General features: G+C 46.7%; 69 protein-coding genes and 1 tRNA gene (1 of these 70 only partly in view). 31 read left to right on the top strand and 39 right to left on the bottom strand.

Annotated features, from left to right (window positions below):
- The 3 genes in view from VX730_07215 to VX730_07205 are tightly spaced (at most 58 nt apart) and all read left to right on the top strand, a layout consistent with a single transcriptional unit that may run on beyond the window.
- A protein-coding gene (locus VX730_07215; protein ID MEC9292172.1) for a hypothetical protein crosses the window boundary here: on the top strand, positions 1-8 show its end. Its footprint begins 925 nt before the window's first position; the window shows 8 of its 933 coding nt (coding positions 926-933); its start codon lies off the left edge, out of view; its stop codon occupies positions 6-8.
- Between the two features lie 58 nt (positions 9-66).
- Positions 67-870 carry a hypothetical protein gene (locus VX730_07210; protein MEC9292171.1) on the top strand — a complete coding sequence of 268 codons (804 nt, stop codon included), beginning with the start codon at positions 67-69 and terminating at the stop codon, positions 868-870.
- 13 nt (positions 871-883) lie between these two features.
- On the top strand, positions 884-2,050 hold the full coding sequence (locus tag VX730_07205) for a hypothetical protein (GenBank protein ID MEC9292170.1): 1,167 nt from the start codon (positions 884-886) through the stop codon (positions 2,048-2,050).
- A gap of 43 nt (positions 2,051-2,093) precedes the next feature.
- Here the strand turns inward: VX730_07205 and VX730_07200 are convergent, their stop codons facing one another.
- Positions 2,094-2,648: a hypothetical protein gene (locus VX730_07200; GenBank protein MEC9292169.1), complete on the bottom strand. Its 555-nt coding sequence runs from the start codon at positions 2,646-2,648 to the stop codon at positions 2,094-2,096.
- 193 nt (positions 2,649-2,841) lie between these two features.
- Here VX730_07200 and VX730_07195 point away from each other — a divergent pair, with 193 nt between their 5' ends.
- The 3 genes from VX730_07195 to VX730_07185 all read left to right on the top strand — a co-directional run bounded on the left by VX730_07195 (position 2,842) and on the right by VX730_07185 (position 5,921).
- Positions 2,842-4,029: a potassium channel family protein gene (locus VX730_07195; protein MEC9292168.1), complete on the top strand. Its 1,188-nt coding sequence runs from the start codon at positions 2,842-2,844 to the stop codon at positions 4,027-4,029.
- 156 nt (positions 4,030-4,185) lie between these two features.
- A complete protein-coding gene (locus VX730_07190) occupies positions 4,186-4,755 on the top strand; it encodes a peptidylprolyl isomerase (protein ID MEC9292167.1) in 570 nt (189 codons plus the stop codon).
- Positions 4,755-5,921 (top strand): acyltransferase, encoded by a 1,167-nt coding sequence (locus tag VX730_07185; protein ID MEC9292166.1) that lies wholly within the window; start codon positions 4,755-4,757, stop codon positions 5,919-5,921. The genes VX730_07190 and VX730_07185 overlap by 1 nt, the downstream gene beginning before the upstream one ends.
- Positions 5,922-5,964: 43 nt before the next feature.
- On the opposite strand, the gene VX730_07180 is transcribed toward VX730_07185, so the two are convergent.
- The 8 genes from VX730_07180 to VX730_07145 form a co-directional block, all read right to left on the bottom strand.
- Positions 5,965-6,477, bottom strand: coding sequence for a hypothetical protein (locus VX730_07180; GenBank protein MEC9292165.1), 513 nt, complete (start codon positions 6,475-6,477; stop codon positions 5,965-5,967).
- Between the two features lie 119 nt (positions 6,478-6,596).
- On the bottom strand, positions 6,597-7,025 hold the full coding sequence (locus VX730_07175) for a hypothetical protein (protein ID MEC9292164.1): 429 nt from the start codon (positions 7,023-7,025) through the stop codon (positions 6,597-6,599).
- A 135-nt stretch (positions 7,026-7,160) separates the two neighbouring features.
- Positions 7,161-7,946 (bottom strand): hypothetical protein, encoded by a 786-nt coding sequence (locus VX730_07170; protein ID MEC9292163.1) that lies wholly within the window; start codon positions 7,944-7,946, stop codon positions 7,161-7,163.
- A gap of 147 nt (positions 7,947-8,093) precedes the next feature.
- The gene (locus VX730_07165) at positions 8,094-8,783 is read right to left on the bottom strand and encodes a hypothetical protein (protein MEC9292162.1); all 690 of its coding nucleotides are present in this window, start codon (positions 8,781-8,783) and stop codon (positions 8,094-8,096) included.
- A 15-nt stretch (positions 8,784-8,798) separates the two neighbouring features.
- Positions 8,799-8,969, bottom strand: a complete 171-nt coding sequence (locus VX730_07160; GenBank protein ID MEC9292161.1) for a hypothetical protein — start codon at positions 8,967-8,969, stop codon at positions 8,799-8,801.
- Complete coding sequence (locus VX730_07155; GenBank protein ID MEC9292160.1) at positions 8,969-9,169, bottom strand: hypothetical protein; 201 nt, start codon at positions 9,167-9,169, stop codon at positions 8,969-8,971. Before VX730_07155 ends, VX730_07160 begins: the two co-directional genes overlap by 1 nt.
- A 217-nt stretch (positions 9,170-9,386) precedes the next feature.
- The gene (locus VX730_07150; GenBank protein MEC9292159.1) at positions 9,387-9,866 is read right to left on the bottom strand and encodes a hypothetical protein; all 480 of its coding nucleotides are present in this window, start codon (positions 9,864-9,866) and stop codon (positions 9,387-9,389) included.
- A 127-nt stretch (positions 9,867-9,993) separates the two neighbouring features.
- Complete coding sequence (locus tag VX730_07145; GenBank protein MEC9292158.1) at positions 9,994-10,797, bottom strand: BPL-N domain-containing protein; 804 nt, start codon at positions 10,795-10,797, stop codon at positions 9,994-9,996.
- 118 nt (positions 10,798-10,915) lie between these two features.
- Between VX730_07145 and tgt the strand changes: the two genes are divergently transcribed.
- Positions 10,916-12,028, top strand: coding sequence for a tRNA guanosine(34) transglycosylase Tgt (gene tgt / locus VX730_07140; protein ID MEC9292157.1), 1,113 nt, complete (start codon positions 10,916-10,918; stop codon positions 12,026-12,028).
- A gap of 51 nt (positions 12,029-12,079) precedes the next feature.
- Here the strand turns inward: tgt and VX730_07135 are convergent, their stop codons facing one another.
- Together VX730_07135 and VX730_07130 are read right to left on the bottom strand one after the other, a co-directional pair.
- Complete coding sequence (locus tag VX730_07135; protein MEC9292156.1) at positions 12,080-12,712, bottom strand: hypothetical protein; 633 nt, start codon at positions 12,710-12,712, stop codon at positions 12,080-12,082.
- A 120-nt stretch (positions 12,713-12,832) separates the two neighbouring features.
- Entirely contained in the window at positions 12,833-13,420 is a 588-nt protein-coding gene (locus VX730_07130) for a hypothetical protein (GenBank protein MEC9292155.1), read from the bottom strand.
- 181 nt (positions 13,421-13,601) lie between these two features.
- On the opposite strand from VX730_07130, the gene VX730_07125 reads away from it, so the two are divergent.
- Positions 13,602-14,669, top strand: coding sequence for an aldo/keto reductase (locus VX730_07125; protein MEC9292154.1), 1,068 nt, complete (start codon positions 13,602-13,604; stop codon positions 14,667-14,669).
- A gap of 44 nt (positions 14,670-14,713) precedes the next feature.
- Here VX730_07125 and VX730_07120 read toward each other — a convergent pair whose 3' ends face one another.
- Positions 14,714-15,076, bottom strand: coding sequence for a hypothetical protein (locus tag VX730_07120; protein ID MEC9292153.1), 363 nt, complete (start codon positions 15,074-15,076; stop codon positions 14,714-14,716).
- A 224-nt stretch (positions 15,077-15,300) separates the two neighbouring features.
- Between VX730_07120 and VX730_07115 the strand changes: the two genes are divergently transcribed.
- Entirely contained in the window at positions 15,301-16,029 is a 729-nt protein-coding gene (locus VX730_07115) for a hypothetical protein (GenBank protein MEC9292152.1), read from the top strand.
- A gap of 49 nt (positions 16,030-16,078) precedes the next feature.
- On the opposite strand, the gene VX730_07110 is transcribed toward VX730_07115, so the two are convergent.
- Together VX730_07110 and VX730_07105 are read right to left on the bottom strand one after the other, a co-directional pair.
- Positions 16,079-16,312: a hypothetical protein gene (locus VX730_07110; protein ID MEC9292151.1), complete on the bottom strand. Its 234-nt coding sequence runs from the start codon at positions 16,310-16,312 to the stop codon at positions 16,079-16,081.
- A 113-nt stretch (positions 16,313-16,425) separates the two neighbouring features.
- Positions 16,426-16,983 (bottom strand): hypothetical protein, encoded by a 558-nt coding sequence (locus tag VX730_07105; protein ID MEC9292150.1) that lies wholly within the window; start codon positions 16,981-16,983, stop codon positions 16,426-16,428.
- Between the two features lie 166 nt (positions 16,984-17,149).
- Between VX730_07105 and VX730_07100 the strand changes: the two genes are divergently transcribed.
- The 5 genes from VX730_07100 to VX730_07080 all read left to right on the top strand — a co-directional run bounded on the left by VX730_07100 (position 17,150) and on the right by VX730_07080 (position 21,716).
- On the top strand, positions 17,150-19,333 hold the full coding sequence (locus VX730_07100) for a fused MFS/spermidine synthase (protein MEC9292149.1): 2,184 nt from the start codon (positions 17,150-17,152) through the stop codon (positions 19,331-19,333).
- Positions 19,320-19,547 carry a hypothetical protein gene (locus VX730_07095; GenBank protein MEC9292148.1) on the top strand — a complete coding sequence of 76 codons (228 nt, stop codon included), beginning with the start codon at positions 19,320-19,322 and terminating at the stop codon, positions 19,545-19,547. Before VX730_07100 ends, VX730_07095 begins: the two co-directional genes overlap by 14 nt.
- On the top strand, positions 19,544-20,878 hold the full coding sequence (locus tag VX730_07090; protein MEC9292147.1) for a hypothetical protein: 1,335 nt from the start codon (positions 19,544-19,546) through the stop codon (positions 20,876-20,878). The genes VX730_07095 and VX730_07090 overlap by 4 nt, the downstream gene beginning before the upstream one ends.
- 212 nt (positions 20,879-21,090) lie before the next feature.
- A complete protein-coding gene (locus VX730_07085; GenBank protein ID MEC9292146.1) occupies positions 21,091-21,393 on the top strand; it encodes a hypothetical protein in 303 nt (100 codons plus the stop codon).
- A gap of 68 nt (positions 21,394-21,461) precedes the next feature.
- On the top strand, positions 21,462-21,716 hold the full coding sequence (locus VX730_07080) for a hypothetical protein (GenBank protein MEC9292145.1): 255 nt from the start codon (positions 21,462-21,464) through the stop codon (positions 21,714-21,716).
- A gap of 54 nt (positions 21,717-21,770) precedes the next feature.
- Here VX730_07080 and VX730_07075 read toward each other — a convergent pair.
- Positions 21,771-21,846: transfer RNA gene (locus tag VX730_07075), tRNA-Lys, on the bottom strand.
- 206 nt (positions 21,847-22,052) lie between these two features.
- On the opposite strand from VX730_07075, the gene VX730_07070 reads away from it, so the two are divergent.
- The 5 genes from VX730_07070 (at position 22,053) to VX730_07050 (ending at position 24,599) form a co-directional block, all read left to right on the top strand.
- Positions 22,053-22,493 carry a hypothetical protein gene (locus VX730_07070; protein MEC9292144.1) on the top strand — a complete coding sequence of 147 codons (441 nt, stop codon included), beginning with the start codon at positions 22,053-22,055 and terminating at the stop codon, positions 22,491-22,493.
- A gap of 267 nt (positions 22,494-22,760) precedes the next feature.
- Positions 22,761-23,114, top strand: a complete 354-nt coding sequence (locus VX730_07065) for a hypothetical protein (protein MEC9292143.1) — start codon at positions 22,761-22,763, stop codon at positions 23,112-23,114.
- Positions 23,111-23,722, top strand: a complete 612-nt coding sequence (locus tag VX730_07060) for a hypothetical protein (protein MEC9292142.1) — start codon at positions 23,111-23,113, stop codon at positions 23,720-23,722. Before VX730_07065 ends, VX730_07060 begins: the two co-directional genes overlap by 4 nt.
- Entirely contained in the window at positions 23,722-23,961 is a 240-nt protein-coding gene (locus VX730_07055; protein ID MEC9292141.1) for a hypothetical protein, read from the top strand. Before VX730_07060 ends, VX730_07055 begins: the two co-directional genes overlap by 1 nt.
- Before the next feature lie 149 nt (positions 23,962-24,110).
- Complete coding sequence (locus VX730_07050; GenBank protein MEC9292140.1) at positions 24,111-24,599, top strand: Hsp20/alpha crystallin family protein; 489 nt, start codon at positions 24,111-24,113, stop codon at positions 24,597-24,599.
- 53 nt (positions 24,600-24,652) lie between these two features.
- On the opposite strand, the gene VX730_07045 is transcribed toward VX730_07050, so the two are convergent.
- The 8 genes from VX730_07045 to VX730_07010 all read right to left on the bottom strand — a co-directional run bounded on the left by VX730_07045 (position 24,653) and on the right by VX730_07010 (position 32,309).
- A complete protein-coding gene (locus VX730_07045; GenBank protein MEC9292139.1) occupies positions 24,653-25,480 on the bottom strand; it encodes an H-type lectin domain-containing protein in 828 nt (275 codons plus the stop codon).
- A gap of 170 nt (positions 25,481-25,650) precedes the next feature.
- A complete protein-coding gene (locus VX730_07040) occupies positions 25,651-25,989 on the bottom strand; it encodes a hypothetical protein (protein ID MEC9292138.1) in 339 nt (112 codons plus the stop codon).
- 132 nt (positions 25,990-26,121) lie between these two features.
- On the bottom strand, positions 26,122-26,355 hold the full coding sequence (locus tag VX730_07035) for a hypothetical protein (GenBank protein MEC9292137.1): 234 nt from the start codon (positions 26,353-26,355) through the stop codon (positions 26,122-26,124).
- 96 nt (positions 26,356-26,451) lie between these two features.
- Positions 26,452-27,039, bottom strand: a complete 588-nt coding sequence (locus tag VX730_07030; GenBank protein MEC9292136.1) for a hypothetical protein — start codon at positions 27,037-27,039, stop codon at positions 26,452-26,454.
- A gap of 137 nt (positions 27,040-27,176) precedes the next feature.
- Positions 27,177-27,812, bottom strand: coding sequence for a hypothetical protein (locus VX730_07025; protein MEC9292135.1), 636 nt, complete (start codon positions 27,810-27,812; stop codon positions 27,177-27,179).
- A gap of 163 nt (positions 27,813-27,975) precedes the next feature.
- Positions 27,976-28,611: a hypothetical protein gene (locus VX730_07020; protein MEC9292134.1), complete on the bottom strand. Its 636-nt coding sequence runs from the start codon at positions 28,609-28,611 to the stop codon at positions 27,976-27,978.
- 170 nt (positions 28,612-28,781) lie between these two features.
- The gene (locus VX730_07015; protein ID MEC9292133.1) at positions 28,782-30,932 is read right to left on the bottom strand and encodes a methyl-accepting chemotaxis protein; all 2,151 of its coding nucleotides are present in this window, start codon (positions 30,930-30,932) and stop codon (positions 28,782-28,784) included.
- A 264-nt stretch (positions 30,933-31,196) separates the two neighbouring features.
- Positions 31,197-32,309, bottom strand: a complete 1,113-nt coding sequence (locus VX730_07010) for a porin (GenBank protein ID MEC9292132.1) — start codon at positions 32,307-32,309, stop codon at positions 31,197-31,199.
- 199 nt (positions 32,310-32,508) lie between these two features.
- On the opposite strand from VX730_07010, the gene VX730_07005 reads away from it, so the two are divergent.
- Positions 32,509-32,862, top strand: a complete 354-nt coding sequence (locus VX730_07005; protein MEC9292131.1) for a hypothetical protein — start codon at positions 32,509-32,511, stop codon at positions 32,860-32,862.
- An 84-nt stretch (positions 32,863-32,946) separates the two neighbouring features.
- Positions 32,947-33,558 carry a hypothetical protein gene (locus tag VX730_07000; GenBank protein ID MEC9292130.1) on the top strand — a complete coding sequence of 204 codons (612 nt, stop codon included), beginning with the start codon at positions 32,947-32,949 and terminating at the stop codon, positions 33,556-33,558.
- Between the two features lie 59 nt (positions 33,559-33,617).
- On the opposite strand, the gene VX730_06995 is transcribed toward VX730_07000, so the two are convergent.
- From VX730_06995 to VX730_06960, 8 genes are all read right to left on the bottom strand, one after another.
- Positions 33,618-34,025, bottom strand: coding sequence for a hypothetical protein (locus VX730_06995; protein ID MEC9292129.1), 408 nt, complete (start codon positions 34,023-34,025; stop codon positions 33,618-33,620).
- Between the two features lie 27 nt (positions 34,026-34,052).
- Positions 34,053-34,424 carry a hypothetical protein gene (locus tag VX730_06990; GenBank protein MEC9292128.1) on the bottom strand — a complete coding sequence of 124 codons (372 nt, stop codon included), beginning with the start codon at positions 34,422-34,424 and terminating at the stop codon, positions 34,053-34,055.
- A gap of 128 nt (positions 34,425-34,552) precedes the next feature.
- Positions 34,553-34,942: a hypothetical protein gene (locus VX730_06985; GenBank protein ID MEC9292127.1), complete on the bottom strand. Its 390-nt coding sequence runs from the start codon at positions 34,940-34,942 to the stop codon at positions 34,553-34,555.
- A 125-nt stretch (positions 34,943-35,067) separates the two neighbouring features.
- On the bottom strand, positions 35,068-35,472 hold the full coding sequence (locus tag VX730_06980; protein ID MEC9292126.1) for a hypothetical protein: 405 nt from the start codon (positions 35,470-35,472) through the stop codon (positions 35,068-35,070).
- A gap of 115 nt (positions 35,473-35,587) precedes the next feature.
- Positions 35,588-35,974, bottom strand: coding sequence for a hypothetical protein (locus tag VX730_06975; GenBank protein ID MEC9292125.1), 387 nt, complete (start codon positions 35,972-35,974; stop codon positions 35,588-35,590).
- Positions 35,975-36,093: 119 nt separating this feature from the next.
- Positions 36,094-36,594, bottom strand: coding sequence for a hypothetical protein (locus VX730_06970; protein MEC9292124.1), 501 nt, complete (start codon positions 36,592-36,594; stop codon positions 36,094-36,096).
- 124 nt (positions 36,595-36,718) lie between these two features.
- Positions 36,719-37,084 (bottom strand): hypothetical protein, encoded by a 366-nt coding sequence (locus tag VX730_06965; protein ID MEC9292123.1) that lies wholly within the window; start codon positions 37,082-37,084, stop codon positions 36,719-36,721.
- Positions 37,085-37,263: 179 nt separating this feature from the next.
- Positions 37,264-37,704: a hypothetical protein gene (locus tag VX730_06960; protein MEC9292122.1), complete on the bottom strand. Its 441-nt coding sequence runs from the start codon at positions 37,702-37,704 to the stop codon at positions 37,264-37,266.
- Positions 37,705-37,818: 114 nt separating this feature from the next.
- On the opposite strand from VX730_06960, the gene terL reads away from it, so the two are divergent.
- Positions 37,819-39,012: a phage terminase large subunit gene (gene terL, locus VX730_06955; GenBank protein ID MEC9292121.1), complete on the top strand. Its 1,194-nt coding sequence runs from the start codon at positions 37,819-37,821 to the stop codon at positions 39,010-39,012.
- A gap of 36 nt (positions 39,013-39,048) precedes the next feature.
- Here terL and ftsH read toward each other — a convergent pair whose 3' ends face one another.
- Positions 39,049-41,226 carry an ATP-dependent zinc metalloprotease FtsH gene (ftsH, locus tag VX730_06950; GenBank protein ID MEC9292120.1) on the bottom strand — a complete coding sequence of 726 codons (2,178 nt, stop codon included), beginning with the start codon at positions 41,224-41,226 and terminating at the stop codon, positions 39,049-39,051.
- A 192-nt stretch (positions 41,227-41,418) separates the two neighbouring features.
- Between ftsH and VX730_06945 the strand changes: the two genes are divergently transcribed.
- Positions 41,419-42,552 carry a phage portal protein gene (locus VX730_06945; protein ID MEC9292119.1) on the top strand — a complete coding sequence of 378 codons (1,134 nt, stop codon included), beginning with the start codon at positions 41,419-41,421 and terminating at the stop codon, positions 42,550-42,552.
- Positions 42,553-42,619: 67 nt separating this feature from the next.
- On the top strand, positions 42,620-43,402 hold the full coding sequence (locus VX730_06940) for a hypothetical protein (GenBank protein ID MEC9292118.1): 783 nt from the start codon (positions 42,620-42,622) through the stop codon (positions 43,400-43,402).
- A 48-nt stretch (positions 43,403-43,450) separates the two neighbouring features.
- On the opposite strand, the gene VX730_06935 is transcribed toward VX730_06940, so the two are convergent.
- From VX730_06935 to VX730_06915, 5 genes are all read right to left on the bottom strand, one after another.
- Positions 43,451-44,278: a S49 family peptidase gene (locus VX730_06935; GenBank protein MEC9292117.1), complete on the bottom strand. Its 828-nt coding sequence runs from the start codon at positions 44,276-44,278 to the stop codon at positions 43,451-43,453.
- Positions 44,279-44,417: 139 nt separating this feature from the next.
- Positions 44,418-45,107, bottom strand: coding sequence for an ATP-dependent Clp protease proteolytic subunit (locus tag VX730_06930; GenBank protein ID MEC9292116.1), 690 nt, complete (start codon positions 45,105-45,107; stop codon positions 44,418-44,420).
- Positions 45,108-45,230: 123 nt separating this feature from the next.
- On the bottom strand, positions 45,231-45,731 hold the full coding sequence (locus tag VX730_06925) for a hypothetical protein (GenBank protein ID MEC9292115.1): 501 nt from the start codon (positions 45,729-45,731) through the stop codon (positions 45,231-45,233).
- A 304-nt stretch (positions 45,732-46,035) separates the two neighbouring features.
- On the bottom strand, positions 46,036-46,584 hold the full coding sequence (locus VX730_06920; protein MEC9292114.1) for a hypothetical protein: 549 nt from the start codon (positions 46,582-46,584) through the stop codon (positions 46,036-46,038).
- A 135-nt stretch (positions 46,585-46,719) separates the two neighbouring features.
- Positions 46,720-47,325: a serine protease gene (locus tag VX730_06915; GenBank protein MEC9292113.1), complete on the bottom strand. Its 606-nt coding sequence runs from the start codon at positions 47,323-47,325 to the stop codon at positions 46,720-46,722.
- Between the two features lie 151 nt (positions 47,326-47,476).
- Between VX730_06915 and VX730_06910 the strand changes: the two genes are divergently transcribed.
- Together VX730_06910 and VX730_06905 are read left to right on the top strand one after the other, a co-directional pair.
- Entirely contained in the window at positions 47,477-48,079 is a 603-nt protein-coding gene (locus VX730_06910; protein MEC9292112.1) for an HK97 family phage prohead protease, read from the top strand.
- 145 nt (positions 48,080-48,224) lie between these two features.
- A complete protein-coding gene (locus VX730_06905; protein MEC9292111.1) occupies positions 48,225-49,421 on the top strand; it encodes a phage major capsid protein in 1,197 nt (398 codons plus the stop codon).
- A 301-nt stretch (positions 49,422-49,722) separates the two neighbouring features.
- On the opposite strand, the gene VX730_06900 is transcribed toward VX730_06905, so the two are convergent.
- Positions 49,723-50,130 carry a hypothetical protein gene (locus VX730_06900; protein MEC9292110.1) on the bottom strand — a complete coding sequence of 136 codons (408 nt, stop codon included), beginning with the start codon at positions 50,128-50,130 and terminating at the stop codon, positions 49,723-49,725.
- Between the two features lie 218 nt (positions 50,131-50,348).
- On the opposite strand from VX730_06900, the gene VX730_06895 reads away from it, so the two are divergent.
- Positions 50,349-50,918, top strand: a complete 570-nt coding sequence (locus VX730_06895) for a hypothetical protein (GenBank protein ID MEC9292109.1) — start codon at positions 50,349-50,351, stop codon at positions 50,916-50,918.
- Positions 50,919-50,962: 44 nt separating this feature from the next.
- Here the strand turns inward: VX730_06895 and VX730_06890 are convergent, their stop codons facing one another.
- Positions 50,963-51,439: a hypothetical protein gene (locus VX730_06890; GenBank protein ID MEC9292108.1), complete on the bottom strand. Its 477-nt coding sequence runs from the start codon at positions 51,437-51,439 to the stop codon at positions 50,963-50,965.
- 168 nt (positions 51,440-51,607) lie between these two features.
- On the opposite strand from VX730_06890, the gene VX730_06885 reads away from it, so the two are divergent.
- From VX730_06885 to VX730_06870, 4 genes are all read left to right on the top strand, one after another.
- The gene (locus VX730_06885; protein ID MEC9292107.1) at positions 51,608-51,949 is read left to right on the top strand and encodes a hypothetical protein; all 342 of its coding nucleotides are present in this window, start codon (positions 51,608-51,610) and stop codon (positions 51,947-51,949) included.
- Between the two features lie 42 nt (positions 51,950-51,991).
- Complete coding sequence (locus VX730_06880) at positions 51,992-52,567, top strand: hypothetical protein (GenBank protein MEC9292106.1); 576 nt, start codon at positions 51,992-51,994, stop codon at positions 52,565-52,567.
- A 19-nt stretch (positions 52,568-52,586) separates the two neighbouring features.
- Positions 52,587-52,943: a hypothetical protein gene (locus VX730_06875; protein ID MEC9292105.1), complete on the top strand. Its 357-nt coding sequence runs from the start codon at positions 52,587-52,589 to the stop codon at positions 52,941-52,943.
- A 135-nt stretch (positions 52,944-53,078) separates the two neighbouring features.
- The gene (locus VX730_06870) at positions 53,079-53,432 is read left to right on the top strand and encodes a hypothetical protein (GenBank protein MEC9292104.1); all 354 of its coding nucleotides are present in this window, start codon (positions 53,079-53,081) and stop codon (positions 53,430-53,432) included.
- The last annotated feature ends 292 nt before the right edge of the window (positions 53,433-53,724 follow it).

Raw genomic sequence — 53,724 nt, 5'->3', positions numbered from 1 at the left:
TTCAATAAACACTGCGCACCGCCGCGTTTGTGGCGGTGCTTTCTTTCCCTCTCTATGGAGGTCTCAATGAGACGTCGAACACGTTTTGGAACGGCCTCTAATGAGGCTGAAGCCAATAACAACATTAAAGCCCTGCTGGACCAAAAATGGGTTCTGTTTTTTGGGCTGCTGATTGTTGCTGCTTCTTTGATCCTTGTGTATTTCGCGAAAGTGAGTGACACATTGGGCGCGGAAGATACAGCTCTTGCTGAACGTCCGGGCCGTGTGGCTCTGCGCGCGCAGATTAGCTGGGATGGCAACCTGAATGACGCTTATGCCCTAAAAATTGGCGAACGATGCCCGCAGATTGGAGATTCTGGATTTAACCCCAGAAAGCTTCCGCCAGAATGCGCCACAAGTGATGTGGACCTCTGGATGATGCGCATTACGCCACATGGCAAGGAGGTGGTTTATAATCACCGTATTGCTGATACAGACAGCTTGATGATTCATACACCCGATGATCGGGGCTCTGTGAATCAAACGCATGAAGGTACGGGTGACCCCATCTATACCACCGTGCGTGCAGAACAACTGCTTAGCCAATATGCATTCCTGCCTCCGGGCCGGTATGTCATTAACGCTGACTTGTTCCGCCCTGAGCTGTTTGATGAATCCCACATAACTCGCGTGAGTGGCTTTATTGTTTTCAATGAAGGCCAGGAGAGTGAAGTGGAGGTTTATAAAGGGCAAAAGGAAATCTCAATAACATCCCGTGCACCCCGTGAGGTGACACTGGTTTCTTTCACCATTGACGCAAACAATGAGTTGGTTCCTGAGTCGATCGATACGACGACCCAGTACCCCTTTGTTGTGCAGCGTTATCAATAATGAGGAGTCAGTGATGTTCTGGCAAATCCTAACGTCGCCAACCTATTGGCGTAGCGTGTTTTCAGGGGATGCCGAAATTGGTTACCTCTGGAGCATCTTTCTAAAAGAATACGGCGACCCTTTCACCTTTGGTGTGATGGCGATGACTGGCGTGACCTTTGCTGGCCTCGTTTACATTGTTCTGCGTTATCGCAGAGGCTTTTGGGGCGTGGCTTTGGCGGTGGTTGCCGGTGTGACCTTTATTTTGCAAATGGCTCTGGGTGCCTCAATGCCGACTCTGTATGAAAATACAGGGCGAGGGATGCCACATGGGGCTTGCCCTATGCTGGCGTTTGACCAAGACGGCCTTCTGATTATGGAAGAGTCGACCATTGAGTTGAACGGCAGAGAAGTCCCTGCGCTGGTGGCCAAGAAAAACATCTTCACGGTGAATGTTGATCCTGTTCAGGATGAGCTGGGCGGTGAAGAGCGTATTGGTCTGCTGTTGTCTAACACAGCTGTATTTGGCGAAACTTTCCCGCGTTATTGCTCAATTGCAAGCAACGAGGCTGGGGACGTGGTGCTGGATCGGATTGCCTCTTATGAGACACCGATTGATACAACCGTATTGCAAGAACTTTTACATGAAGATGGCCTGCCATTTGATGTGTACTGGAAACTGGTAAATGGTGAGCTTAAAGTGCAAGACTTTGCCATTGCCCTTGAAAAGTTTCTTGGACATGACCTGCTGCCAGCTTATGCCTCTGACCTTGAGCCTCTGCTGAGAGCTATGGTCGAAGAGGTGAAGACAGCTTCTCTGACCATTTGGGATGAGACAGAGCTGAAGCTTCAGGCAGATATCATCTTTATCACCAAACTGGAAGAGTTCGAGTCAAGAACCTTCAACCGCGCACCGCTCATTTCCCTGCCGGGAATGCCACCTTATGAGCTTCTAGACCCTCAACAAGAAGAGGGAGATGGAGAATCAGAAGGTGAGGGCGATGCTGACGGAGTCGAAGGCGGAAACGGTGGTCAAGGCTCTGAACGAGGACTTGCCATGCTTCTAGAACTTCTTGAGTCTGGCGCCATTACTTTGGACCAGCTGAACTCCATGACGGATAACGGAACCGCAAGCAGCGAAGGCAGCTTTGGTGGTGTTATTCTTCCTGGAATCCTCAAAGAGGACTCTGATCGACGCTAAAGAAAAAGGCACCCTGTTGGGTGCCTTTTTCATGTTTTATCGCTTATTGGAGTGCCTGAACAGCTGCCGTAATGTTGGCCCCAACCTGACGGTTGATGGCTTTGCGCTCTCCCCTGGAGAGGTCTTTTACGCCATGGACGCTGAAAGAGTACACGTCCTTTGTGATGGTGGTGCCTTCGTCGCTGGCAAGGATGACATGCCAGACTTTGTGCAGAGTTGAACCTTCAAGGCCATCGACGTGATACCTTGCGTAGGTTTGGACTTGGCCAGGCTGTGTGAGCTCTTGGGGGCCTTCAACCAAAAACTGCTGAAAGCTTTCATTGGGAGCCTTTGCAAGCCGTTTCAGTTCTGCGTAGATCGCTTCGGCATCCTGCGGCATGTGGCCAGATCTGGCCATTGTACATGCCGTTTCAACGCCAAAGGTTTGCACGCAGTATTGCACGTGGGCAAACTTCACTTTGAGGAATGTCCGAACAGGATCTTCTTCAGAAACTGTGGCTGGCCCAGAGATGTGAATCTGCTGCGCGTCTTGTTTGGTTGAGGTGTCACAAGCGGTGAGCAGGCCAAAAGCTGCAAGAGCAAAAAGAAGGTGTTTCATAAGAGTTAACCTTTTTAACGGGAGAGAAGGTGAGGGGAATTAAGCTATATATAGGTATTAAAATTCTAAAATCAAGGAGAATTTCTTTTAAGACTTGAAGTGTATACAACAAATCTGTATAGTGGAAAAATCTTGTAATCTAAATCGTTCATCACGCGTAGAAAGCTGCGCTGTCATTATAAGGAGAGGTCTTATGAGTCTCTTTTTTTGGCGGAAGCGCTTCGAGAAGCGCTACCTTGAGCCCAACGACTACCTTCAGCTCAGAAACAAATGCTTTAAACGTGTTGCGTTTGCCTTCGTGGCGCACGCACTCATGTTCATGTACTTGGAACTTCTTCCAGAGAACATGGTTGGCAATGTTTTTGTTGCGTATCTGGTTACCCTAAAACATGTGTGGATTATGGTTTTCACCCTAGATGTGAAAGCCATGGACGCCATTTGGGTCACTTGGGCAACCTTCACCACTGTTGGTTACGGTGATATTAGTGCGACCACCCCCTTTGGGCGGCTCACAACCATTGCGATCGGGACTTACGGCATCTTCCAGTTGCCCGGTATCCTGACGTATCATTCGGAGTATCACTCCTACCAACGCGAACTGAAACAAACTTACAGATGGGAATGGAAGGACATGACAGACCATATCCTGATTGTTGGCCTTCCTGTTCAAGGGACGGCCCATTACGTTGAAAGCCTTCTTGAGCAAATCAAAGGGCACCCCGACTTGATGAAGCACGAGATTCAGTTTCTTGCTGAAAACGTGCCTGCCGAGCTGCAAAGCATTGCGAAAAAGCTCGACATGAACGCCACAGGCTACCGTGGGTCAGGCTCGGATGAGCGTGATCTTGAAAAAGCCAACGTACGCAGTGCTGCCATGGTGCTGGTTCTTTGCCCTGATCCGACACGTAAAGATGCTGACGATGTGATTTCGTCCATTGTGTATCGGATTCGGCAGAACTTTGCTTACCGTGGTTTGGTAATTGCTGAAGCTTCGGCTGACCGTGATCTGGCATATATGAAAACAAACGGCGCAACATCTGCTGTGCTTGCCGACCACTACCACCCCGGTATTTTGGTTTCTGAGGCGTTGTCTCCTGGTGTTTATGCGCTGAACCGCGATAACTTCCAAGCGGGCGGCATTGATACCAATGACTACCCCATCACCATTAAGGATGCCTCCTGGGCTGACGTGGCCTGTAAGGCTGTGCATGCTGGTTGGGATTTCCGTGGTTATGTGAACGGCAACGGTGATACCGTGAGTCGTATTTTAGCTGAAGGCGACAGAGTCAAGGACTGTGTGAAAGTGTTCATTGCAGCCCCTTACGACGCTCAACCTTCCGCACGGAAAGTACGCCAAGTCCTAACGGACGGGCTGGAATAAACTCTCAAACGAAGAAAAGAGGCACCGTTATGGTGCCTCTTTTTTTGTGACACAAAGAGAGGTATGAAAACATCACAGGTAGATGAAAGTTTTTCTTTAAGGTCTGAGGTTCTCTGTTTGTTTTTAATAAAAAAGGCAAGTTTTGCTAAACTAAAGATGAGTAATAATAAAGAAAGTGAGCCCGCTCTTATGATGTGGATGATGCGTTTAACATTAGCAGTAATGTGCCTGTTTGTAGCAATGGATGCCAAAGCAAAGGTCATTATTCCATCAACACATAGTTATATTATTGAAGCCATAACAGACTCAGGCCGCTTTTATATTACGCTTTATAACAACTCACCAAGTGTTGGCCTAAACTTCCTGAAAAACGTTGAAAACGGCTACTACAACGGTTTGCAGATTCACCATATGGCGCCGGGTTATGCGCTTCAGTTTGGAGATCGCCGTACTGTTGGTGAGGATAACGCTGAGTTTCCGCTCCATGTGGGGCAAGAGTCATACCGTGAAATTCAACACATGGATATTGGGATGGCGAACCTTGAAAACGGCCTGCCAAGTGATAAGCAAGTCATTATTTTCCTGCGTGATGCGCCTGCGCAAAAGGGCATGTACTCTATTCTAGGGCATGTGAATAAAGGCCAAAATATTGTGGATCGCCTGACAAAGGGAGACCGTATCCGTCAAATGCGTATTATTAAATACCCTGGTATTGCTTTTAAATAATGGCAAAATCTAAGGAAATTATCGCACCTCTTACAGGGATTAAATTTATCCTCTGTGCGCTTGTTATTCTCTCTAATATGATGCTCTACGGTGATGTGGGACCTAAATTTGCGCAGTATTTTAATGAGCTGAAATTTGCGCCGTTTGTTACGGTCACTTTCCGTGTTGATATCTTTTTCATGATTACTGGTTTTTTACTCATGCACCTTTATGCGGATCGTTTTGCAGCTGGTATTACGCTGAAGAAAGTAAAAGACTTTCTTGTTGTGAGGCTTGCAAGAGTTTATCCGCTTTATGCCATGGTTCTTTTACTTATTGTTGGTTTGTATATGCTAGGGGTTTGGCAGTACGTTGATATTCAAGAAGGCTTTGAGGGGAGCTCTTACCGCGTTGTAGAACCTTGGGCATGGCTGGCCAACTTTACACTCACAACTTCATGGGGAGTTTTAGAGAATAAATCTGCATGGAATGGGCCTGCCTGGTCGATCAGCGCAGAGTTCTTTAATTACCTGATGTTTCCATTTTACTTATTCTTCATTACACGTTTAAAAAGTACATATATCCAATTGATTTCTATTGTGGTTATCTGTGCGTTTTACGGAGTGGTTCAGCATTTTTATGTGAAAGATTTCATGATTGATCACGGGTATGGGGCACTTGCACGTGCCAATTTCGGACTGCTTTCTGGTGCTTTTGTGTATGGCCTCTATCAGCATTTTAAACAGACAAAAGGTCTTAAGTGGGACGCTATGTTTATGGGTGTTCTCATCCTACTTGGTGTGATGATGTCTTTGGATGCTTATGGCATTTATGGCGTCCCTAAAATGGCGTATATGGTTTGCCTTATTTTTATGGTACTTTGCCTGTCTCTTATGTCTGGCCCTGTTCATAATTTCTTTGCACACCCATTTTTGATGCATCTCGGTAAACTCTCATTTGCAATGTACTTGCTGCATCAGCCTGTTGCGCGCGTGATGATTTATTTCTTTAAAGATGAATATGACAGTGTGCCAGCAGATAACTTTGAGGTGATGACAGTTCATCTACTGCTTATCTTTGTAGCGATTATGGTGGCGTCACATATTGCCTATGCATGGGTAGAAACACCTTTGAGATATAAAATTCGTACCAAGCTTGGGGTTAAGAAAGTTCAAGTGAAGATATAGAAAAGCAGAAAGCCCCCAGTTGGGGGCTTTCTTGTGTGATGTCTTAGACATCCGTTTTGAGAGGGGCGTGGAAGTGGCAGCCGAAATCATTGTGGCGCAGAACCGTTTTTTCCGGCCCTTTCGTCACCACGACGATGTTCAGTTCAGTGCCATCGGTGGCCGTCAGCGTGTAGGCGCCGCGGCGCTCATCGCTTTCCATCAGGAAATCCACATGGCTGAGGCTGTGAACGGTTTTGCCGATCATGCCCTGAACACCGTGAATGGTGGAGATGAACGATTCTTCGTCCAGCAGCTGGCCGTCAATGCCTGAGCAGGTGAAGGTGAAAGGTTCCCCTTCATCGGTGATGAACGTGATGCCGTAGCGATGTTCACCATCCTGCACGATGTCGGATTCGATGGCCTTGATGGTTTTGCCATTCATGATTTCCATACCATCGAAAGACTGAACTTTGCTGGCTGCGCGCATGGCCGATGCAAAGCAGCGAGCGGCTGAAAAGTTACCTGTGATGCAAGCAGTGTTTGCGGCAGTACGAAGTGCTTCAAGAGTGCGGGACATGGTGTCCTCCTAGCTAAAAGTGAAAGTTATTGATAGTTATAGTATGGGTATGATTGAGCGAAATTCAAGGGAGTGAAGCAAGTAAAAGAGCCCCTTAACAGGGGCTCTTTCATCATCGTTCAGGCGGCTGCATATTCTTCATAGTCCGTGCGGACATTTTGAATGTACAGGGCGGATTCAGGGTATTGCGCCGGTTCTACAAAGCGCAGAACCGGAGCATAGCCGTCATCACCGCATTTCACATCAATGTTGATGCGTTCGCTGCCTCCACGTTCATCTTGATCCATGATCAGAGTGATGCGTGTGGTGCTGTCAAAGCGCAGCATGCTGACGGCGGCCACTTTGTAGCCGAGGCCGTAAGTTGTATTGATAACAGCCGAAATACGAGCTGTTTCTGTGCCCCGTACGGCAAAGCCATAGGTGTGGGGCAGGCCGTCGCCTTCGTCCGTCACAAATGTGAGGAACTGGTCGTCGGTCGTTTTGTTGATGAAGTCTAGCTGCTTGCCAACCAGTACATCGTTCAATTCACGAAGGAAAGTCAGTCCCATAAAGGATCTCCAATGTTAGAAAAAAAGGCACGCATAATGCGTTTGGATGGTTAAATTATGAGGATTATTTTTCCATTTTCAACGCCTCTATAAACAAAAACACCCCCTTGCGGGGGTGTTTTTATGTTTTATCGCTTAGGGATGCCAATGGTTATCGGCATCGTCTCTTGCCTGTTCTTCGGCAAAGGCTTCCGCTTCTGCTTGGTTGTTGATGTTTTCCAGAGCGTCCTGCTCAGCATCAATCGCTGCATAGGCGTTTGCAATTTCCATCTCAACGGCGGAAGGGATGCGCAGGTCTGGGCAGCAATCCCACCATGCGTAATTGAAGTAGGTGCTTTGCGAGCTGAGAGACAGAGGGCTCAGTTCCTGATGATCGTGGTCGACAGTGTCAACCAAGTCCTTCACCACCAGCTCATCACACTGATACGGCTGGGTTGCCTCGGGAGACAGAATCCAGATATCAATGGCATCGCTTTCTTCAAACGATGTCTGTGTGATGGTGATGCGCGTCATCATGCCCGTGAAGCCGGGGTAGGTGGGTTCGCCGTTACGTGTGGAGTACCCTGTGACCTCTTGCGAGTATTTGAGCACTTCACAAATCTGGAACTCTCCCATGGTTTTCGGCGCCACCACTTGGATGATTTGCGCTTTACGGTCCCCATGCAGGAAGCTTGCGACGATATCGTCCTCGCCATCACGTTGAAAGGTGATGCTCCGGCCGATGGTGTCCACGGTGATGCCCGTGATCACTTTTTCTTCCATGGCGTTCACCAATGTGCGGTGATGGGTGTTTTCCAGCAGCTCCTCTCCAGAAGACGCAATCTGGCCGTTGACGGACACAGTGCCTTCGCCTTTGGGGCGGTTGACAAATGCGTCGTTACCAGTCAGTGCCGCGGCCAGCTTGTTTCCAAAATCCGACATAGATTCCTCCATAGGTAAGTCGGTAAAAGATAGCCCCCTAAGAAAGAGGGAATGGGTTGATAGTTAAATTATGGTTATGAAAATCCGAAATTCAAGGCTTGTGAAGCAAAAAAGAAAAGCCCCCCGGAGGGGACTTTTCTATGTTTTTTAATCGATGCGCCAGTCTGGTTCTAACCACAGGGCGTTTGGGTCCTGTTGGATGCCTTCTTGGCTTTTGTCTGTCAAATGCTTGGTCAGCAAATCACCAAGGCTCATGCCTTGGCCAATTTCAGGCTGGTCGTCCTCTTCTTCCAGAGACTCGGCAAAAGCGTTGTTCTTTTCCACGAGATCACTGATGCTCAGGGCTTCGCTGCCGATCTTCACTGGCATGCTCACTTGCATGTACCTGACAGGTTGGCACATGGTAAGAAGCATATCTTCATCATCACGGAAAGCGCGTGTGAGGCTGACCTCTGCGTCCTTGTCACGGGCGTAGAGTTTGATCTCAATCGGCAGAATACCACCCATGAGATCGGCATCAACAACCCTGATGGTGACAATCTTGCCGCCCAGAAAGGGAAGCTCAACAGAGTCTTCAAGGGTGGTTTCCACCTCAAACCAGCCAAAGGGTTCTGCATGTTGTATGTCTTTGGGCTGGATGCCATTCACGTACTGCCAGCATGGCGAACCGCCATTGACCACTTCAACGATGACCGCGTTTTGCGGTTCGAAGATGTGATTGATGTTGTCATAGGTGTCTATGAAGGCGATAGCCTTGGGACTGACGCGCACCTCTTGAAACGAGCTGCCCCACAGAGCTTCACGAATTTGAGTGCGATCAATGGTGATATTGGACATGTGTGTCTCCAAAGGTTACGGCTGGTTTGCCGCAGGTTTAACAGGGTAAAACAGGCAGAACAGCTTTGTGCCGTTTGCCATAGCGGTGTGTGCGTTCAGCACGGCAACACTGCCGCGCTTATGCACATAGATGGTTGAGAACGGCATGAGCGCATTGCGCTCTGCCGTGGTGAGGGCTGCTTTCATTATGCAGCTTCATTCAGGTTGGCAGGGGTGTAAACCTCCTGAGTACTCAGGTGGTCACTGGCCAGCGCCACAATGTTGTCGCCAAGCATCATAAAGCTGCCTTGCCGAAATGGTTCGTACTGGGGAACCAAAGCATCAGCTCCCAAAGCCAAGTGACAGGCGGTGCCAATGATGGCAGTGGTATTCATAAGGTTACGCATAGGTAAGCCCTCCAAAAATGGTCAGAAAGAGTTGTTGTACCTTAAGTTATGGGGATGGTCTGTAGGGAATACAATAGGTGTTGGCCTATTAGGGAGGGAAGTCATACATGGGGAAGCACCTAAGTGTAAATTTTATATTTACAAAATAAAAGAGCGAAAGCAGAACCTGACGATGTAAAAAAGCCCCCGTAGGGGCTTAGTTACTCGTTTTGCAGTGTTATGCGGCCTGTTCGTGGCGCATGGTGTCGGTGATGAAGTTGTGCTTCAGCTTCAGCGTTTCAGCGTCCCAGTTGTCAAATTCTTTGACCAGGCCTGCGTCGCGCAGCAGAACCGTTTCTTCACTGCTCGAGAAAATGGTAATCTCGATCGGTACGTGATTGCCGCACCAAATTTTGTAGTGGATGGCGGAGAGGCGAACCTCTTCTTCCACACGCACCACAGGTGACTTGGTGAAGTCGCCAGGACGGCCAATGTGCCAGTTGGTGCAGATCAGTTTGATCTCACCATCATTGCCTGCACTCAGGCTGTTGGCCAGCTGCAGGATGGTGAGTTTGTCATTGCCGTCCAGCTTGAAGGCAATGAAATCCACGTTGCCTTTGGCAGGAACATGAATCTCTTCAATGGTCCGCTCCATCAGCAGAGTTGCAAGCTCATGAGCGCTGCCTTTGTGGAAGCCTTCAACAATTGTTCTCGACATAGATGTCTCCATAGAAAGGGCGCACCAAAAGGTGGTGATAAAAGGTGCGCAGGTTGATTCAGTGGTTGATATATGGTGATTCTTTATAAGAAATTCAAGGGCAAAAAGCCCCCATTTCGGGGGCTTTTTAATTTTCGCTTAACAGCTCTTCAATCATGAGTTGGAGAGCGTTTTGTTTTTGCTCTTTGGTACTCAGCAGCTTTTGAATGACATCTGCAGGTACTTCAGGCGGAAGCAATTCTGGCACGTACTCAATATGCGGACCACAGAGAAGGGCTTTACCGTCTCCTGCTGTACACATAATGATGGCGGCTTTATCTTGCTTTTCAGGATATGTGCTAATGACTTTGGTGTTGTCATATTTTGCAGCATCCTGGAAGTAGCAGCCACCGTTGAAGTAAGAGAAATGCGTGTTGTACTTCTGCTCAGGGAAGTTGAGACGTACCGCAAGGCTCTTTTTGAGCTCATGGTATTTAAAGCCAGCAAACACAGGGCCAATGGCCGTACCAGGGTAGAAGCCAAGCTCACGCTCAGTGATACGCTCAAGGTCAGGATCGCCTTTGGCAAACTCAACAAATGCTGCGCCAAAGTAAGCCCCAGCACAAAAACCAATGTATCTACCGCCGTCATTCACGTATTCGCGAATTTGGGCGCAGCCAACTTCTGTGAGCTTCTCATGCATTGGAGTGGTTGCACCGCCGGGCATAACAAAGATGTCTACGTCTTCACGCCATGTACCAGAGATCACCTCAGGCGCTTTCAGCAGTTTATATGTCACGCCTGTACCAAGTACCTGCATCAGGCCGTAAAGGGCACTGTTATAGGTGTGAGAGGTCACGCCAACATCACCATATATACCAATGGTGAGGGTGGTGTCTAAAAAGTGTTTGAACTTCTCTACAGGGAGAATTTCAGTTTCTGAGGTCGACATAGTTTTGCCTTATCTCTCATTTAAAAGGACACGCTAAAAGGCGGGTATGTTGTGTGGGGAGGATATTGGAAAAAGAAGAGCTTGGCAAGGAATGAAGCTTCATGGTATACCACCTTCCATGACTGAATTTAAGTACGAGCTTCTAAGTAAAGATGGCCGCGCAAGGCGTGGTCGTATTCATACTGCACATGGAACAATTGAAACACCTGCCTTTATGCCTGTTGGTACGGCGGGAAGCGTGAAAGCGATGCGCCCTGAGGACGTGAAAGAGCTAGGATCAGATATGATTCTTGCCAACACGTACCACATGTGGCTGCGTCCTGGGCCTGATACTGTGCAGAAGCTTGGTGGACTCCATAAGTTTATGAACTGGCCGGGGCCAATCCTAACAGACTCAGGTGGGTTCCAAGTGTATAGCCTTAACGGTATCCGTAAACTCACAGAAGAGGGCGTTACGTTCAAGTCTCACATTGATGGCTCGGATATGTTCCTTACGCCAGAATTGGCAACTGAGATTCAGTATAAGCTAGATAGTACAATTTCTATGGTACTTGATGAGTGTGGCCACATGGGTATGAGCTATACAGAAGCAAAAGATAGCCTAGAGATGACAACACGCTGGGCGAAGCGCTCACGTGATGCATTTGTAAAGCGTGAAGGCTACGGACAGTTTGGTATTATCCAAGGGGCGCATTATAAAGACCTTCGCCAAATGAGTGTAGAGCAACTCAACGAGATTGACTTTGAAGGTTACGCGTTTGGTGGATGGTTGTTTGACGAAACAGGTTCGAAAGATACTTACGATGAAATGGTAAATCACACAGTAGACTTTATGAAGCCTGAAAAACCACGCTACATGATGGGAGTTGGGTATCCAAGTGATATTATCCGCAGTGTGCAGATGGGTATTGATATGTTTGACTGCGTACTGCCAACACGTAATGCGCGTAATGGCCAAGCCTTTACAAGTGAAGGTGTGATTAAGGTGAAGCATGAGAAGTACGAGCTAGATGATAGCCCGCTTGATCCAGAATGTGATTGCTACACATGTAAGAACTACACGAAGGCATACCTGCGCCATATGATGCGTTCTAAAGAAGCTTTCTTTAACACGCTGATGACATGGCACAATATTGCTTACTACCAAAACCTGATGAAGACACTGCGTAAAGCCATTGAAGATGGTAACTTGGATGAAGTGGCAGAAGAGCTTCTGAAGAAAGTGAAGTAGCATAAGATATAAAAAAAAGCCCCCGAGATGGGGGCTTTTTCGATTGATAGCTTAGGCGACAAGCGGGTCCAAGAACACAAATTGGCCTTGCCGATCGAGGCAGGATTGTATGCCAAGGGAATAGCGGTTTGAGTTGTGCCCTGAGTATTTCTTGATAAAGATCAGAGCTGCGAGCAAGGTTTTCTCATCGTAGCCTTCGCGAAGGGCCTCGCGTACGAGGTGTTTTTCGTCAGAGAAACAACTCAACAGAAAACAGCTGAGATTTTGAACCTCGGTATTAATGCCCCTTTCATGGGGCAGGAGGCTGAGATCTTCCATGATGGTGATGGTTCTTCCAGTGTTGAACCGCGCATAGCTACGCACTTTGGGGACGTAGGGGTTGTCTTGATTCTTCAAAACAAAACCTTCCATCCATTCGACGAAGGCGGCATCGTCGCTGTCGTGTTGGGTGGTACGCAGCGTGAGGCCGTCTGCGCTGTTGATGCGGTAAAGCTCTTGGAACGGGTGGTGATTCAAGCTGGTCAGCTCATCGCCAAAGTGTTCCTGCATCTCAGAGGGGGTAAAGCTTGTATAAGCGCCGAGAATTTCCTGTTCTTTCAGCTCTGTGAATCCATGCGTAAAGCAGGCTTTTTCACGCAGAGCAAAGAAGGGAAACGCGGAAATGCGAAAGGGAACGGGAATCATAAGTCTGATCTCCAAGAAAGTGAAGGAAGGTTGGTACGTACTTAATATATGGGGGTGGAGTTTTGATATTACAAGTCATGAATAGATAAAAAGCCCCCGAGATGGGGGCTTTTTTCGTTTTTAGAAGAGAGGGTCCGTAATGACAACTTGCTCTCCGCGACGCATCACATTGGGCACGCGAATATCAATGGAGTCATTATAGAGGAAGTCATACAGAAAAGCTTTAATCTGACGCAGCTCATCGGGGAGTTCATCATGCGGTGCAAAATCTAGATGTAAGCCAGCACCTTTCTGGTTTTCATTATAGCGAAAGCCATCTGGTACTTCATAGCTTGGCGTCAATTTTTCCATCATGCAAAGAATACGCCCCGTATTGGTGCGGGCATAGCTATTAACCTGAGGGACAAAGCGGTTGTTTTGCCGCTTAAGCACAAAGTCTTCCATCCAGCGTTGGTAGCCTTTGTCTTGTTTGTTGGTGAGTTTAAAAACCTGATTAGGGAAGAGCGGATTTTCAAATACGCGTGCATATGAGCCTGACCCAACTGCTGTTGCATCACGTACAAGTTGATGAAAGAGGAGTGGTCTTGGATCTGCTGTAAAAGCATGAAAACCCTGTAGTAAGTTTTGCTTATGCTCACCTTCAAAGCCATGGCAAATATCAAATTTAATTCCACGTGCCACAAAAGGGAAGCGAGGGATGTAGATCATGAGTATTCATCCGGGTGGATGCCTCTAAACAGAACGAGAGAGTAGGTATAAATGCGGTATAGAAGAGAGGGATATAAAGATCAAGAGAAAATTTTAGGTTCGATAATTTTGAACTTTAGGTTTGGAAAGTCCTATGTTAACCTTTCTGAAAATCCACAAAACAAATAGGGCATTTCTTTTAATGAAATACGCAAAATTGGGTTCATCTGATGTGCAGGTGAGCCGTATCTGCCTTGGGACAATGACTTGGGGCAAGCAAAACACACAAGACGAAGGCTCCCGTCAAATGGATTACGCACTTGAGCAGGGCGTAAACTTTTGGGATACAGCTGAAATGTACGCCATTCCACCATCTCCAGAAACTTACGGGACAACAGAAACCGTCATCGGAAACTGGTTTGAGAGCCGTGGTAAGCGCTCTGATGTGGTTCTTGCCACTAAGTTTTCACCAGTACCTTGGGCCCGTGGTGAAGAGGCTCCTGTGATTAATAAAGCCAACATTGAAGTCGCTGTAGATGAAAGCCTAAAGCGCCTGAAAACAGATTATATTGATGTGTATCAACTGCACTGGCCAACAAACCGCTCGAACTATCACTTTGCCAACTGGTGGGACTTTAAACCTGCTATGGGTAAAGAGGCACGCGCGAAAATTATTGAAAACAAGCTCGAGATACTTGAAGCGCTTAAAGCACAAGTGGATGCAGGTAAAATTCGCCATATTGGCCTGTCTGATGACTCTGCTTGGGGTATTACACAGTTTGCTGAACTTGCTGAAAAACACGGGCTACCACGTATTGTGAGTATTCAGAATGAATATAACCTTCTGCGTCGACGTGATGAGCATGATGTTGCAGAAGCTTGTGCGCTGGAAGAGGTCGCTTACCTGCCATGGTCTCCGCTACAAATGGGTGTACTGAGCGGAAAGTACCTAGATGGCAAGTTTCCAAAAGGCGCACGTTTTTCACCAGAAGTCATGAGCGGACAGGAAGATCGTTTCCATACACGCCTTGCACTGAACACAGATAAGGCTGTACGTGCCTACATGGGCGTGGCTGAAAAACATGGCCTAGATGTATGTCAGATGGCGATTGCCTTTACAATTCGTGAGCCATGGATGACGAGTACCATTATTGGTGCCACAAACATGGAACAGCTGAAGAGCAATATTGCTGCTGTGGATGTGGAACTGAGTGAAGAGTGTCTGAAAGACATTCATAAGGTCTACCAAGACTACCCAGTACCATTCTAAGAAAAGCCAAAGCCCCGCATTTTGCGGGGCTTTGTTTCGAGTGATTAGGCGCTGCTGCGCTCTAGTTTCTTTGCGGCCTCATACAGGGCTTTGAAGTGGGCGGGCCAGCGGCTGTCCGTCAGCAGTTTTTCAAACTGGGCACGGGTTGGCACGTCATCACCTTTGGCGCGCTGTGTGGCGCCAAAGTTTTTCACCGTGGCGCTGGCAATGTAGCCAACAACATTGACCATGTGGGTCATGTCGGTGTCCTTCCAGAAGGTGCATTCTTCCCCTTTGGGGCAAACAACACCTTGGCCGTTGTGATAGGCGATCATATATTCACCACCAGGGATGATGACCGGTTCTTGAGCTGCAACGCTCAGGGGGGCTGCGGCAATGGCCAGCGCGGCAATAACTGCGAATTTCATGGGAACCTCCATGGGATAGAATTGACAGAGAGATGATCCTTTTTACAAGGGGTAGTAAATAAAGTATGGGAAGGGTTTTTGGAGTTTCAATAGGTGGCGTTGTCTCTTCTTTATCATAAGGATTAAAAAATAATTGGTTAGTGTCACGAAAAGTTTGAGATAGTTTCTATAAGTTGTTAGGGTTATATATGATCTAAATAGTATATGCACGGGGTTGATATAATATGATTTTTAATACAAAAGCACTCTCTCTTGCTGCGGCGTTTCTTATGGTATCCACAGCATCTAGCTGGGGGCAAGGTGTTGGCTCAGAAGGTTTGTCTCGTCAAGTTGTTGCACTTAAAACAGCGCTGGAAAGTTACTCAGCAGTCATGGGAACACGCGTGGCGGCAATTGAAAGCAACGTAACAACACTTCGTACAGAAGTGGATGCTTTTAATAACTGTGCAGACCGCGGCATGATTTATTCACCAACACGAGCCCCTAATAGTGAAGGCAACTGTATGTCTGTATCTTCTGCAGGTGTACTGGAAGTTATTCCAAATTCTGAGATTATTGATACAGATCGACACTATAATATCTCTTATCAAGAGCCTCAGTCGTATACCCCAAAGCATATACCAGCAGATATTTTCCAAGTTTTAAATATTGATACGATTTCAAGCGCGGTTTTGAAGACCAGAACACATACGTTTCAATTTAGGCGGGATGTAGATAAAGAATGGAGCTCTGGTAATACAGTAAATGTAACAATTGAGTCTTACATTCGTGTCGACGATACTTGGGTTCCTGTGGGAGATGGCGGGACGGTGACTATGGATAGAAATACTAATTTAACAAATGTTAAGGGCGCTATTTATCAAGGACTATGGACAGGTGAAATTGCAAATATCCCTAATTTAAGCGTAAGGAGCAGGCCTCCAGTTAGGCCAGAAGTGACAAAAACACATTAAAGTTAATATGCAAAAAGCCTCTGTAAAAACAGAGGCTTTTTTGTGTCGATTAATCCTTTGCAAGAATGCCAACGGTCATCTCGGGGAATGTGTGCCATGTCTTTTTGAAAAACAGGAACGTGATCTCTTCGTCGTCAACTTTGGTGGCAATGGTGAAAGGGTTGGGGTAGCCAGCACGTTCATATTTATTGAACGCCTGAATCACATCATCCAGATGCTCGGCAGCTTTGATAATCTTTTTGCTGTCGGAGAATGTGAAGGTAATTTTAGGAGAGTGTGCCATAGGGAAACTCCGTTAAACAGGGACACAGATGAAGATGACTTACCTTTAACACGAAGAGCGGTTGCTGCAAATAAAAAAGAAGCCCCAACTTGGGGGCTTCTTTTAACATCGATTTACTCAAAAGAGCCGCAAACCTGTTCAAATACTTTGTATTGGTCAGGGTCTTTCACAGCATTTTCGATATAGCCCGCCAGTTCATCAGAAAGAAATGGAGCGTTACGGCTATGGGGATGCTCTTTATAGTAAGCCCGCGTGATGCACTCGTAAACCAGTGCATGGCGGTGCGAACCCTCCATGAGCAGCCAAGGGATGTTGTCCTTGCCGTTAATGGTGACGCTGGCGTCATCATGTAGGCGGTAACGTGTGCCTCGGATTGTGACACGTGCACGGACGTGCTTTTTCTGTCCTTTGGAGAGCGTCTGGTAAAGCCGTGCGTAGACATCAGCCTGCTGATGATCTTCCAGAGTTTGGTAAATCAGTAGGCGGTAATCTGCGGGAATGCGCTTGGGGCTTTGTGCCCGCATCAGGCCGGCTTCAATCAGGCGATAGCGGTCTGTTTCATTGATCTTGGTCCATGCTGTGGGTTCGCCGTCTTCAATCGCAACTGTTCCACTTGGGAACAGTGTATATTTGATGCCTTCCAAAACCAAGGTTACGGATGTTTTATTCATGCTGTAGAACTCCTATATGACAGCAGAAAAGAAAAGAGAGATGAATTTTGTTGGCATATTAGGCCTAAAGGGAATTTAATCAACCTTTATTTTAAGAAAAAGTTAGCCAGCACCTTCAAAATCTCTTATTTTTTATGGGAATAAAAATAATAAAAGGTAAATACGCGTGTTTCACACAATTTCTTCACTCACAGTCTTTTTGGGTGGACTTCTTTTATTCGTACTTCAGCCGATGATTGCAAAACCTCTTCTTCCTTATCTTGGAGGGTCATCTATGGTGTGGAATACATTGCTTCTTCTTTTCCAAGCGCTGTTACTTGCAGGGTACTTTTATGCATGGCTTTGGAAAGCGGTGCCTTTAAAATGGGCAGCATGGGGGCAGATTGGCCTGATTATTCTCTGCGGTATATTTGCGCTCCCGCTTAATGTGAGTGCCGTAGAGCACGTGAATACGGCAGCGCCGTGGCTCAGTACTGTTATTTACGGCCTTAGCGTTGTTGGCGTACCGTTCCTGTTTCTTTCAACAACGGTCTCTCTGATTCAGAGACTTGAAGTAATTCATTTTCCAAATAAAGAGCCTTATAGCTTGTATGCGTTTAGTAATGCAGGGAGCCTGCTTGGGCTGCTCGCATATCCTTTGTTTTTAGAGCCTTATTACACAACTTTAGAGCAAGTGGCTCTATGGGGTATGATCGCTCTCGTTTGGGGCGTTGGGTTTATGATTTTACTGTCTTGGACAGGCTTTACGAAAAAGGCAGATATTGAGCTCAATACAAAAATGAATGCAGTGGATCATCCAACGTTTAAACAACTTGGGTACTGGGCTTTTCTTGCGTTTATCCCATCTAGCCTGATGCATGGCGTGACGTTTTATATTACGTCTGATATTGCAGCTTTCCCAATGTTCTGGATTCTGCCGCTAGGTGTTTTCCTGCTGACATACATCATTGCCTTTGGAGGCTATCATGTTAAGGATCTAACACAGTTCTCAAAAATGGTACGTGGACTGACTGTTCTGGTCTTTATTATGATGATTTTAAGAATCAATGCCACGATTGAAAATATCATCCTTCACTTGCTGATTTATTTCCTCATTGCACTTTATGTCCATGTGATCCTGTACAATGCCCGACCAGAGAAACACCACTTAGAATCATACTACTTGGCAATTGCCTTTGGTGGCGTTTTTGGTGGCATTTTCCATGTGATTATTGCGCCAATTTTCTTTATTAACTGGATGTGGGAGTACCCGCTCAGCCTTGCAGTTGCTCTGCTTGTGGGGCCTATGCCTGTTATTTATAAGAATGTGACAAACCGTCAAATTACAATGGTTGCAACGTTTGTCACACTTGCAATGGTAGCCTTTTGGGTATTTAACCTTCAAGGTGTTACGTTTATTATTGCAACGCTCTTCCTTGTGTATAGCTTGCTCTTCTTTAGGTACCGTTACCTGTTCCCAGTAAGCATTATGGTGTGCTTGGCTCTAAGTGTCTTTAACTTGAATTACGTACATACTGACCGAAGCTTTTATGGCTTTTACCGTGTCCTAGACCTTCCACATACCAATGCAAGATATCTACTTCACGGATCAACAACACATGGTGTTCAGTCTCTTGATAATAAGAGAACAGGGTGGTCTTATTACAAACCTGCTTATGCAGCTTTTGAAATTCTTGACCCTACATACTCAAAACTTGATGTGGCTATGATTGGCCTTGGTACTGGTGGTATGGCTGACTTTTACGGAAATGTAGGCCATGACTTTGATATTTACGAGATTGATCCAACAGTGGTTAAAATTTCATATGAAACAGGGCTGTTTACATACCTTAAACAAGCAGAAGAGTTAGGCGTCAACGTGAATATAATTCTGGGTGATGGTCGCTTAAACCTCAAAAACTCGGGTAAGAAATACGACATCATTCTATTGGACGCATTTAGCTCTGACTCTGTGCCGATTCATATGCTGACAATGGAAGCCATGAAGCTTTATACAGACCACCTTAAAGAAGGTGGAGCTGTGCTTTATAACGTAAGTAACAGACACTTTGATTTTTCACCGCTGTTGTTTAAGCAAGCTTACGAACTTGGCCTAGAGCCGATGCACCGTTTCCTAGATACAGACGAAGATCAGCTGATTTATGCGTCAAACTGGTTTGGTGTAAGTGCTGATAAAAATCTCGTTATGTCTATGAAAGAAAACTATAATTGGGGTAATATTGAAACTGACCGTGTAGAGGCATCCCCTCTATGGACGGATGAAAAGAACAGTGCGCTCAAAGTACTGAGAGCCCTGAAACGAGAAGAAAGAATTAGGAATGGTGAAAAGTCAGAAGATGAACGAGGATAAGCGTAGGCCTCTTCCTGTAAATGTGCAGGAGAAGCTCTTTTTGGAGAAGCTTGCGAAGCGTCGCAAGGGTGAACCTGTGCAGCTAAGAACATCAGACGCGAAACAGTTGAAAGTGTACTACACGATGATGTTTGTTGTGCTCTCTGTCATCATGACTTATGCCATCTTTATTATGACCTTTAGTAAGTATGCAGCGGGAGGAGGCTTCCTATGAGAGAAGGGTATATAGCAGCCGTTGCATGGAGCCTTATTGTTGCGTTCTTTAACGTAGTGATGATGTTTGTTGGAAACTTTGATATTCATCCAATTTTATTTGTTGGGCAAGGGATGCTTTTTGCCTCTCTCTCAATGCTTGTTGTGGCCGGGCCTGGCCTGCTTGCAAAAGAGACAATGCAGTCTCTCAGTACGTGGACATACGGTGTTACGTTTCTACTGAGTACAGCTTGCTTTGTGGCAGCCATGACGTATATCAGTGCTGCAGATATGAGCCTGCTTGGCCGCTTTAGTATTGTATGTTCCTCTCTTATTGGCTTTGTGTTTATGAAACGTGCTCGTATGGAAAAGGGCATGCTTGCTTTTGTTGGGCTGTTTGGAACACTCGTGTGGGTGGCTTACTTTGTCCCATCTGAGGTTCGTGTTCCTGTTTACACGCTTATTTTCTTCTTTAGTTTTTTCCAAGCGATGCAGGCACTCATTAGTGAAACACATAAGACAAATAACTTGGCGACAAGTATCTCACAGCGCTTGCGTGTAACCGCCTTTATTATGACAGCAACGTCTGTCACGTTTATTGTGTTTCTTGCGATTATCTCAACGCTTCAAAGTATGTTTGATATCAACACATTTGGCTTTGCGCCAACGTTTGAACAGTTTGTAAATGTACCAAGCTTTATCTTTGCGGCCTTTTACGGTTTGTTTGGCCTTGGGGCGATTCGTTACTTTGAGTTTATTTCAACAAAAGTGATTAAGTCTGAAAACTTTCTTGCGATTACAGCCATTTCTCCACTGCTGACATTTACGTTCCAGTACATTGGCGGTGCGTTTGGTTATGTAGATTACCCATCTATGAGTATGGAATACCTTTCAGCTCTTCTTTTGGTGATTCTGTTTTCTGTTCTCTTTGTGTACTTCAACCATGTGCCAACATTTGATGAGTCTGCACAAAAGGAAATGGAACGACATAAAGAAGCCCTTAAAGCACGTCGTGATGAATTTCTTCAAAACATGTCAACTGAAGGCGATAGCATGAAGACTGAGGTGCAGGAAGAGACAGATGATGAACCTAAGATTATCGATTACAAGACAGAGTTCTCTCACTTGCCACACTTTGAGCTATGCCTCTATAACGATCCAGAGGATCATATTGTTAAGCTGTATGACATCATTGCCTGCAACGTAAGTAAAATTAACCCAGAACGCGGTACAGTGATGATGTTCAACAAAAAGTTCCTCCATCCAAGAGACGCCTACGAGAGTGTGCTGGATCTTGCCACACACTGGGGTGTTGAATTGGTCATGGTAAGGGATGACCTGCAAGACGCTTAGTTTGCTTGAAAAGAGAAGGGGGGCGGCTCATGATTTGAGCCGCTTCTTTTTTGATGTTTTTGCAAAAAATCAAAAAAAATGCTTTGTAAGCAATGGGGACTGTGTCAGACTTTTATGAATCCAAAACAATTCTGTTCCTTTTGTTCAAGCCATTAGGCTTGTTTTTGCTGGAATATTTCCCCCCCTTTTTTTTCTCTTGAAGGAGAAACCCTATGAAGAAGTTTCTGCTTGTAGCCGCCGCTGCACTGACTCTGTCTGTTCCTGCGACTTCTGCTTTTGCACAACAGCAGCCTGCGCTGCCGATGTTCTGTAATCAAACTAAAATCGTGCATGAAAGGCTGGGCGCTGAAAAATACCAAGAAGTTCCTTTCGCCGCAGGGCTGAAAGGTAACGGTGTTGCGATGGTTTGGGCCAACACAGAGACAGGTACTTGGACCTGGACTCTGGAAATCCAGCCTGGCGTAACCTGTGTTGTTCTTGGCGGTACCGCTTTTGAGGCCATCCCGGCTGAGTAATACTTTTAAACCGAAGAGCCCCCTTGCTAGGGGGTTCTTTTCTTTTTCTGATTAAGAGGACAATTCATATGAGTTTGTATCTGGGTAAGCGTCATTTTACTCATCCTGAATGTAAAACAGGTGAGATCTTTTTAGGGAACACCACAAAGCAGATGTTTCACCAATTTGAGTATGATCAAAAACGCCTTGGTCATAAGGCTTACGGTATAAATGATAATTTACTGCCGCCAAGTGAGGGGCTTTACCCTTTGTTTGTTTCATTGAGTGAGTTCAATGAAAAACGGGGAGTGAGTAATAACGATAGCCAGAATAAAGGCTGGTAAACAAGGCTGGTAAACGAAGAATATAAAAAAGCTCCCATCTGGGAGCTTTTTTAATGGTGGGTCGTACAGGACTTGAACCTGTGACCAATAGATTAAAAGTCTACTGCTCTACCAACTGAGCTAACGACCCATCGTTTGCTGTTGCTGAACTGGTATAAGTATTTTTTTAGATTTGGTCAACCCCTGAAATGAAAAAAAATGTATGAGGTATGATTTTTATAGGAAAAAATTTACTAGATTTCTAAATATACAAACATGTTGCATACAGTTTTCTGCTTAGGTATAAAGGAGAGGAATTCTTATCTGTTTTTCTTTTTTTAGCTCTAGGAGAGTCTTATGAGTATTCGTATCAATGGTAAAACCTATTCTGGCAATAACATTGTGATTGGCAAAAATGGTGAAGTTGTGAGCGGCAGTGATAAACGCATTGCCAAACTTGAAATTACCTATGAAGATGGCAGTAAAGCGACTGAAGTCCTCGGTGATATTGAAAGCGTTACGATTGAAGTGCAAGGAGACGTGCATGGAGATGTGGTTGCCACCCAAGGTGATGTAAATGTTGCAGGCGCTGTTCAGGGGAATCTGAATACGTCTCAAGGCGATGTTGATGTGCGCGGCCATATTGGTGGTAATGTAGGCACCAGTCAAGGTGAGGTCACGGTGCAAGGTGATGTTGGCGGTGATATCGAAACATCCATGGGTAATGTTACTGTCCAGGGCAGTGTTTCTGGCAATACAAAAACAAGCATGGGCGATATTACGGTACATAATAAATAAGCGACTTTTTAAAGCACACCCTTCGGGGTGTGTTTTTCTTTGCATATAGCACAACGTTGGCCTATGCGAGTGGGAGCGATAGCGACCCAAAACCCGAGGTGGAGGGTTTTGAGCGGGCGAAGCCCAAGACATACGTTTTGAGCTTGTGCGAAAAACATCTAAACGCACATGCAAAGCTATGTGCGATAAAGCAGTATTAAAGGAGCTGCTTATCACCAAGCCACTACTGCCTCATACTACTCCTAACACAACAAACAAGGAGCCCTCATGAGCGCAGCACAGCATGACTTTTTAATTGAGCAGGGCGCGACGTTTAAAACGACGCTCACCTATACCGATAATACTGGAACAGCCATTGACCTTACAGGCTACAGCGCACGCATGCAGGCACGCGTTAATGTGAGTGATGTGTCTCCAGTCATTAACCTTAGCGTTGGTAGTGGTATTGATTTCTCAAATCCAACCTCTGGCCAGTTTGATATTGAGATGACAGCCGCTGAAACAGCAGCTCTTAATGCTGGCCAAGTGCTTAAATATGACCTTGAGTTAGAAAGCCCAGCAGGCGTGGTGATTCGTCTGCTGCGCGGTACGATGACAGTGGATGCGGAGGTGACGCGATGAGTATTACCGTTACAGAAACCAACACAGTGACAGTAGAGAGCCAACCAGTTCATACTGTGACGCTTAGTAATAGCGCTGCAGCCGTACCGCCAAGTGCAGGTGGAGCGTGGGAACATGTTTCAACACAAACCATTTCATCAGATGTAGACGCCGTTGCCTTTTCAGGCTTTGAAAGCGGCACTGTGCATCGCATTTGGATGTATGGTGTAACAGCCAATGCCAGCAAACGTCTGGCTCTTACTTTTAACGATACAACAGGCTCTTATTATTCACAGAGTAATACAGGGTATAACAATTCAAGCAGTGCTGTTGAGCGTACCAATACAAACAGTGGCTACATGTCTTACTTTACGCTCAACACAGGCGCCCGTATGAACATGTGTATTACGCTAACACCATCACAAAATGCAGATGGTTTTATTAATGCACAAATTCAGCACTTTTCATACGTGAGTGCGGGGCTTGCGATTAGTGAAGTAAATGCTGTGTTTAAAAATGTTGGGGCAGCGCTTTCAAGCCTTGAAGTGGGTACAGACGATAACCTAGAAGGCACAGGCACAACCAAGCTAACCGCAGGTACTGTGATTCATGAAAGGAGTACATTCTAATGAGACATATTCTTGAAAATGGCGCTGTAAGCGCAAAACCACGATCTGAGATCAGTTCTGAGGAGCGTGCAGTACGCGAGGCGGGTAAAGCACGTGAAGAGGTTTTAAAAGAGCTTCTAGAGCTTGATACAAAGCTGAGACGTGACGTAGAAGACGTGGCTGATGCGGCGTCGCTCACACTTTCTGAATATTTAGAAGGGATTCGCGCCAGAAAGCAGCAGCTTAGAGCGCAGCTTTAGGGTGAAAGTCCCAATCTGGTTCAGGTCAGAAAAGTGTCAGAAAGGCAGGAATTTCCTGCCTTTTTTTGTGCCCAGAAAACATAGGTAAATATGGGGAGCGCTCTCCCATGAATAATAAGAGTGCCAAAGTAAATATGGAGGGAAAGACGATGAGTGCTGTTGTGAAAAAAAACAGACCGAAACATGCGTCTAAAGGCCTCTCACCACTTTGGGACGACTTTGCTCGAATGGAACGGCAGATGGAGAATATGTTCGCAGGCTTAATGCCGCGCTCCACTACCGCAACATCAGCAGCCGCCTCTATGATGAGTGTGGTCATGGACGTGAAAGAAAGTCCAAATACTTACCAAGTGACAGCTGAGCTTCCTGGTGTAGAGGAAAGCGAGATAGATGTTAGCTATAAGGATGGCCTACTGACCATCTCTGGTGAAAAGTCAGCGAGAGAGACATGTGAAGAAGGCGAGAATTGGCATCGTATGGAGAGATCTTATGGATCATTCACACGTAGCTTCCACTTCCGCGATATAGTAGACGAAGAACACATCAAAGCTGATTATGAAAGCGGCGTCCTTACAGTCACTTTACCCAAAATACAAACGATAGAAAAAGAACCGAAACATATCGCCATTGGTAAGTAGATTAACCAAAAGGAAAACACCCCGCATGTGCGGGGTGTTTTTTTGAGTTTATCTTAGCGTTCATTACGGTAAGTACAATTTTGGCGACTTGAAAAGTTACCCCATGTTGCACTTGTTCCACTAGAGTCAGCTGTACATGTACCTGTTACAATACGCTGGTTTGTTTGTGTAATTTGTCCAGGTCTACTTGGACATCCCCCAGAAAGGGTAACATTATGCGTGGTGCCTGCACTTCTGGATGGGAATGTGGCACCAGAGTGAGTTGTTGATGGGCAGACAAGAGGCCCGCTAACTTGAACAGGATCTTCTGATGCAAACCAGAGAGCTCCATATGTTGAATGCCAACTACATCCACCACGGGCGCCAGGCATTGTATAATCGAAGCCTCTACGCGTGATATTTGTAATGGTAAGAGTTGGGTGAACATCATAACCTCGACATGGGCCACCTGCGTGGAAATTAGTTACGCTATACGTAATACTAGGTCTTCTGGAAAAAGGTGTATCAAATGTGACACGTCCGCTGTAGTTTGTATATTCCAGTGGACGGGAAATACGTCCTTGCGTAATACTTCCAGTACTTGGGCGAAAACAACCATTTGCATCACTTGCAGGGTTGCTTGGTGCATAAACCATAGAATTATTTGCACAGCTATTCATGCTATTAATTTGAGTTGTCAGAGCATTAATCTGATTATCTTGAGTGGCATTCAGCGCTGCCTGAGTGGTGCGGTAGCTATCAAGCATCGTTTTAAGAGATTGTACTTGCCTAGACAGACTTTCGCCACCTCTGGATTGTGCTGTTGCCAGTGGTGCCGCTATAACTGCTGAAATAGCCAGTAAACATGCGACTTTTACATGAATTTTTTTGAACATAGTCATCCCCAATACCCTTCATTTAGTAAGATAGCCCTTACCAAGAGACTATCACCTCTTGTACACTTATGAAGATGAGTATTAATTAAGGTCCAAAAATATGACAGCCTAGAGGGTGTTTAAGTCACAATAAAAAGAAACCACCCTGCAAAAACAGGGTGGAATCTTATCGATGATCAGGCAAAGTGTGGTGTCAGCCCACTTTTATACACTGCCATGAAGGCCGAAATTACAGCGATGGTCATATAGATGCCCATCCAAACGGCTTGGCAAGTCATGAAACCCGGCATGATCCAGCTTGCAGTGCTGGCGCCAAAGCCGCCAGCAAGCACAAGAAACAGGCCAACTTCACTCTCTGCGTTGTATCGGAAGATGAAGTGCATGGCGATGCCAACCATACAAAGCATGGTTGCGAGAGCTGTCGGCCCCCACCATGCTGCCGGCATAACAAATTGAAAGGCCGCAAAAACGGCTGCAATGACAACAAACAGTGCAAATACAAAATGCTTACGCATGGGATTCTCCTCAAAGGTAAGCGCACCAAAGCACCCAGATCGGGTAAGAAAAGCGGTACGCGCGGTGATAGCTCGAGAGCTAATGATAGTTAGATTATGGGGATGGTGAGGACGATTTTCAATATAAGGGTTTTAAAACACTTTTTTAAGCACTGTCCCCATAACCACGGTACCAACGGTCATAAAGGCGCCACCAACGGTAAGAATAACAGCCATGGCGCCGCGTTGACGGTTTTGGTAGGCGAGCATATGCCGAATATCTTCACGGAGTAGAGGCAGTTCTTCCTCTAAGCGTTTATTGATGCTTTGCATGCTGGTTTCTATGCGTGCGAGACGCTCTTTTTGCGTGAGGGGGGCTTTGCTCATGGGGCTCCTTTCTGTGTGTATAGGGTAAAGGCCTTTTAAAGGAGTGCGAAGGGCATGCAAAAGCCCCCTGTGGAAGGGGGCTTTTACGTTGTCGTGTTAGATCATCGGGTCCGTGAAGACAAGAGTCTCGCCACGGAACATGGCGTTCTTTTCTTCAATGGTCAGCCAGTCTGTATTGAACTGGCTGAGGAAATCCAGAATCTCAAAGATGCCTTCAGGCATATCTAGATCCAGAACCGCATCCATTTTGCCTTCACCAAGTTCATCAGCGATGGTGAGCAGCATCTTGCGCTGTTGGGTCACTTGGACGGTTGGGTCCGCATCATCAAAAGGGGTGAGCCTTTCCATGATGGTGACACTTTGGCCATTGTTGAGACGCATATGAAGCACCACCTTGGGCACGTGCGGATTGTCCTGATTGATCAGCACAAACTGCTCGAGCCATTTGGCATAGCCGTCATCAAACTCCTGAGTGATTTTCACCACCAGATCGGGACGGCGTGGCACTTCAAAAACGTGGGCAATTGAGCCTTCGTCAATGAGAGGGCCAAGGCCTTCAGTGCCTTCACAGATGTTAAAGGCCAGCACCATGAGCTCTTCGGTGAGTTTTCCCCAGTAGTTTTCTACAGGGTGGGGAAGGAGAGGGTCTCCAGCCCACATGGGGACAGGTTTCATCAGGGTCATTGTTGACTCCAAAAGTTAGCATAATAGATAAGCCTGCATATGCAGGCACGATGACATATATATAAGGTGTTTTTTATGCGTTTCAATAGGGTGAATAAAGAAAACAGCCCCATGTAGGGGCTGTCTCTATCGTTCGTTTATCTGTAGTCGATTGCATAGACATCTGTGAGCACAAGGTCGTCCCCACGTTTGAGAACATTCATGTGCGAGATATCAAAACCCCAATGGTTGGGATTGGCGCGAATGAGCATGCATAGCTCAAACAGCGGCGCAGGAAGTCTTGCGGCATAGCGTTCAGCTTCTTCATCAGAGATGCGCTTGCGCACATAGCTTTTAGGCGGGTACTTGCCTTCTGTCATGTCTTGCAGAGGCCGAATACGTGAATGATCCTTTTGAGCCAGCTCATTCAGCTTTTCCATCAGAACAAGAAAAGACCCATCCTTCACACGCACATACCCACTGACCTGAGGGACATGGGGGTTATGCTGATTTTGAAGAATAATAGCTTCCATGTAGTGCCAAAAGGCGGGGTCATTGCAGTTTGCAGAAACCTTAGCCACTTGGCCTTGGAAGGTGGGATGTGTCATTACAAGGGAATAACAACCCGCATCAGAAAGGCATGTCCAGCCATCTAGCTGTGTGTTGTGACGTTTAAGGGCAAGAAACTCTTGCAGCAGCAATTGTTCCTCGGGGCTATGAAAGCCCGAGATGAATTTGATGTTACGCCCTTCAGGGTCGTAACCTAGTTTTCTAAGTTCTCCGAGTGTGACCATGAGGGACTCCATAAAAAAGGGAAGAAAGAGAGAATGTGTTGAACTGTATACATTGTTAGCTGCAAAAAAACAAGCCCCTTCTAAGGTGAGGGGGGATATTTTGATTTTAAAGGGGAGGCAGCAAAACCCCCGCCAAATTGGCAGGGGTTTTTTGAATCGATTTTTAACTGAGTGGATCTGTGATCACGATTTGGCCGCAACGACGCATGAGAATATTTTTGTGATTCTCAACAAAATCTATGCGAAACCGCTTGGGAGTGCTGATTAAAAAGTTGATGACTCTTTTCAGCTCCCGTGGCATTTGGTGATAGCCCTGAGGGCGCTTCTTTTTGCGGTTCATGCCAGTAATGATACGGAGTTCCTCCCGAAAGCTATCCATAAACCCTTCGTTATCTTGAGAAGGGGGGACAAGGTGCTCCATAATGGCAAGCGTTTCACCAGTATTGAGACGAATGTACATCTCAACATTGGGTGTATAGCGGTTGCCTTGGTTGGGAATAACCCACTCTTCCATGTAGCAGGTATGGCCCCCAGGAGCCATTTTTACTGCACGAGCAACATTGACGTCGCCTGTCCATGGGGTGCTGAGGCGAATGATGCTCTTAGGGTACATCACATGCCTATATACATTGGCAAAGGCACCTTTGCTGACGCGAATCGCAAGAAATCCATAGAAAGGCTTTTCTTTTGGATTTGCTGCAAATGCTTCGACCATTCTTGCTTTAGCTGGGGTATCAATGCCATAGCTAAAGGCAATTGCATCCTTTGCTTCTTGAGAGAGCTCAGGCATATCAGTCATTAAGGGGATCCTTATGAAATGTGAAAAGGGAAAAAAGGTAAAGTATTCTTGGGCGTTATGCGCCAAAATGAGGGTTTTATCAAGCAAAATAGCCAGACTCAGTAAGAATTTTGCCTCTAAAAGAAGCAAACCCTCTGCACATGCAGAGGGCCGCTGGACTCTTGTGAGATTTATTGCTCGTTAATGAGCGCTACAATGTTTTGCATTTGCTCTTCAACACTACGAGAGGCCGCCGCTGCTTCCTCTACAAGGGCAGCGTTTTGCTGTGTGAAGTTATCAACCTCACCAACGGCTTTGTTAATCTCATTAATGCTGATTGATTGCTCACGCATTGCACTTACAATCTGGTTGACTGTAGAAGCTGTTGTTGCCGCACGCTCAGCGATTTGGCTGAGACGGTCACCCGTCTTGTTCACTTCTTCAGAACCTTCACGAACTTGCGCTACACTCTCAGTAATCAGCTCTTTAATTTCTTGAGCTGCTTTTGAGCTTCGGCCTGCAAGATTGCGGACTTCACTTGCCACAACAGCAAACCCTCGGCCTTGCTCACCTGCACGGGCTGCTTCTACCGCCGCGTTAAGCGCAAGAAGGTTTGTTTGGAAAGCGATCTCATCAATCACGCCAATGATACTCTCAATCTTCTCAGAAGATTCAGTAATTGCGTGCATTGTTTGGATTGCATTGGCTGCAACATCACGACCTTCGTCTGCAACACCTTGTGTTTCTTCAGCAATAGAAAGCGCTTTGTTTGCATCCTCAGTTGATTCGTTAATGCGGCTTGCAACTTCTTGTACAGCAGACGTTGTCTCCTCTACATTGGCTGCCTGTGCTTCTGTACGTTCAGAAAGGTTCATGTTACCACTTACAATCTCACGGATGCTATCACCAACGCTTACAACGCGGTCATTAATATCAGCAGCAAGTTGCTCTTTGCGCGCTTGTTCAGCAAGCATGGCATCGTCAGCTGCTTTTTTATCAATCGCGTTTTGACGGAACACTTCAAAAGCCTTCGCCATATCGCCAATTTCATCCTTAGCTTTAATCTCAACGTCTGCTGCAAGGTTACCTTCAGCAAGTTCGTTCATAGCTTTTGTAATATCTTGGATTGGTTTGCTGAGTGAGCGGCCAAACCACATGCCACCTACAACCACAAGGCCAAGTAGAACAGAAGAGAAGATCAGGATTGTTTTTGTCATTTGCCAAATTGGCATTGCAATTTCAGCTTCTGTTTCTTCAGTAATGAAAGCCCATTTGTGGCCAAAGAACTCAAGAGGTGCATAAGCACTGAGAACAGGAACCCCTGCATAGTTTATGTCATGCACAAAACCGTGTTCACCGTTTAGGCCACGCTTTACTGCTTCTGTATCTACACGGTCAAACATTTTTAGCCCTTGACGCCCGTCTGTACGGGCAAGCATGTCTTCACCAACAAGGTAGCTTTCACCTGTTTCACCAAGGCCTAGCGTTGCGCCTGCAATTTTAGTAATTTTTTCGTAAGGCATCTGTACAACAAAGGCACCAATTGTTTCGCCATTTTCTACAATAGGTGTGGCCCCAAAGAGGGCTGCCGCACCGTAAGATGGCTCGTAAAATGCAAGGTCTGTTGCAATCATTTTGTGAGAATCGTTAGAAGAGAGCGCTTTTTTAACAGCTTCACCAAGGCCGCTATCGGCGTAAGGGCCTTTTAGAACGTTGGTAGCAAAGTCTACTTCTTTGTAAACACTGTAAGCCACGCGGCCTGTGTGGTTTACAATAAAGATATCGTAAAGTTCAAAATCTTGTAGAAACTCACGGAATGTTGGGTGGTACTTTTTATGAGCAATGTCATACAGAGACTCATCGCCAATAGATGTCAGCTTTTCTTTTTCACCAATTGGGTTATCGTTTTGTGTGATGTACATGCTTTGCAGCTTTTGTGCTTTTTTATCCAGCTTTTGCCAGATGCCTGCACTATGTGCTTCCACACCTTTCGTGTTCTCTTTTTGGTAAGCATAGCGCTGCTGAAGACCTACCTTATCAATACCTTCTGTTTCAAGCGCAATAATGGCTTCGTTAAAGTCTTTAAGGGCTTCATGTGTGAAGAGGCTATTAGACTGAGACAGAGCAACAGAACCCATGCTATCAAGAACTTGTTTCATTTCTTCATCACGAATTTCTGCAACCGTGATCAGTTTGTCTTCAAGAAGATGTGTTGTGTTTGCGCTAGATAGCGTGATTGCAATCCATGATGCAGTCAGCAGTGGAACCGTACCAATGATGAGTGCCATTGCGATAATTTTTCCGCGAATTTTTATGCGATTAAGAACTGAAAGAATCGACATGTTTAAAGAGCCCTATTTATTTTTATTACCTCAAAACCTATGAGTTACTCACAATTGTATATGGTTTGGGATCTAAATCAATTGCTGACACTCAAGTTGAATACAGTTTCAGGTGGTGGAGAGCTTGGAAAGTACAGAAAACTTAGGGCTTTTAGAAAAACTGACAAAATATAGGATGAATTTGGTCTGACTATTGTTTGAAGAGGGGAGTGTGACAAAAAAAGAGGCGCTCTTGCGCCCCTTTCTTTAAATGAGTTGTTCGACTTAGAACTTAACCTTCATAGTCATAGCACCAACTTTGATGTCATCAAGGCTTACACCTGTTACATCAGCTTCGTAGATGCGGTATGTAGCACCAAGGCTTACGCCGTGGCCCATGTCAACTTGACCACCAACACCGTAAGATGAAAGCTCGTTATCAGTTGCAGAAGTTGTGATCGGGTCTGAGAACTTGCTGTAGTCTACAGCAATACCGTAGTTATCCCAGCCGTAACCAAGCTTTACGTAGTAACCTGTTGGGTCTTCAACACCAGCAGTTTTGTTATCTAGAGACTGCTTCACGTAAGAAACTGTACCAGCCAGTCCACTTTCGTGCGCAACAGATAGAGCCGCTTGAAGTGTTGTATCTAGGATGTCATTTGCAGCTGTTGCATCGTCATTTTCAAATGCCATACCGATCGCAGAGTCAACTTTGAAACCTTCGTACTCACCTTCGTAACGCAGAGCTGTATCGATGTTACCACCTTGCTGAGCACTAATGCTTGCGTTAAAGCCTTCAAATACAGGTGTGTTGTATTGAATTGTATCAGCGATTTCTAGGTCGCCGTTAAAACCAAGTGTCATGTTGCTTGCAGTTAAAGCTGTACCACCAAGTGTTTGTAGAGCACCTGTGTTATCGCGGAACTGAACACCACCACCAAATGCAGATACGCCTGGTCCCATTACATCGCCGGCAGGGCCAAGGTCGCGGTAGAATACATCGTCAATAGCAGTCACTTGCGTACCAACAAATACGCCACCCCAGTTACCAGAAAGACCAACACGTGCAGTGCGCATGCTTACGCCACCGTTGTTTTGAACAGGCGTGCTTTGGATACCACCAGCGTTGTTTTGCGTGATGCTAGAAGAGCGGTTTGTTTGGTGATCCATCTCTAGAAGAGCAGATGCTGTAAGGCCGCAGTGTACGTTCTTCTCAGCAGCGATACCAAACATTGTGCGGTTCATGTTGTTATCAACAATGTTAAATTCAGTGTCTTGACCATCATCGTAAATCATAGTCGCTTTGTTAATGTGGCCGTAAAATTCAACTTCAGCCTGAGCCATGCCTGTTACTGATGTAGCAACAAGAGCAAGAGCAGCAATGTAACGTGCGTTCATTTGCATGTTCCTTTTATTTTTCTTTTTAAAACGGTTCAGGCGTCATTCCGCCTTCCTATATCTTTACTATAGGCAGAGTTTTCCTCAGCTTGGGAGCATAAACTTGCATATGAAGTGTAGGACAGACACACTCCAGTTATGTTTTGTATCCTATTTGCAACATCTTCGCAAAGGCCCCGTGAGCTTGCATTCTATATATATGCCTCGAATCGATGTCTACAAACGTGCCTATTGCAGTACCCTGTTAGAGCTGATGAGCTCTGGTGCAGCGTTATGTGAAGTCGCGGCTCACTTTAAGGTAGACATGGCAACACTGAGGCGTTGGCAAGATGAACACCCTAGCTTTGCACGCGCGGTAGAGAAAGGCGAAACACTTGCTGAAAGTTGGTGGAGTGCCCAAGGCCGCGAAGGACTTTATGATAAAAACTTCAAAGTCAGCCTTTGGGCCACATATATGAAAAGTCGTTTTGGATGGGGGAGTGCGCCTGTGTCTGATTCTATTTCTTCTGAAAATGCGGATGAGCCTGCTGTTTTAAAATGGGCTGAGAAGTAACTAAAGCTTGCGCTTTTTAAAGTGATCCATTAGGTTGAATACGATTTAACTATCTTTTTCTCTTTTTCACAACGGAGCTCTAAAATGACTCAATTGAATTCGACTGCCAAAACAGTGGTCCGTTATGTTGCATTCCTGCGTGCCTGTGTGCTGCCTATGCAGACTTCAGACGGCCAAATTGGCCATCTGCCGGCAAGCTATGGCCTTGCAGTGGCGCAAGCCGATGGTGAAGGCTATTACCAGATTTATGACACAGCGCCTGCGCTGGATGACAGCATTGCTGCCGTGCTCGAAATTGAGTGCGTGCATGTGACTGTGACCAATGATGCAGGTGATGTTCTGTATGATGACCTTGTGACTTCGCCCCTGGAAGACGGTACCGCTATTGGTGCCGTTGTTGCAGAAGATGTTCTTTTTGATGCTGAGCGTATTCAAAAAGAACAGGCTGAACCTGGTCAGGAAGCGGAAATCAATGCGCTTCTGGATGGTCTGGGTGTGACGCAAGTTCTAATGCTGTTTAACCCTTATGCATCTGGTGCTGAACTGTTGGCTCTGGAAGGTACTGTGGTTGTTGAAAAAACACCAAAAAACATTCAGGATGCCATTGACGCGGAAGGCAAAGAGCCGGCCAATACCAACGAACCTGCTGAAGATCCCAATACGATCGACGACATGTTTGATGGTGATGACGACTAAGCCTTTTCTAAACGAGAAAAACCCCCGCATAATGCGGGGGTTTTTTGTGTCGATTGGCTTTAACCATTGCCGCAGGCAATGGCATCTTTGGCTTTCAGAACTTCTTTCAGGTAGCTGTCATACGCAGCGCCGCCATCCATCAGCTCATTGACATAAGCTTCAAGCTCAGTGCAGAAAGCTGGCTGGGCATCAATACCAAGCTGGTCTTGCAGGAATGTTCTGAAGCTGTAAATGTTGCCACATTCCCAGAAGTTATAGTCATACCGGCTCATCGCCAGAAAGCTTTTGTGGTCTTCAGAGGTGCCTCGAAGACCTAGGATGATGCCTTCAGCAGAGGCCTCGCATAGGGATTGCTTCATGATGTCGCTTGGCCCTTGGACGCCTCCATCCATCACACTTTGTGCAAAGGAGGGGCTGGCGGCCAGAGTGCTTACCATTGCAAGGGCGTAAAAAAAAGTACGTTTCATATGTGGGTCTCCAAGAAGAAGGGGAAGTTAATAGAAGGCACAGTTCATGAGGCTGTGGAGCTTATCCAGTGCGTGAATATATTCGTCTTGCGGGTCATCTCTGTCGTATTGACGGATATAAACCGTTAAGTTCTTGCAGAACTGTTTTTGGGTCACATAACCAAAGCGCTCATATACGCGATGCTTGTCGCAGTCATAGTCGCGGTAGTCAACAATACCGCCAGCAAGGAACATAGGAATTTGCTCTCTGAATCCATCAGAAATATTATCCAGAGCTCTGTTACACATGCGGGCAGCATTTGGAGCGGTCGGGTCCCGCAGCGTGCCTGTGCCTTGTGCAGATACACTTGAGGCGGTAATGCCTAAAGCCATCAGGGCGCAAGCAAGGGGATGCTTCATGAGGAGGGTACTCCTTGTGGTTGAAAAAGAAAGGAAGGTATACAGAACGGTGCGAGTATAGACTTTTAAAATCAACTGTCAATACAAAAGCCCCCTAAAAAGAGGGCTTTTATACAATCGATTTTGATTTAAAAGTCTGTACAGGACAGTGCGTTTTGAGTCGCAATCATAAATGTTTTGGTATATTGCGCTTCTTCAAGCTCGACACTGGTCATCAGACCTGAAGAAATGACGCTATCCAGAACTTCTTCTAGCCCCAGCAGAGTAATGCAAACTTCAATGCGTTCACCGCCAAGCTTTTCAGCCAGAGTGTCTGGCGAACAGCCTTTGCTTGCATATTGGTCCATGTAAGCCGTGGCTTCCAGAGGATCATTTTCTACGCCTGCAGAAAAATCATACTCCAAAATTTGCGAACAGCTTTTTTCATGAAGTGGAGGGTCTGCAGGAGGGCTTAGGATATAAAAAGCAAATGCCACAAGGCCTGCAACAGCTAAGATAGGAATAAGAAAACGTTGCATGAAGGAATGCTCCTAAAAAAGAGGGAAAGGTCAGATATAAAGCTCGAACAGTGTATGGTTTACAGCTTGTATATCAAGCAAAAAAGGCATTCTGGAGAGAATGCCTTTTAAGTGGATCGATTGAATTAGTCGCCTAGGAAGACGTTACCGCACTGCAGCGCGCTTGCTGAAGCTTGGTAAGCGGCAGCTGCTTCATCAAACTCATCTTGGTTGATGGTACCGCGCTCAAGCATGCCCGGCATGCTCTCAGCTTCGTTCATGATATTGATGCACAGCTGGTAACGGCTGGCGTCCGGCTCAGGGCTTGCCTCAATCAATTGTTGGGGATGGCACTGGTGCTCAGCAAAAGCTTCAAGCGCAACAATAAAGTTACCAACGTTTTCGCCAGTGGCGCTTTCTTCAACGGCACTGATGATCTCTTCACATGTGAGAGGTTGAACAATATCATCTGCGGCTTCAGTCTCCGCAAAAGCAAATGTACCCATCAGGCCAGTTGCAAGAATGGATGCAAGAATTGTTGAACGTTTCATAGAAAAACTCCAAAACGGGATAAAGCAGATAAGAATCAACCGGATCATAACAGTTTTGGTATACATCGCAAGAAAAAAGCACCCCATAAGAGTGCTTTCTGTTGAAATCGATGTTTTATTCGGTGGCTGGACACTGCAGTGCCTTTTGACCATTTTCCAAGAATTCGAGGAAAATTTCGCCGCCTTCTGCAAGGGTTGGGTCGGCATCCATGTCTTCTTGCGTGAGGATGGCTTGTTCTGCCAGTTCTTCACAAAGTTCAGGAATGGGGCCTTGTTCCAGAATATCCGCCAGCTCTTGCGGAGAGCATTCTTGTTCGGCATACCAGCCAAGGAAGATAGCCGCGTTGCCAATGCCCAAATTACCGATCGCAGAATCAATGGCAATAGCCAAACCTCTGCAGGTATTGGTGGCTTCAACATCAGCGTCAGTGGCCTGTGCAAAAGCAGAGGTAGAAAGTGCGGTGGCTGCAATGGTGGCCATGGCAAGGATCGTACGTTTCATGTGGAGAACTCCAAAAAGGGAAGGGGATAGATAAAAATCCCTTTTATTGTATAGGGTTGTGTATACAAAGCAAGAAAAAAAGAAAGTGCCCGATATATTGGACACTTTCTAATCGTCGATTAGCTGCACTGAAGAGCCTCCCTGCGTGCAGATGCCAGGCGGTACTGGTCATACGTATCAGGGTCAATGTCTACATGGTTGCTACCTGCTTGGCGGTTCTGGTGAATAATATCACGCATCACCAGTCGCATAGTCATGCAGCGCATGTAGCGGTTGGTTTCATCACCTGTCAGCAGTCTCGGGTCACATCCTTCTGCAGCAAGTTGCTTGTAGAAGTAGATTTGATTCTCAACTGAGATGGGGGTGACGGTGTATTTCAGCATGCTGATGTAGACACCACATGCTCCGTAGTAGAAGCGTGAATCCGCAGCAGCATGACGCTTAGGCGCCGTGGTGTTGACGATGTGGTCAGGTTCCCGTTTGGGAACCACAACGGCCTCCACCATGGGTGCCGGGTCTTGCAGAGTTGGCATTTCAGTTTGCACCTGTGGTGCGGAATCTGCAAATGCGGAAGTTGTCACTGCAATCAGCAGCGAAGTCATCATAAGAATATGTCTCATGGCTTGCCTCCTATGGCTGGCGGGACGGAAGATATTCAGTTTGATAATGAAAGTATGGGATGTTTCTTAAGCCCTTTCAAGGGCATGCAGAAAGGCCCCCATGAAGGGAGCCTTTTGCAATCGGTTAGTCTTGGTTGTACTTGTCGCATTTCAGCCAGTAGAAGGTGGCCTGGTTCAAAGAAACTTGACTGGGGCTCAATTCAAGGCTTTTGCGGAAAGCATATTCAATACGCAGTTCAATGCAGAAGTTTTCAACACCTGCTTTGGAATAGTTCCCAAAGTGGTAGCCGGGATCACAGTTGGCCGCATAGAGCGTCCAAATGTCTTTGGCTTGGCGAGCTGCGGATGCACCTTCATCAATGTTGTGTTGAAGGACGCGTGCGCCTGTGCGGCAATCTTCCGAGCGCGTGTAGGTGACTGTTCCATGGCGTGAAACGCTCATGACAGAATCACGGAACTCAGTTGGCATGTCGCGGTAGTCGGGCGCCATAGCATTGATGGCGAGGGCCACGATCAGTGGCAGAGTATATGGGTCTAACATAGCAAACCTCATAGGGTTAGACGTGACGGGAGATATTTGGTTGGATCATTAAAGTATGGGAGCATTGCCCCAATTTTTCAAGCGTCGCAAAAAGCCCTCCGTGAAGGAGGGCTTTAAGCAATCGTTTTTTAGCCGTAGCTTTCACATTGTAGCCAATTGAATTTGGCACGCTCATAGGCACGGTGATCGTATAGCATGTTTGTGGATGCGGCGGTATCCAACTTGAGGAAGGTGCTGGTGCAAATCGCGCGGACACCTTGTATAAACTCCACCTGATTGGTTCTGGGGTTTATATAGGCGCCGCTATGTTCAGCGTAGTCATCACCCATCAAATAAGCAGGGTCGCAGTTATTGTCTGCCAGTGTTTGCAAGTTTGTGGCTTGTGCGAGAACATCTGCGCCGTGGCGCCGCGCCTCTACCCAATAATGTGAAAGGGTTGCGCATTCTTCAGAGCGGGTGAAAGTGGCAACGCCGTGGCGTTCAACTGTATAAACAGCATTGCGCTCGTAGGCGCGGTAGCCTTCTTTGGCCACAATAAAAACAACAAGAGCAATCAAAAGATAACGCATTGAAAAGTCCTTTGTAAAAAAGGGAAGAAAGAGCGTTGATGTCTTTATGTATACATAACTTCTTTTTGTTGGTCAACTCTTCGCACCTGATTGAAACATCTCTAAAATGCCTTTATGTCTGTCATTGAGCTTCCTTACACACCACGCCCTTTGCAGCGTGAGCTTCATGAAAGTTTAAAGCGCTTTAACGTGCTTATTTGTCATCGCCGTTTTGGTAAGACCGTTTTTGCACTTAATGAGATCATTAAAAAAGCAGTTGAGAATACGCGGGAAAAGCCAAGCTACGCTTATATTTGCCCAACCCGTAACCAAGCCCGCCAAGTGGCTTGGGACTATTTGAAGACCTTTCTGGCCCCGCTCGGTGATGCCGTAACGTTCTATGAGCAAACATTAGAAGTTCGTTTTTATGGGCGAGTGATTCGACTACTTGGTGCTTCTCATGCAGATCGGCTCCGTGGTTTATACCTAGATGGTGTGGTGCTAGATGAGATGGCAGATATCCCGATGGAGGTATGGAGCACCATTGTACGGCCTGCACTTTCAGATCGGCGAGGGTGGTCTATTTTTATTGGGACACCAAAGGGGCAAAATCAGCTTTTTGAGCTCTACCAAATGGCAGAGAGGTTTCCAAAATCATGGCACGCGAAAACACTACCTGCATCAGTGAGTGGTGTACTTGATTCTGAAGAACTGAAAGCCGCCAGAGAGAGTATGAGTGAAGCGCAGTATGCGCAAGAATTTGAATGTTCCTTTGATGTTGTGGAAGATGGTCTTGTTAAGAGGTGTTGGTTTAATAAATTGTCTCAAGTGGCTGAAATTAAAGGCAGGGTATGGAGTTTTGATACGGCCATAAAAGCGCATGAAAAAGCAGATTACAGTGTGGGTGGCCTGTGGGGCGTGGCAGAGAATGGGTATCATCTTTTGGATGTGATGCGCGTGCGTGAAGCGTATCCTGATTTAAAAAAACGTATCATAAAACTCTGTCATGAACAGCCTGCTGATGTGGTTCTGATCGAGGATAAAGCGAGTGGTCAGCAGCTCATTCAAGACCTCAAATCTATGACCCGTCTTCCTGTGCTTCCTATCCAACCAAAAGGTGATAAATATACCCGTCTAAATGTACTGACACCAGTGTTTGAAAGTGGTCGTATTTTTGTACCGAAACATGCCCCCTGGCTAAAAGACTATATCGATGAAATGGTGCTGTTCCCTCATAGCGCACATGATGACCAAGTGGATATGACCACCCAAGCGCTGAAATACCTGACTGATCGGGATAGGGCAGGGCGTTACAGTATTGGAGAATAAAAAAACAGCCCCCGAGTGGGGGCTGTTCTGGTCGGTTTAAGTGTCGTCCTTCGGATCACCGTCACGGGGCGTGCGGCCAGCTGGCTGCTCTTCCACTTCGGGTTCTTCGGTCAGGCCGTCACCTTCAGGTGCAAACTCTTCCTCAGTAGTTTCAGTCGGCGTTTCCGCTTCATCTTCTACTGTGTCCTCAGTCACCGGCTTCTCCTGAAGCTCAGGTTCCTTACGGTCAATCTTAGGAAGGCCCTTGCTTTTACGGTTCACTTTCGGGATACCGTCAACGCGCGGGGGATTCGGCACAGTATGATCTTCATCAAACTCCGACGCGATGTCGTAAGTCGGATCATCATACAGCTTCATCAGCTGAGCACCCGTAAGGGTCTCATGCGCAAGCAGAGCGTTTGCAATAGCAACCCATGCAGCGTGCAGCTTACCATCAGGTTCGCCGTTTTCGCCTTTTTGCATGAGGCTCCATGTACGCTGGAACGACTCATCACGGATGCGCTGCTCTTCTGCCTCAAGGCGCTTCAAAAGCTCCTCAGACAGACGAGAACCGCCGCCGCTGCCGCCACCCATACCAAAAATGGCACCTTGATCTTCAGCGAATCGACCAATCAGACCTTCAATGTATCCGCCTTCGCGAACCATGTTCTGAGTCATCTTGGTGGCTTGCTGATAGTCATTCGAGGCACCTGTGGTCACACCTTCAAAGCCGTACTGAATTTCTTCAGCAATACGGCCAGCCAGCATCATGTCAATGCGAGCTTTCATCTCGCCAAAGTTCATGCTGACACGGTCGCCATCAGGACGAGAGGCCACAAAGCCAAGCGCACGTCCACGGGGGACAATGGTTGCCTTGTAGATCTTGTCTCGAATAAAGCCTTCAGCAATACCGTGAGCCTGCATGACTGCGTGGCCCGCTTCGTGGTAAGCTGTGGCTTCCTTTTCAGCGTCGCTCATGCCCAGGGTACGGTTTTCAGCACCCATCTGCATGATCTCCATGGCGTTTTCAATGTCAGTCTGGTCAATTTGGCGTTTACCACGCTTTACTGCCAGAATGCCTGCTTGGTTACAAATGGCTTCAATCGAAGCGCCACTCATACCCGCCGATGCACCCGAAAGGATGCGGAAATCCAGATTCGGATCAACCGGCTTATGACGCAGATGAACACCAAAGATGGCCATGCGCGCGTTGAAGTCAGGGTTCGGAACAACAATCTGCTTGTCGAAACGGCCCGGACGCGTCAAAGCGTTATCCAGCGTATCAGGGCGGTTGGTTGCAGCAAGAATAATAACAGGCGCTTCGCCGTCATTACCCATACCGTCCATTTCCACCAGAAGCTGGTTCAGCGTTTGTTCACGTTCATCGTTACCGCCGTTCATGCCACTGCCACGCTGTTTACCCACGGCATCAATTTCGTCAATGAAAAGGATACAAGGGGCTTCTTTGCGTGCGTTTTCGAACAGGTCGCGGACGCGGGATGCACCCACACCAACAAACATTTCAACAAATTCACTGCCTGATGTTGCAAAGAAAGGCACGCCGGCTTCACCAGCAATAGCCTTTGCAAGCAGAGTTTTACCGTTACCCGGGTCACCCACCAGAAGTGCGCCTTTAGGCATTTTACAGCCCATACCAGCATACTTGCGAGGGTTACGCAGCAGGTCGATAAAGTCCTGTGCAGCATCTTTAGCTTCATCAGCGCCAGCAACGTCTTCAAACGTTTTCACGTCTTTTGCGCTTTCAATTTTCTTGGCTTTGGATTTGCCAACGCTCATTGCGCCGCCACCGCCACCACCGCCTTGACGGTTCATCAACATACGGAAGATGAAGAAACCAATCAGGCCGAAGATAAGAAACGTGAAAATGCCGCTGCCACCACTGCTACCGTTACCGGTATTTGAGCGTAGCTCGTACTCAGCCAGTTCAGCTTGACGCTGTTCCATTTTGGCTTCAAAACAGCCGTGCTGAGCTTCAGTGGCATTACCAAAGTCTTTGTAGTCAAACCCACAGACTTCAGCAGATTCTTGCGCATAGGTTTGGCGCGGAGTCTGTTGAGGTGTAGGCGAGCGAGGGTTCGCAGCAGGACCCGTTTGTTGGGCTGTTGACTGCGGAAAAGTCGTTGTAGTGCTGGACTGATCTTGCATACGCCCAAAGAGGGCAAGGACAAGAACGAGTCCCATTACACCGAGCAAAATAAGGCGTCCATTAGGCATGGTTACCTCCTTTGTCGTCGAGAAAATCGGGAAAAAAGATATTTAATTCCATCTTTGATACCTGTATGCATTGTATACATCAAGTGAAAATAAACATTTGAAAAACGGAGCCTTCGCACTTGCCATTCAGAGATGCAGACTAGAGCTATTAACGTGTCTTTAAGCTCGAACAAGAAGGATGTATTTCTGACTATGAAACGATTTTCCCTAAGAGGTCGCGCCGCCAAAACAGCGCCAGAACAGACTAAATTTTATGAGAACTTTCCCTTTGCTGTGATGAGTGCGCCTGAGGCCTCTTGGAGTGGAAAAACATACAGCTCTATGGCAAAAGCAGGCTACGCTAAAAATGCCGTGGCATATGCTTGCATTAAGCAGGTGGCCTCTGCTTGTAGTACGGTGCCTGTGGTATTGGAAGACGGAAACCCATTGAAATCACTTCTTGATGCGCCCAATTCAGGGCAAAGTATGCATGAGTTTTTCTATAGCCTTTATGCCCATTTGATGATTGCGGGGAATGCTTACGTGCTTGTGCATGGGGACGGGGAGAGTGTGCCTGTGTCTTTACAAGTGCTGCGCCCTGATCTTGTGACAATCAAACTGAATGAGTATGGCGGGGTTGTGGGATATGTGTACCAGCGTAAACTTTACCGTATGAATGATAAAACACGACGTAGTTCTATTTTGCATGTGAAACAGTTTAATCCACTCAGTGAGCTTTACGGCCAAAGCCCGCTTGAAGCGGCAATGGGGCATGTGGATGTGTTTAACAGCGCCACAGAGTTTAACAAGAGCTTGCTTGATAATGGTGCACGTCTCACAACAGCGCTTAAATTCCAAGATACATTGAGCGCTGAGCAGCGTGATACACTCCGCCAGCAGTTCCTTAAAGCCTTTACAGGAGCTAAAAACGCGGGGCGTCCAGTCTTCCTTGAAGGGGGCATGGATGTGCAAGAACTTGGTACATCTCCAAAGGATATGGAGTTTTTGGAAACAAGCTCTATGGCAGCAAGACTGACAGCACTTGCACTTGGGGTGCCACCATTTCTTATTGGCCTGCCAGGGGATAACACCTTTAACAATATGAAAGAGGCCAAACTGCACTTTTATGAAAACACGGTAAAGCCACTTGTTGAGCATGTTCTCAGTGAACTTAATCATTACATGAAACCGTTTGTGAATGCGTCTCATAGCGTTGGCGCAGACTGGGACCGTGTGGATGCTTTAAGCCCTCTGAGAGAAGCCCGTTGGAAGCGTATTAGCGAGGCAGATTTCCTCACGACTGCTGAAAAACGAGAAATGCTTGGTTTTAAGCCGCTGAGTAGCTAGGTTCTGTCAGCTTTTTCACTTGTCTAGCCTCCTATAAATATTTGGATGATGTTTATGGGAGGTTATCATGCCATCAGATCATGTATTTGGAGCGTATTCGCTAGAGCCTACAGAGGATGGGCTAGGCTATACGTTAAAGACAACTCACCTTGATAGAGATACAGGTGAGATGGTTTATGACGAATGCTATATTGACGCAGAAGATAAAAACCCTGTTTCAACAGCTATGGCAGGTCAGCTTTCTGTGCGTGGAAACGGTTTTGATGTCAATAGAGGTGAGTATAAAGAAGCTTTTGATAGAGCTGTAAACTCTGAAGAGGCCATTCAGTTTGAGCAAGAGCACGGTGTAGATAGAGAAGTTTACGCCACAATGGTTGTTATGGAAGATCATTTTGATATGCAAAACTCTCCTGAACTTGTAAACGCTCTAGAGGCTAGGCGTGATGGTTTAGAGAACAGTTATCGAAGAGAAGCATTATGCCAACCTCCTAAAGACTATGAAGATAAAGTAGTTGCGACAGTTGTAACGCAAGATTCTCTACATGTAATTACAGAAGACGGCCATATGTTTGAAGCTTCAGAGATGGCTTTAGAAGGTAAAGGGACTCTGGGGGTTAAAGATCGCTCAGACGCCATTCATGAATTTAAAGCAAACCTGCAAGCCAAAGGTGATGTGGCTGATTTCCATGCCATAGGTGGAGGCAGAAACATGGCAGGAGCCGCAATGGAACTGCAAGCCGATGCTAAAACAGCTGGGACGAAGTTTGATAACCGTCTACACCTAGAAGACTCAAGAGAGCCGCTTACACATGATCTTGGAATGAACTTTGAAATGAGTGATGAGCGTTAATTAATAAACAGCAAAACACCCCGCATTTGCGGGGTGTTTTTTATTCGTTTAGTGGAGCTTGAAAGGGCCGTCATCACCTTCAGATTTGATTCTGTGGTAGAGGGCGTCCACAATGGCTTCAATGAGGCTTTTGCCCATGAACCTGCCCATAATGCCGGGGGCACGAAGTGCATAGCGCTTGATTTTTGGCTCCATGTCTTCTTTAAAGTCAGGGTGAGATGCAATGGCTTCGCGGGTGTAGCCGAGGCCGTCAATCAGGCCGATGCCGTGTGCTTCTTCGCCAAGCCATACCGTGCCTTCAAAGAGGTCAGGGGTCAGCAGTTTCAGAGTTTCACCGCGACCTTCTGTCACATGTTCCTTGAAAATCTTGTGAAGCGTATTGAGTTTTTGCGTCATTTCAGCTTCTTGCTCGGGCGTCACAGGTTTCATTGGGTTAATGCCCGCCTTGTTTTTGCCAGCTGCATAGATATTCATCTCTACGCCAGCTTTTTTCATGAGCTCAACAAAGCTTGGAATGGCCACAATAACGCCAATGCTGCCAATGGTAGACACACGGTTGGCAAAGACTTTATCTGCTGCCATGGCAATCCAAATGCCGCCGCTGGCACAAACATCTTGCACAACAATGTACAGGGGAATCCCTGTTTTCTTCTTCCAATGCATCAGCTCTTGGTAGACGAGGTCACTTTGAGTGGGGCTGCCGCCAGGCGTGGTGAGATCCAAGATAACCAGTTGCGGGTTACCACGGGTAAAGGCATTTTCAATCAAAGTACGGTAATTACCGATATTGATATTCTGTTTGCCCATTTGAATTTTGCCGTGCATGTACAGCATATTCACATGAAAAGGTTTAGCTTTACGTTTTTTAGAAAACATAGAGTGATCCTTGTTGTAGAAAAGAGAAAAAAGATATGAATTGCTCCCATATTTATGGGGATCAAAGCTTTCTGTCAAGAAAAGCTCGTGTTTTAGAAAGCAAAATACCCCGCAAATGCGGGGTATCTTAAAATGTCGATTAGCTGTCACCAGCTTGCATAGCTTGCAGCTGGTTCGGCGTAATGACTTTGTCAATAATGCCGGCTTTCACAGCTTCCGAGGGACGGAAAAACGTGTCCTTGCGGAACCAGTCTTTCACGGTGTCTCGGCTTTGACCGGTGCGCTCCACGAACAGGTCAAACAAGATTTCGTTCAGCTGACGCGCTTCCTCAATCTGGATTTCCATGTCATCCAGAGTGCCTTGCGAACCGCCACGAATTTGGTGAACCATAATCCGAGCGTTCGGCAGTGCAAAGCGTTTGCCAGGTGCGCCGGCAACCAGAGTTGCCGCGCCCATGCTTGCCGCTTGGCCAACCACAATGGTGCTTACATCGTTCTTGATGTAGTTCATGGTATCAATGATACCAAGACCAGAGGTCACAACGCCACCAGGGCTATTGATGTACATCTGAGCATCGTTTTTGCTGGTTGCTTCGTGGTTCAAAAGCAGGGTGGTCATCACGTCTGCCATACCATCTTCAAACTGGCCGCTCAGACGAAGAATACCACCAGCATACAGCTTGCTGTAGGGGTCTTCGTTGATAATGCGTCCGTCAGGCAGGGTGGTTGTGACAGAGGGCAAACGAACGTTGGTTACAGGGTCCTTGTAAGTGCCGTTGATCATCGCTTGAACAACAGAAGCATCAGCGCCGAACCATTGATGTTGCATAATATATGCCTCCTAAGAGAAAAAAGGGAAAAGAGAGTTCTTAACCTTTCAATACTATCGTGTGGGGTAGGGGAGCGTCAAACAAAAAGTGCCCTATTTTTAGGCAGGGCACTTTTAAATCGTTTAGGTCTTTACACCTTGGCCAATAATACCACGTAGAACTTCCAGTTCTTTCAATAGGGTACGATGAGCAGTGAGGTTCATACTGTGGCAGCGGATATCACTTGGGATGTAGTCAATTTCACTGCCGAGCCATGCATCTTTCAGGCTTTTAAGAAAACTAGCGCAGGTGTCGCCATGACGACCAAGGCTAAAGCCAAGGTGCACAATCATGCGGTCATGAGCGTTATGTTCTTCAATTATTTTCCAAAAAGCCATCAGGGTTTCTGTGTCTGTTGCATGGAAGCAGAGCGGTGCACGCTCGTGAATTTCTTTCACGTTCGTATCATCCAGATTATGGTCCAGAACCATTGCAAAGCGCTGGTAGGGGCGATCTGCCATGGTTTGCAGGTACACATCCACAGCGTCGCGTACAGCCAGCGTTTTGCTGCCAGCAGGCAAATGACCAATTTGGTTGTTAGGTGCGGGAGAGAGAACCGACTCGAGCAGAATAACATTGCTCATGGGGAGTCTCCTTATACTAAGAAACGGAAAAATTCAGGTGTGAGTAGGTTTGGTATACAAGAAATGTAGAGAGTTTGTCAACAGGGGGATTAGAAGATACGAGTGCGAGCGAAGCGAGTCAGCGCTTAAGGGCGTTGAGCGGGGGGGCAATGTAATGTGACGCTCAAGCGATAGCGAGGCGTCCCACCAAGACATAAATAAAGCAGGTTTTAATAAGCACAGCGCTATTGTGCAGGGCATAGCCATAATATGTAGCCCCCAAAAGCAAAGCTCACCCCATTAAGGGTGAGCTTTCGTGTTTCGATTAGCTGGCCTTTTGAGGGGCTTCAGCTTGCAGGTCTTCGGGCGAGATGCCGAGAGATGCCAACAGAGCAAGCAGGTTTTCCTGCATGGTGGCGGTCACGCGCATTTTCTTCTCCGGTGGGGTCAGAATATCGACCACATCGTAGTTGTGTTCAGTCAGAAACTGAGCCCAGTGGGCATGCGAGATATTGTCGTCTCCCTGCTTCAGGAAGCTGGTGAGCGTCAGTGCCATGGCCTCCTTGTTGCGGCTCGACTTGATGTCGAATGCACCCATCATGCGCACAAGTTGTTTGCGCTGCACTTGCTCGATGGCTTCCAGAGACAGGTTTTCACGCTGCTGTGCGGTCAGACCCAGGCTGGAAATCAGCGCCGAAGTGTCCGAGGCACGCAGTTGAATCATGCCGACCAGTTGTTGCGCAAAGGCAAAGCTGTTCGGATCATGAATGCTGCCGGTGTCTTTGCCTTGGCTTTTCCCAATCAGGAAAGCGCTGGGCTGAGAACCGTGGTACTGACGCATCATCATGATGGCATTGTGAAAGGTGAGTTCCATGAATAAATCCTCCTAGGATGGAACGTAACGGTACGAATAGATCAGATGATCTAGTGAAAGTATTGGGTCTTTCTCTGTGAATTTCAAGGCGTGTAAACGTAAAAACACCCCACAATATGCGGGGTATTTTCGTTTTTAATTTTTGGGCTTTACTTGGTTCCAAGTGCGATAGATCTGGAAGAGGGGGATTGCGAATCCCATACCGTCTTGCCAATCGCTTTGGTTATGCATGCCTAGCAGTTCGCCGTTGGCGTTAACCACAGGGCTGCCAGAAGAGCCAAAGACACGTACATCACGCTCTGATCCACCATCATGAAAATGATAGGGGAACGTCATGGGGTGGGCATCTGTGCCAGCACTTTTATTGTGCATCCATTTGCGCTGAGGGCCTGCCCATACCTCTGCTTTGTTGCAGGGGCGCGGACCTTTTTCACCTTCGCGGTATTGGGGCACAACGTAGCAGTCTTCTTTCAAAGTAATGCAGGGCGCTGCGTGAGGCAGAACAGGGAAGCCATGGCTGTAGCCAGACGTGAGGAACATAATGTCCTCTTCAATCGCCCAAAGGCGTTTGCGTGGTAACGTGCGAATGTAACCTCTGTTATACACAAAGTTGTTCGGGTCTACATTGCAGTGGGCGCAGGTGATAATCGTGCGCTCATCCAATGCAAAACCAGAACATCTGGGTGTGTTTAAACCGGGGCCCATAAAGGTGATGACATAGTCATCCAAACGTAAAGTCATAGGAGCCTCCTAAAACGGAAAGAGAAGTTTTGTATACATGAAGCATACGGCTTGAGAAAGCATAAGGCAAGTAAAAACACATAGGGGAGCCTCTTCGCACATCTGTACGTGGCTTCTATCCTTGGTAGGGTAAACCCAGAGGAGTCTATTTATGCAGACAAGAGATTTTAGTGCCGAGATTGTAAGTGCAGATGCCGTAAAGGGCGAGATTGTTGCCATTGCCAGTACCTTCCATACTATAGACGAGGAAGGGGATGTGATTCTACCTGGTGCGTTTAGTAAAAGCCTAAACGAACATCCTGCTAGTCACTTCAAGTTTCTCTACCAGCATGATCCTTTTTACCCGCTTGGTGTTATCCAGAGCCTTGTGCAAACAGAAAATGGCCTAGAAATGCGTGCCAAGTTTGCTATGAACAGCGCTTTTGCGAAGGATAAGTTTGAGCTGGCGCGTATGGGCGCCTTTGGTGGGGTGAGCATTGGGTTTTCTATTCCCTCTGGTAAAAGCCGTATTAGACAGGACGGCGTGCGTGAAATTAGTGAGGTTAAGCTGATGGAAGTTTCGCTGGTGACATTCCCAGCTAATACCCACGCTAAGATTAAAGACGTCAAAGGCGCAGATCGCCTGATACAAGATTTCAAAAACAGTTTTGGCCTCAGTGCCGCTGAGGCGAACTCAGCAGCCGAGGGCCTGAAAGCACTACATGATGCTGTAGCCGCGCCCGAGCCGTTTAAACCCTACTCACAGAAGCTGTAAATCCACCTTTACCTGCGGGGCTGGGCTCATGTATGTGCTTATACATGTCGCCTGTACTCCTCGGTCAAGGTGAATTTTCGCCGACTGTGAGCGGATTTAAAGCACTCGTGAAACCGTTCAATGCTAATGTAAGAAAGTTAAAAAAATGACTGAAAATGTAAAAGACATGATGAGCGAAATTGGCTCACACTTTAAAAACACAACGCTGGAAGTGACAAAGTCTATGTCTGATCTCCAGAAACATCAATCTCGTACAGATGAAAAACTTCAGTACCTGATGGAAACAGTACAGAAGGGGGCATCTGGTGAAGCCCGTGAACGCAGTGAGACAGTTCTTAAATACCGTAAAGCGTTTATGGATTACATCCGTAAAGGCCGTAGTGGTGAAATTGAGCTGGCTGCGATTCAAGGCGATTACCGCTCTGAGTGGGCTGAACGCCTCGCAGCAAAAGGTAACCACTATGAAGCAAAGGCTCTAAGCCATACTGACTCTGAAGGTGGTTACACAGTGCCAGAAGACATGGCGACTTCTATTGTGCGTCGTCTACAAGACTTCTCACCTGTGCGCCGTGCGGCAACGGTTTCTACAACATCTAAGGATGCGCTACAGATGCTTGTGCGTGATGCAGATATTGGTATTTCTAACCTTGCTGAATCTGCGGCTGTTTCTGAAACAACAGCGCCAACGTTCGGTAAAAACGAGATCCCAGTTCATAAAAAAGGTGTTTACATCTTTGCGAGTGAAGAGATCCTTGAAGACAGTGGCTTTGACCTTGAAGCTGAGATTGCCCGTGAAGCGGCAGATAAATTTGCTCGTGCTGAAGGTGCAGACTTTGTGTCTGGTACAGGTACAGGCTCTGCGAAAGGCTTCCTGACTTACACGGACGGTACAAGCTTTGGTGAAATTGAGCAAATCAACTCAGGCGCTGCTGCGGCTCTAACTAAGCAGGGTCTTGTTGATGTGCTGTTTTCACTGGGTCGCGAAACATACCTGCGTAACGCATCATGGATGATGAACGCTGGTACGTGGGGTCAGATTGTGAACCTTGAGAGCACAGGCGGTGAGCCTCTACCTGAAAGCTGGGTCAACCTTGGCAAGATGGAACTTCTTGGTCGCCCTGTGATTGTAGCTGACGACATGCCAGCAGTCGCGGCAAATGGCCTTTCTGTGGCTGTGGGTGATTTTGCAGAAGGTTACCGTATTGTAGATCACATCAGCGGTATCCGCATGACACGTGATGAGATCACAGCCCCAGGTACGGCGAAGTTCTACTTCCGTAAGCGTACGGGTGGTGAAGTGGTGAACACTGACGCCATCAAGATCCAGAAGATCTCTGCTTAATGCGTTAGCAACTCAAAAACACCCTGCAAGTGCGGGGTGTTTTTTGTTTTGCTCTTCACTCTTGGCCTATTAGAGTGTGAGGCGAATAGCCGAACCAAAAGCCTCAGGGCTTTTGAGCGGTTTAAAGCAACTTAAAAATAAGACATAGGATTATTTTTGAAGGAATGCGCTTTCAACCAAGACAGTCGCTTACGGGGAGTCGTATTTTAAAAATTTCATATTTTTTAAATGCGAGATTTAGAGTAAGCAATAAAACTCCTAAAAAAGCCAAAGCCCCGCAGTTGCGGGGCTTTGTGTCGTTTTAAACTTCTATTTCATAAAAACAGTGGCTCAGGTCTATTCCTAAATCTTTTATAAAACCAACAACCCTCTGTTTTCCAGAGAAGCGCCCTTTGCAGACTGCGGCTTGAATAACGTTACCTTCACAGTATGAAATGTAAGCACCATAATGTGTCTCCACTGTATCGGTGGTGCCATCAGGGAGCATGAACGTGAAATAGTAGCGCGCATTACGCGGGCCAGGTCTCATGAACCCTTTTCCAGTGTAAATATGTCGGGCATTGGGGTTTTCTGTTGAGTTTTTGCTGATCAGTATCGCTGTTTGTGCTTTGGTTTCCCTTCCATAGCCGTCAAAGACGCGTTGAATATATTGGCGCTCTTTTATACAGATTAAGCTCGCCAATAGGATAGAAATCAAGAAATAAGGCATGTGTGTCTCCATGTGGAATAAAAAGGAAGATGAGGGCAGGGTGCCCCATTAAGTTGAGTGAATTACCCTTGTTATAGGGGTGGTTGAGGGCATTTCAAGGGGGAAGTCTATAAAAAGCCAAAGCCCCCATTATGGGGGCTTTGTTGTGTTTTAAGGTGAGCTATGCTACATCATAAGCAACTCTATCTTTTCTTCTGTTTTTCTGAGAGGGCCTACTTATGCCTCAGTACTATGTGATGGCGCCTGTAAATACCTATTACCTGACGCGTCAACTGCTGGAAACGCCTGCAAAAAAATGCCAAGCCACCACACTGCGTAGCTTGGCTTACAAAGTCAACAACTGGTTTATGGAAGATGTTGGCCTTGGCTTTAAGCCTGAAAATATTGCACTGGTTTGTGGAGCAGGGCTGTATCGCTATCTGCAAATTGAAGCCTCTCCTGAAGGTTATGCCTATGACTTGGTGATCATCTCTGATTCACCTGAGTTTCTATACCGCTTTTTGCGTCAAAGCCAAGATGTGAAAATGCAGGTCGACCTGTGGATTGATCACAATACAGAAAGCTGGAATGACCGCTCCCGCAAATCTGTGAATGATGACAACACCTCCTCGGAGGACTTGGTACATGCCAGTATGATTGCGGAGTTGATTCGCGATAATATTGGTCGTGAGCTGAAACGTTTGCCGCGCCTTGTGCAGTTTCCAAACTATAACGATGAGTTTGGCAATTATGAGCAAGAGGTGATGGCGCAAGCCGCAGCCATGCAAAAGATTTTTCAAAAACGATAAAAAAAGACAAAGCCCCCGTAACGGGGGCTTTGTTGTATCACGGGTTAGGTGAAATCGCTTTTGTTAAAGGTTTGGAAACCAAATCCGTATTTGCTGCCAGAGATGCGGCCGCGGCGAATCATAATATTGACTTCGTCACCTTTGTTCATGGCGTTGAACTGAGACTGGGTAATATCAAATGACACCAGAGATTTACATTTATTCACACGGAATGTCATGTGCCAACGATCAGGATGATGTACAGGAATAACGCTGACGCTTTTACCCGTATTAACAGTGACCATAGTGGTGTGCGCGGGTGTAAATTGTTTACCTGTTATCGTGGAGCGTTCTGCACGCTCAGGGATGCCAGCAGTTTCAATCACGTAGTAAATGCCGTAAAGAATCATGGAGATGACAAGCCCCATAAGGCCCCACCAAAGGAGTGCCATGAAGGTGCCAAGTGGGTCGAGGCGACCGCCCCAGTCAAACATCATATCTAGAGGCATGTCCCATAGGATTTCATAAAGAAATGAAAACATGTTGAGGAGTCTTTCTGAAAAAGAACAAAAGATAAATTTGATCTATCGTATACTATTTTGTGGTTTACATGCAAGCAATCTTGAAAACTCTAAGAAAAAGTCTTATATCCTAACTAATACGCAAATCTCTGCGTTCCTTTTGAAAACTCTAAACCTATGGAGGTGCTTATGCACATCGTTGAAATTGGTAGCCAGCCAATTGGCGCTACGGTTTTGGATGTTTCCGTTCAAGATCCAAACCAAAAACCCATTGCCCTTGTGGTGGCTGCACAGTTGGACTCGTCCGACTTGGATCAGCTTCATGAGGATTACAGCAAAGTGTATTGGGCCAGCTGCGTGACACCTGTCATGCAGGTGCTGATGCAACTGCGCAATATTCATGGTGGTTTGAAAGCCGTTCATGTTCATGTGCTGCCAGATGCTGGTAACCATGTTGAACACCTGTTCATGACAGGCCAGTTCACAGCGCACATGGATGAAACTCTGATGAGAAAGGCACTGGCCACCTAAGGCCAGTTTTTCTGAAACCCTTGCCAAAGAGGAGACACTCTCATGGCAGCAAGAAACTACATTGTGGCGCCCATTCTGTCTGCCACGCTGGCCAATGCCATGCGTGATAGCCAAGTGGCCGCACATCAGATCATTTCGGAAGATGAAGCTGTAGAGCTGCTCCTGAAAGCAAACCTTCAAGACAAAACCGCTCTGGTTATCGGCTGCGATCCACGCAGTAACGTGCCGTACGCAGATGAACAGGACGAGTGTTACAATCTCATGTTCTATACGGATTCGCCTGATACTATGTATCGGCTGATTCGTCGGGGTGCAGGGCGCCTTGCTCCTTGTGATCTCTGGCTGTATGAGAATCTGGGCCACACGGCTTCTATGACTGATGGGGAGGCATACGCCAACTCAGATAGTCTTCAGCCCTCATCCTCCGTGGATGTGGTAGACCTGCTGCGTCATGGACTGAGCGGATATCTGACCCATGGTTCTGTGCCGCACATTGTGAATATGCGTGCGCAGGATTGTCATGGAAAGCTGTCAGAGGCGTTTCTTGAATCCCTTGATGTTGCAGAAGGTCATCTGACCACCGTACTCAACGCAACCAAACCAACCCTAAAAAGCTAACCTTAAAGGATAATCCTTCATGAAAATTATCAGCTTTTCTAAGCCTGGTGAAGCCTTTCCTCAACTCTTGGATTTCTTCAAGACAGACAGAACTGGGACCAAAATTGTGGTCAGTGATGCACATGAAATCACTGATCGTGATTTTGCGAGCGGTTTGGTCAACCCGCATGCAGAATATGTTTTCTGCGCGCAGGGAAAGGGTGCCATGCATGCCATGTGTCATGTGCTTTGGGGCATGGAGCTCTTTTCAACTGATATCCAGTTGGTGCTTCAGCGCGATATTGGCCGTGACTATGCCTCTACCATTTGCCTGCAAGGGATGGATGAGGGTGCCCTTGCCACGTTTGTGCTGGCCACTGAGGCTCAAGCAGACTAAAACGAATTGCAAAACCCGCCTTTATGGCGGGTTTTGTACGTTTACCCCTTGACGAAAGCAGGGGGAGTCTTTATATCAAGCATCCCACCAATATATCTGGTGTTCCGTTTACGAAGCTTAGAGGAAAAATCCTATATGAAAATTGTACCGTTTCACACGTCATCGGCTATGTTCTGGGCGCTGTCAGAAGTGAGGTCTTTTGAAGCTGAACATGGGCGTCATGCTCGTATTGTGCTGACAAATGTGGAACTTGAAACTGAAGATGACCTGGCAAGCCAGCCGCGTGTTCCAGACATTGACTTTATTCTGAACGCTGGTAACCCAGAAGTGATGATTGAGGCCTGTCGCGTTATGAAATATGCCGCGATGGTTCACCCAGAGTATAAACTGTTGATGAAACGGCGACACGGCAGCGAGCTTGCCTGTGCAAGACAACTTGAAGAGATGCCGTCTGCAGACATTGATATGTTTGTGACCCGCTTTAAATAGCATCGAAATAGAAAGCCACTCCAATTGGGGTGGCTTTTTGTGGGTGGAATACTTGCAATCCTCTGTGAGGTTGCTTATACATGAAAAATACAGCTTAATCTTAAGCGTTCCTTTTTTATGGAGAATCAGTATGACTCTTAAACCTGCTCTCCTGCAAACAGAAGAGAGCTTCAACATCGCAAGTGCCCTTGTGCGCTTGAAAAACCCTCAACTGATGCCTTGTGGTTCCGGCTTTGCTTGGGACTCTTGGACAGTGGCGACATGTGCGCATATTCAACCCCAAACCAGCAGC

This window comes from Pseudomonadota bacterium (assembly GCA_036141575.1).
Taxonomy (GTDB): Bacteria; Pseudomonadota; Alphaproteobacteria; order UBA2136; family JAPKEQ01; genus JAPKEQ01.
Note: the sequence above shows the minus strand (reverse complement) of the source record. Positions and strands in the feature narration are given on the sequence as shown.

What these genes read in the sequence shown, in the direction of transcription:
- VX730_06960 (MEC9292122.1), bottom strand. Translation starts at nt 37,704, where the DNA reads ATGCGTTATCTTTTGATTGCTCTTGTTGTTTTTATTGTGGCCAAAGAA.
- VX730_06975 (MEC9292125.1), bottom strand. Translation starts at nt 35,974, where the DNA reads ATGAAACGTACGATCCTTGCCATGGCCACCATTGCAGCCACCGCACTT.
- VX730_07020 (MEC9292134.1), bottom strand. Translation starts at nt 28,611, where the DNA reads ATGACTGATATGCCTGAGCTCTCTCAAGAAGCAAAGGATGCAATTGCC.
- VX730_06880 (MEC9292106.1), top strand. Translation starts at nt 51,992, where the DNA reads ATGGCAGCAAGAAACTACATTGTGGCGCCCATTCTGTCTGCCACGCTG.
- VX730_06965 (MEC9292123.1), bottom strand. Translation starts at nt 37,084, where the DNA reads ATGGCGCCCGACTACCGCGACATGCCAACTGAGTTCCGTGATTCTGTC.
- VX730_07115 (MEC9292152.1), top strand. Translation starts at nt 15,301, where the DNA reads ATGATTTTTAATACAAAAGCACTCTCTCTTGCTGCGGCGTTTCTTATG.
- VX730_07010 (MEC9292132.1), bottom strand. Translation starts at nt 32,309, where the DNA reads ATGAACGCACGTTACATTGCTGCTCTTGCTCTTGTTGCTACATCAGTA.
- VX730_06990 (MEC9292128.1), bottom strand. Translation starts at nt 34,424, where the DNA reads ATGAAGCATCCCCTTGCTTGCGCCCTGATGGCTTTAGGCATTACCGCC.
- VX730_07015 (MEC9292133.1), bottom strand. Translation starts at nt 30,932, where the DNA reads ATGTCGATTCTTTCAGTTCTTAATCGCATAAAAATTCGCGGAAAAATT.
- VX730_07025 (MEC9292135.1), bottom strand. Translation starts at nt 27,812, where the DNA reads ATGGTCACACTCGGAGAACTTAGAAAACTAGGTTACGACCCTGAAGGG.
- VX730_06980 (MEC9292126.1), bottom strand. Translation starts at nt 35,472, where the DNA reads ATGAAACGTTCAACAATTCTTGCATCCATTCTTGCAACTGGCCTGATG.
- VX730_06890 (MEC9292108.1), bottom strand. Translation starts at nt 51,439, where the DNA reads ATGTTTTCATTTCTTTATGAAATCCTATGGGACATGCCTCTAGATATG.
- VX730_07050 (MEC9292140.1), top strand. Translation starts at nt 24,111, where the DNA reads ATGAGTGCTGTTGTGAAAAAAAACAGACCGAAACATGCGTCTAAAGGC.
- VX730_06925 (MEC9292115.1), bottom strand. Translation starts at nt 45,731, where the DNA reads ATGAGCAATGTTATTCTGCTCGAGTCGGTTCTCTCTCCCGCACCTAAC.
- VX730_06995 (MEC9292129.1), bottom strand. Translation starts at nt 34,025, where the DNA reads ATGAAACGTACTTTTTTTTACGCCCTTGCAATGGTAAGCACTCTGGCC.
- VX730_07185 (MEC9292166.1), top strand. Translation starts at nt 4,755, where the DNA reads ATGGCAAAATCTAAGGAAATTATCGCACCTCTTACAGGGATTAAATTT.
- VX730_07070 (MEC9292144.1), top strand. Translation starts at nt 22,053, where the DNA reads ATGAGTATTCGTATCAATGGTAAAACCTATTCTGGCAATAACATTGTG.
- VX730_07155 (MEC9292160.1), bottom strand. Translation starts at nt 9,169, where the DNA reads ATGCGTAACCTTATGAATACCACTGCCATCATTGGCACCGCCTGTCAC.
- VX730_07095 (MEC9292148.1), top strand. Translation starts at nt 19,320, where the DNA reads ATGAACGAGGATAAGCGTAGGCCTCTTCCTGTAAATGTGCAGGAGAAG.
- VX730_07105 (MEC9292150.1), bottom strand. Translation starts at nt 16,983, where the DNA reads ATGAATAAAACATCCGTAACCTTGGTTTTGGAAGGCATCAAATATACA.
- VX730_06940 (MEC9292118.1), top strand. Translation starts at nt 42,620, where the DNA reads ATGCCATCAGATCATGTATTTGGAGCGTATTCGCTAGAGCCTACAGAG.
- VX730_07000 (MEC9292130.1), top strand. Translation starts at nt 32,947, where the DNA reads ATGACTCAATTGAATTCGACTGCCAAAACAGTGGTCCGTTATGTTGCA.
- VX730_07065 (MEC9292143.1), top strand. Translation starts at nt 22,761, where the DNA reads ATGAGCGCAGCACAGCATGACTTTTTAATTGAGCAGGGCGCGACGTTT.
- VX730_07030 (MEC9292136.1), bottom strand. Translation starts at nt 27,039, where the DNA reads ATGACCCTGATGAAACCTGTCCCCATGTGGGCTGGAGACCCTCTCCTT.
- VX730_07035 (MEC9292137.1), bottom strand. Translation starts at nt 26,355, where the DNA reads ATGAGCAAAGCCCCCCTCACGCAAAAAGAGCGTCTCGCACGCATAGAA.
- VX730_07130 (MEC9292155.1), bottom strand. Translation starts at nt 13,420, where the DNA reads ATGATCTACATCCCTCGCTTCCCTTTTGTGGCACGTGGAATTAAATTT.
- VX730_07150 (MEC9292159.1), bottom strand. Translation starts at nt 9,866, where the DNA reads ATGTCGAGAACAATTGTTGAAGGCTTCCACAAAGGCAGCGCTCATGAG.
- VX730_06985 (MEC9292127.1), bottom strand. Translation starts at nt 34,942, where the DNA reads ATGCAACGTTTTCTTATTCCTATCTTAGCTGTTGCAGGCCTTGTGGCA.
- VX730_07060 (MEC9292142.1), top strand. Translation starts at nt 23,111, where the DNA reads ATGAGTATTACCGTTACAGAAACCAACACAGTGACAGTAGAGAGCCAA.
- VX730_06945 (MEC9292119.1), top strand. Translation starts at nt 41,419, where the DNA reads ATGAAACGATTTTCCCTAAGAGGTCGCGCCGCCAAAACAGCGCCAGAA.
- tgt (MEC9292157.1), top strand. Translation starts at nt 10,916, where the DNA reads ATGACTGAATTTAAGTACGAGCTTCTAAGTAAAGATGGCCGCGCAAGG.
- VX730_07080 (MEC9292145.1), top strand. Translation starts at nt 21,462, where the DNA reads ATGAGTTTGTATCTGGGTAAGCGTCATTTTACTCATCCTGAATGTAAA.
- VX730_06915 (MEC9292113.1), bottom strand. Translation starts at nt 47,325, where the DNA reads ATGACTTTACGTTTGGATGACTATGTCATCACCTTTATGGGCCCCGGT.
- VX730_06875 (MEC9292105.1), top strand. Translation starts at nt 52,587, where the DNA reads ATGAAAATTATCAGCTTTTCTAAGCCTGGTGAAGCCTTTCCTCAACTC.
- VX730_07190 (MEC9292167.1), top strand. Translation starts at nt 4,186, where the DNA reads ATGAGTAATAATAAAGAAAGTGAGCCCGCTCTTATGATGTGGATGATG.
- VX730_07180 (MEC9292165.1), bottom strand. Translation starts at nt 6,477, where the DNA reads ATGTCCCGCACTCTTGAAGCACTTCGTACTGCCGCAAACACTGCTTGC.
- VX730_06910 (MEC9292112.1), top strand. Translation starts at nt 47,477, where the DNA reads ATGCAGACAAGAGATTTTAGTGCCGAGATTGTAAGTGCAGATGCCGTA.
- VX730_06870 (MEC9292104.1), top strand. Translation starts at nt 53,079, where the DNA reads ATGAAAATTGTACCGTTTCACACGTCATCGGCTATGTTCTGGGCGCTG.
- VX730_07135 (MEC9292156.1), bottom strand. Translation starts at nt 12,712, where the DNA reads ATGATTCCCGTTCCCTTTCGCATTTCCGCGTTTCCCTTCTTTGCTCTG.
- VX730_06895 (MEC9292109.1), top strand. Translation starts at nt 50,349, where the DNA reads ATGCCTCAGTACTATGTGATGGCGCCTGTAAATACCTATTACCTGACG.
- VX730_07145 (MEC9292158.1), bottom strand. Translation starts at nt 10,797, where the DNA reads ATGTCGACCTCAGAAACTGAAATTCTCCCTGTAGAGAAGTTCAAACAC.
- terL (MEC9292121.1), top strand. Translation starts at nt 37,819, where the DNA reads ATGTCTGTCATTGAGCTTCCTTACACACCACGCCCTTTGCAGCGTGAG.
- VX730_07045 (MEC9292139.1), bottom strand. Translation starts at nt 25,480, where the DNA reads ATGACTATGTTCAAAAAAATTCATGTAAAAGTCGCATGTTTACTGGCT.
- VX730_07120 (MEC9292153.1), bottom strand. Translation starts at nt 15,076, where the DNA reads ATGAAATTCGCAGTTATTGCCGCGCTGGCCATTGCCGCAGCCCCCCTG.
- VX730_06900 (MEC9292110.1), bottom strand. Translation starts at nt 50,130, where the DNA reads ATGCCTTATTTCTTGATTTCTATCCTATTGGCGAGCTTAATCTGTATA.
- VX730_07090 (MEC9292147.1), top strand. Translation starts at nt 19,544, where the DNA reads ATGAGAGAAGGGTATATAGCAGCCGTTGCATGGAGCCTTATTGTTGCG.
- VX730_07170 (MEC9292163.1), bottom strand. Translation starts at nt 7,946, where the DNA reads ATGTCGGATTTTGGAAACAAGCTGGCCGCGGCACTGACTGGTAACGAC.
- VX730_06920 (MEC9292114.1), bottom strand. Translation starts at nt 46,584, where the DNA reads ATGGAACTCACCTTTCACAATGCCATCATGATGATGCGTCAGTACCAC.
- VX730_07175 (MEC9292164.1), bottom strand. Translation starts at nt 7,025, where the DNA reads ATGGGACTGACTTTCCTTCGTGAATTGAACGATGTACTGGTTGGCAAG.
- VX730_07200 (MEC9292169.1), bottom strand. Translation starts at nt 2,648, where the DNA reads ATGAAACACCTTCTTTTTGCTCTTGCAGCTTTTGGCCTGCTCACCGCT.
- VX730_07055 (MEC9292141.1), top strand. Translation starts at nt 23,722, where the DNA reads ATGAGACATATTCTTGAAAATGGCGCTGTAAGCGCAAAACCACGATCT.
- VX730_07160 (MEC9292161.1), bottom strand. Translation starts at nt 8,969, where the DNA reads ATGAAAGCAGCCCTCACCACGGCAGAGCGCAATGCGCTCATGCCGTTC.
- VX730_07165 (MEC9292162.1), bottom strand. Translation starts at nt 8,783, where the DNA reads ATGTCCAATATCACCATTGATCGCACTCAAATTCGTGAAGCTCTGTGG.
- VX730_07040 (MEC9292138.1), bottom strand. Translation starts at nt 25,989, where the DNA reads ATGCGTAAGCATTTTGTATTTGCACTGTTTGTTGTCATTGCAGCCGTT.
- VX730_07205 (MEC9292170.1), top strand. Translation starts at nt 884, where the DNA reads ATGTTCTGGCAAATCCTAACGTCGCCAACCTATTGGCGTAGCGTGTTT.
- VX730_06885 (MEC9292107.1), top strand. Translation starts at nt 51,608, where the DNA reads ATGCACATCGTTGAAATTGGTAGCCAGCCAATTGGCGCTACGGTTTTG.
- VX730_07195 (MEC9292168.1), top strand. Translation starts at nt 2,842, where the DNA reads ATGAGTCTCTTTTTTTGGCGGAAGCGCTTCGAGAAGCGCTACCTTGAG.
- VX730_06970 (MEC9292124.1), bottom strand. Translation starts at nt 36,594, where the DNA reads ATGAGACATATTCTTATGATGACTTCGCTGCTGATTGCAGTGACAACT.
- ftsH (MEC9292120.1), bottom strand. Translation starts at nt 41,226, where the DNA reads ATGCCTAATGGACGCCTTATTTTGCTCGGTGTAATGGGACTCGTTCTT.
- VX730_06935 (MEC9292117.1), bottom strand. Translation starts at nt 44,278, where the DNA reads ATGTTTTCTAAAAAACGTAAAGCTAAACCTTTTCATGTGAATATGCTG.
- VX730_06905 (MEC9292111.1), top strand. Translation starts at nt 48,225, where the DNA reads ATGACTGAAAATGTAAAAGACATGATGAGCGAAATTGGCTCACACTTT.
- VX730_07210 (MEC9292171.1), top strand. Translation starts at nt 67, where the DNA reads ATGAGACGTCGAACACGTTTTGGAACGGCCTCTAATGAGGCTGAAGCC.
- VX730_06930 (MEC9292116.1), bottom strand. Translation starts at nt 45,107, where the DNA reads ATGCAACATCAATGGTTCGGCGCTGATGCTTCTGTTGTTCAAGCGATG.
- VX730_07005 (MEC9292131.1), top strand. Translation starts at nt 32,509, where the DNA reads ATGCCTCGAATCGATGTCTACAAACGTGCCTATTGCAGTACCCTGTTA.
- VX730_07110 (MEC9292151.1), bottom strand. Translation starts at nt 16,312, where the DNA reads ATGGCACACTCTCCTAAAATTACCTTCACATTCTCCGACAGCAAAAAG.
- VX730_07085 (MEC9292146.1), top strand. Translation starts at nt 21,091, where the DNA reads ATGAAGAAGTTTCTGCTTGTAGCCGCCGCTGCACTGACTCTGTCTGTT.
- VX730_07125 (MEC9292154.1), top strand. Translation starts at nt 13,602, where the DNA reads ATGAAATACGCAAAATTGGGTTCATCTGATGTGCAGGTGAGCCGTATC.